This window comes from Helicobacter heilmannii, assembly GCF_001283065.1.
GTDB classification, from domain to species: domain Bacteria; phylum Campylobacterota; class Campylobacteria; order Campylobacterales; family Helicobacteraceae; genus Helicobacter; species Helicobacter heilmannii.
The window spans coordinates 131,049-188,719 of sequence record NZ_CDMK01000002.1 but is presented as its reverse complement, the minus strand read 5'-3'; the positions used below and the strand labels follow the sequence as shown (position 1 = coordinate 188,719).

Annotated in this window: 45 protein-coding genes, 10 tRNA genes, 1 other RNA gene and 1 pseudogene (1 of these 57 only partly in view); 26 read left to right on the top strand and 31 right to left on the bottom strand. The window is 49.2% G+C overall.

The genetic code is table 11. The annotated features are described in order from the left end of the window. Both fliM and fliY read left to right on the top strand, forming a co-directional pair. Positions 1 to 119, top strand: the final stretch of a protein-coding gene (gene fliM / locus AOG36_RS05070; protein ID WP_015107213.1) for a flagellar motor switch protein FliM. Its footprint begins 943 nt before the window's first position; only the last 119 of its 1,062 coding nucleotides appear in the window; its start codon lies off the left edge, out of view; it ends in the stop codon at positions 117 to 119. Next, the gene (gene fliY, locus AOG36_RS05065) at positions 116 to 997 is read left to right on the top strand and encodes a flagellar motor switch protein FliY (RefSeq protein ID WP_015107214.1); all 882 of its coding nucleotides are present in this window, start codon (positions 116 to 118) and stop codon (positions 995 to 997) included. Before fliM ends, fliY begins: the two co-directional genes overlap by 4 nt. Before the next feature lies 1 nt (position 998). On the opposite strand, the gene dnaJ is transcribed toward fliY, so the two are convergent. The 3 genes from dnaJ to gatA form a co-directional block, all read right to left on the bottom strand. Next, positions 999 to 2,120, bottom strand: a complete 1,122-nt coding sequence (dnaJ, locus tag AOG36_RS05060; RefSeq protein WP_015107215.1) for a molecular chaperone DnaJ — start codon at positions 2,118 to 2,120, stop codon at positions 999 to 1,001. A 72-nt stretch (positions 2,121 to 2,192) separates the two neighbouring features. After that, on the bottom strand, positions 2,193 to 3,638 hold the full coding sequence (gene guaB, locus AOG36_RS05055) for an IMP dehydrogenase (protein ID WP_015107216.1): 1,446 nt from the start codon (positions 3,636 to 3,638) through the stop codon (positions 2,193 to 2,195). Then, positions 3,629 to 5,002 (bottom strand): Asp-tRNA(Asn)/Glu-tRNA(Gln) amidotransferase subunit GatA, encoded by a 1,374-nt coding sequence (gatA, locus tag AOG36_RS05050; protein ID WP_015107217.1) that lies wholly within the window; start codon positions 5,000 to 5,002, stop codon positions 3,629 to 3,631. Before gatA ends, guaB begins: the two co-directional genes overlap by 10 nt. 88 nt (positions 5,003 to 5,090) lie before the next feature. Here gatA and AOG36_RS05045 point away from each other — a divergent pair, with 88 nt between their 5' ends. Further along, entirely contained in the window at positions 5,091 to 5,858 is a 768-nt protein-coding gene (locus tag AOG36_RS05045; protein WP_015107218.1) for a TSUP family transporter, read from the top strand. A 1-nt stretch (position 5,859) separates the two neighbouring features. Here AOG36_RS05045 and AOG36_RS05040 read toward each other — a convergent pair. Continuing rightward, positions 5,860 to 5,935, bottom strand: a tRNA-Phe gene (locus AOG36_RS05040). 82 nt (positions 5,936 to 6,017) lie between these two features. On the opposite strand from AOG36_RS05040, the gene AOG36_RS05035 reads away from it, so the two are divergent. From AOG36_RS05035 to AOG36_RS05025, 3 genes are read left to right on the top strand one after another with little or no spacing between them, the layout of a single operon-like run. Beyond that, positions 6,018 to 6,773, top strand: coding sequence for an exodeoxyribonuclease III (locus tag AOG36_RS05035; RefSeq protein ID WP_015107219.1), 756 nt, complete (start codon positions 6,018 to 6,020; stop codon positions 6,771 to 6,773). Further along, positions 6,766 to 7,239 carry a 4Fe-4S dicluster domain-containing protein gene (locus AOG36_RS05030; protein ID WP_015107220.1) on the top strand — a complete coding sequence of 158 codons (474 nt, stop codon included), beginning with the start codon at positions 6,766 to 6,768 and terminating at the stop codon, positions 7,237 to 7,239. Before AOG36_RS05035 ends, AOG36_RS05030 begins: the two co-directional genes overlap by 8 nt. Next, complete coding sequence (locus AOG36_RS05025; protein ID WP_015107221.1) at positions 7,236 to 7,574, top strand: chaperone NapD; 339 nt, start codon at positions 7,236 to 7,238, stop codon at positions 7,572 to 7,574. The genes AOG36_RS05030 and AOG36_RS05025 overlap by 4 nt, the downstream gene beginning before the upstream one ends. Here the strand turns inward: AOG36_RS05025 and AOG36_RS05020 are convergent, their stop codons facing one another. Together AOG36_RS05020 and ssrA are read right to left on the bottom strand one after the other, a co-directional pair. After that, a complete protein-coding gene (locus AOG36_RS05020) occupies positions 7,575 to 8,063 on the bottom strand; it encodes a hypothetical protein (protein WP_053825633.1) in 489 nt (162 codons plus the stop codon). A 32-nt stretch (positions 8,064 to 8,095) separates the two neighbouring features. Then, positions 8,096 to 8,454: a transfer-messenger RNA gene (gene ssrA, locus AOG36_RS08305) on the bottom strand. Between the two features lie 103 nt (positions 8,455 to 8,557). Here ssrA and AOG36_RS05015 point away from each other — a divergent pair. Then, a complete protein-coding gene (locus AOG36_RS05015) occupies positions 8,558 to 9,628 on the top strand; it encodes an NADH-ubiquinone oxidoreductase subunit (protein WP_015107224.1) in 1,071 nt (356 codons plus the stop codon). Positions 9,629 to 9,699: 71 nt separating this feature from the next. Here AOG36_RS05015 and AOG36_RS05010 read toward each other — a convergent pair whose 3' ends face one another. After that, positions 9,700 to 10,476: a hypothetical protein gene (locus AOG36_RS05010; RefSeq protein WP_015107225.1), complete on the bottom strand. Its 777-nt coding sequence runs from the start codon at positions 10,474 to 10,476 to the stop codon at positions 9,700 to 9,702. Positions 10,477 to 10,785: 309 nt separating this feature from the next. Here AOG36_RS05010 and AOG36_RS05005 point away from each other — a divergent pair, with 309 nt between their 5' ends. Then, on the top strand, positions 10,786 to 12,234 hold the full coding sequence (locus AOG36_RS05005; RefSeq protein ID WP_015107226.1) for an outer membrane family protein: 1,449 nt from the start codon (positions 10,786 to 10,788) through the stop codon (positions 12,232 to 12,234). A 309-nt stretch (positions 12,235 to 12,543) separates the two neighbouring features. On the opposite strand, the gene AOG36_RS05000 is transcribed toward AOG36_RS05005, so the two are convergent. The 11 genes from AOG36_RS05000 to AOG36_RS04950 form a co-directional block, all read right to left on the bottom strand. After that, positions 12,544 to 12,858 carry a DUF779 domain-containing protein gene (locus AOG36_RS05000; RefSeq protein WP_015107228.1) on the bottom strand — a complete coding sequence of 105 codons (315 nt, stop codon included), beginning with the start codon at positions 12,856 to 12,858 and terminating at the stop codon, positions 12,544 to 12,546. Beyond that, entirely contained in the window at positions 12,858 to 14,363 is a 1,506-nt protein-coding gene (locus AOG36_RS04995) for an aldehyde dehydrogenase family protein (RefSeq protein WP_053825631.1), read from the bottom strand. Before AOG36_RS04995 ends, AOG36_RS05000 begins: the two co-directional genes overlap by 1 nt. 108 nt (positions 14,364 to 14,471) lie before the next feature. After that, positions 14,472 to 15,968 (bottom strand): Na+/H+ antiporter NhaC family protein, encoded by a 1,497-nt coding sequence (locus tag AOG36_RS04990; RefSeq protein ID WP_053825630.1) that lies wholly within the window; start codon positions 15,966 to 15,968, stop codon positions 14,472 to 14,474. 20 nt (positions 15,969 to 15,988) lie between these two features. Next, positions 15,989 to 16,076, bottom strand: a tRNA-Ser gene (locus tag AOG36_RS04985). Positions 16,077 to 16,107: 31 nt separating this feature from the next. Continuing rightward, positions 16,108 to 16,181 (bottom strand) — tRNA-Cys (locus tag AOG36_RS04980). Positions 16,182 to 16,183: 2 nt separating this feature from the next. Beyond that, positions 16,184 to 16,270 (bottom strand) — tRNA-Leu (locus tag AOG36_RS04975). 269 nt (positions 16,271 to 16,539) lie between these two features. Next, positions 16,540 to 16,614 (bottom strand) — tRNA-Gly (locus tag AOG36_RS04970). A gap of 238 nt (positions 16,615 to 16,852) precedes the next feature. Beyond that, positions 16,853 to 17,692, bottom strand: coding sequence for an EcoRI family type II restriction endonuclease (locus tag AOG36_RS04965; RefSeq protein WP_053825629.1), 840 nt, complete (start codon positions 17,690 to 17,692; stop codon positions 16,853 to 16,855). Further along, positions 17,640 to 18,638 carry a DNA-methyltransferase gene (locus AOG36_RS04960; protein WP_015107234.1) on the bottom strand — a complete coding sequence of 333 codons (999 nt, stop codon included), beginning with the start codon at positions 18,636 to 18,638 and terminating at the stop codon, positions 17,640 to 17,642. Before AOG36_RS04960 ends, AOG36_RS04965 begins: the two co-directional genes overlap by 53 nt. 123 nt (positions 18,639 to 18,761) lie before the next feature. Next, positions 18,762 to 20,321, bottom strand: a complete 1,560-nt coding sequence (locus AOG36_RS04955; RefSeq protein WP_015107235.1) for a dipeptide ABC transporter ATP-binding protein — start codon at positions 20,319 to 20,321, stop codon at positions 18,762 to 18,764. Further along, positions 20,299 to 21,306 (bottom strand): ABC transporter permease, encoded by a 1,008-nt coding sequence (locus tag AOG36_RS04950; protein WP_015107236.1) that lies wholly within the window; start codon positions 21,304 to 21,306, stop codon positions 20,299 to 20,301. The genes AOG36_RS04955 and AOG36_RS04950 overlap by 23 nt, the downstream gene beginning before the upstream one ends. 182 nt (positions 21,307 to 21,488) lie before the next feature. Between AOG36_RS04950 and AOG36_RS09365 the strand changes: the two genes are divergently transcribed. The 3 genes and pseudogenes from AOG36_RS09365 (at position 21,489) to AOG36_RS09055 (ending at position 23,572) form a co-directional block, all read left to right on the top strand. Then, the gene (locus AOG36_RS09365; protein ID WP_084815800.1) at positions 21,489 to 21,758 is read left to right on the top strand and encodes a DNA methyltransferase; all 270 of its coding nucleotides are present in this window, start codon (positions 21,489 to 21,491) and stop codon (positions 21,756 to 21,758) included. A gap of 1 nt (position 21,759) precedes the next feature. Beyond that, positions 21,760 to 22,656: a hypothetical protein gene (locus AOG36_RS04945; RefSeq protein ID WP_015107237.1), complete on the top strand. Its 897-nt coding sequence runs from the start codon at positions 21,760 to 21,762 to the stop codon at positions 22,654 to 22,656. After that, positions 22,649 to 23,572: pseudogene (locus tag AOG36_RS09055) on the top strand (Bpu10I family restriction endonuclease). Before AOG36_RS04945 ends, AOG36_RS09055 begins: the two are co-directional and overlap by 8 nt. 59 nt (positions 23,573 to 23,631) lie before the next feature. Here AOG36_RS09055 and dcd read toward each other — a convergent pair. Beyond that, positions 23,632 to 24,189, bottom strand: a complete 558-nt coding sequence (dcd, locus tag AOG36_RS04935) for a dCTP deaminase (protein ID WP_053825716.1) — start codon at positions 24,187 to 24,189, stop codon at positions 23,632 to 23,634. A gap of 85 nt (positions 24,190 to 24,274) precedes the next feature. Here dcd and rlmN point away from each other — a divergent pair, with 85 nt between their 5' ends. Then, a complete protein-coding gene (gene rlmN, locus AOG36_RS04930) occupies positions 24,275 to 25,354 on the top strand; it encodes a dual-specificity RNA methyltransferase RlmN (protein WP_053825627.1) in 1,080 nt (359 codons plus the stop codon). Here rlmN and AOG36_RS04925 read toward each other — a convergent pair. From AOG36_RS04925 to AOG36_RS04875, 11 genes are all read right to left on the bottom strand, one after another. Beyond that, entirely contained in the window at positions 25,347 to 26,129 is a 783-nt protein-coding gene (locus AOG36_RS04925) for a hypothetical protein (RefSeq protein WP_129593209.1), read from the bottom strand. The two genes, rlmN and AOG36_RS04925, sit on opposite strands and share 8 nt — an antisense overlap. Before the next feature lie 56 nt (positions 26,130 to 26,185). Continuing rightward, entirely contained in the window at positions 26,186 to 27,034 is an 849-nt protein-coding gene (locus AOG36_RS04920) for a rod shape-determining protein MreC (RefSeq protein WP_015107243.1), read from the bottom strand. A gap of 3 nt (positions 27,035 to 27,037) precedes the next feature. Then, positions 27,038 to 28,075, bottom strand: a complete 1,038-nt coding sequence (locus tag AOG36_RS04915; RefSeq protein WP_015107244.1) for a rod shape-determining protein — start codon at positions 28,073 to 28,075, stop codon at positions 27,038 to 27,040. Positions 28,076 to 28,092: 17 nt separating this feature from the next. Further along, on the bottom strand, positions 28,093 to 29,391 hold the full coding sequence (gene clpX / locus AOG36_RS04910) for an ATP-dependent protease ATP-binding subunit ClpX (RefSeq protein ID WP_015107245.1): 1,299 nt from the start codon (positions 29,389 to 29,391) through the stop codon (positions 28,093 to 28,095). Beyond that, a complete protein-coding gene (gene lpxA / locus AOG36_RS04905) occupies positions 29,388 to 30,191 on the bottom strand; it encodes an acyl-ACP--UDP-N-acetylglucosamine O-acyltransferase (protein WP_053825626.1) in 804 nt (267 codons plus the stop codon). Before lpxA ends, clpX begins: the two co-directional genes overlap by 4 nt. Further along, positions 30,188 to 30,670, bottom strand: coding sequence for a 3-hydroxyacyl-ACP dehydratase FabZ (fabZ, locus tag AOG36_RS04900; protein WP_015107247.1), 483 nt, complete (start codon positions 30,668 to 30,670; stop codon positions 30,188 to 30,190). Before fabZ ends, lpxA begins: the two co-directional genes overlap by 4 nt. A gap of 78 nt (positions 30,671 to 30,748) precedes the next feature. Further along, complete coding sequence (locus tag AOG36_RS04895) at positions 30,749 to 31,291, bottom strand: YbhB/YbcL family Raf kinase inhibitor-like protein (RefSeq protein ID WP_015107248.1); 543 nt, start codon at positions 31,289 to 31,291, stop codon at positions 30,749 to 30,751. A gap of 34 nt (positions 31,292 to 31,325) precedes the next feature. After that, positions 31,326 to 32,279 carry an NAD(P)-binding domain-containing protein gene (locus tag AOG36_RS04890; protein ID WP_015107249.1) on the bottom strand — a complete coding sequence of 318 codons (954 nt, stop codon included), beginning with the start codon at positions 32,277 to 32,279 and terminating at the stop codon, positions 31,326 to 31,328. Next, the gene (gene ccoS, locus AOG36_RS04885; protein WP_015107250.1) at positions 32,272 to 32,484 is read right to left on the bottom strand and encodes a cbb3-type cytochrome oxidase assembly protein CcoS; all 213 of its coding nucleotides are present in this window, start codon (positions 32,482 to 32,484) and stop codon (positions 32,272 to 32,274) included. The genes AOG36_RS04890 and ccoS overlap by 8 nt, the downstream gene beginning before the upstream one ends. Then, entirely contained in the window at positions 32,484 to 35,075 is a 2,592-nt protein-coding gene (gene alaS / locus AOG36_RS04880) for an alanine--tRNA ligase (RefSeq protein WP_053825625.1), read from the bottom strand. Before alaS ends, ccoS begins: the two co-directional genes overlap by 1 nt. A 44-nt stretch (positions 35,076 to 35,119) precedes the next feature. Then, a complete protein-coding gene (locus AOG36_RS04875) occupies positions 35,120 to 35,671 on the bottom strand; it encodes a YceI family protein (RefSeq protein ID WP_015107253.1) in 552 nt (183 codons plus the stop codon). Positions 35,672 to 35,777: 106 nt separating this feature from the next. Here AOG36_RS04875 and AOG36_RS04870 point away from each other — a divergent pair. The 14 genes from AOG36_RS04870 to AOG36_RS04805 all read left to right on the top strand — a co-directional run bounded on the left by AOG36_RS04870 (position 35,778) and on the right by AOG36_RS04805 (position 49,277). Then, positions 35,778 to 35,853, top strand: a tRNA-Thr gene (locus tag AOG36_RS04870). A gap of 2 nt (positions 35,854 to 35,855) precedes the next feature. Beyond that, positions 35,856 to 35,941 (top strand) — tRNA-Tyr (locus tag AOG36_RS04865). 2 nt (positions 35,942 to 35,943) lie between these two features. After that, positions 35,944 to 36,020, top strand: a tRNA-Gly gene (locus AOG36_RS04860). 13 nt (positions 36,021 to 36,033) lie between these two features. Then, a tRNA-Thr gene (locus tag AOG36_RS04855) sits at positions 36,034 to 36,108 on the top strand. 47 nt (positions 36,109 to 36,155) lie between these two features. After that, positions 36,156 to 37,355, top strand: coding sequence for an elongation factor Tu (tuf, locus tag AOG36_RS04850; protein WP_015107254.1), 1,200 nt, complete (start codon positions 36,156 to 36,158; stop codon positions 37,353 to 37,355). 8 nt (positions 37,356 to 37,363) lie between these two features. Continuing rightward, a complete protein-coding gene (gene rpmG, locus AOG36_RS04845) occupies positions 37,364 to 37,525 on the top strand; it encodes a 50S ribosomal protein L33 (RefSeq protein ID WP_015107255.1) in 162 nt (53 codons plus the stop codon). A 19-nt stretch (positions 37,526 to 37,544) separates the two neighbouring features. Beyond that, positions 37,545 to 37,620 (top strand) — tRNA-Trp (locus AOG36_RS04840). Positions 37,621 to 37,644: 24 nt separating this feature from the next. Further along, a complete protein-coding gene (secE, locus tag AOG36_RS04835) occupies positions 37,645 to 37,824 on the top strand; it encodes a preprotein translocase subunit SecE (RefSeq protein WP_053825715.1) in 180 nt (59 codons plus the stop codon). 15 nt (positions 37,825 to 37,839) lie between these two features. Next, positions 37,840 to 38,367, top strand: coding sequence for a transcription termination/antitermination protein NusG (nusG, locus tag AOG36_RS04830; protein ID WP_053825714.1), 528 nt, complete (start codon positions 37,840 to 37,842; stop codon positions 38,365 to 38,367). Between the two features lie 9 nt (positions 38,368 to 38,376). Next, positions 38,377 to 38,802: a 50S ribosomal protein L11 gene (gene rplK, locus AOG36_RS04825; protein ID WP_015107258.1), complete on the top strand. Its 426-nt coding sequence runs from the start codon at positions 38,377 to 38,379 to the stop codon at positions 38,800 to 38,802. Between the two features lie 2 nt (positions 38,803 to 38,804). Beyond that, positions 38,805 to 39,506, top strand: a complete 702-nt coding sequence (gene rplA / locus AOG36_RS04820) for a 50S ribosomal protein L1 (protein WP_015107259.1) — start codon at positions 38,805 to 38,807, stop codon at positions 39,504 to 39,506. Positions 39,507 to 39,586: 80 nt separating this feature from the next. Continuing rightward, positions 39,587 to 40,069, top strand: a complete 483-nt coding sequence (rplJ, locus tag AOG36_RS04815) for a 50S ribosomal protein L10 (RefSeq protein WP_015107260.1) — start codon at positions 39,587 to 39,589, stop codon at positions 40,067 to 40,069. A 9-nt stretch (positions 40,070 to 40,078) separates the two neighbouring features. Further along, the gene (rplL, locus tag AOG36_RS04810) at positions 40,079 to 40,453 is read left to right on the top strand and encodes a 50S ribosomal protein L7/L12 (RefSeq protein ID WP_015107261.1); all 375 of its coding nucleotides are present in this window, start codon (positions 40,079 to 40,081) and stop codon (positions 40,451 to 40,453) included. Positions 40,454 to 40,586: 133 nt separating this feature from the next. After that, positions 40,587 to 49,277 (top strand): DNA-directed RNA polymerase subunit beta/beta', encoded by an 8,691-nt coding sequence (locus AOG36_RS04805; RefSeq protein ID WP_053825624.1) that lies wholly within the window; start codon positions 40,587 to 40,589, stop codon positions 49,275 to 49,277. Positions 49,278 to 49,919: 642 nt separating this feature from the next. Here AOG36_RS04805 and AOG36_RS09050 read toward each other — a convergent pair. Then, positions 49,920 to 57,482, bottom strand: a complete 7,563-nt coding sequence (locus tag AOG36_RS09050) for an outer membrane protein (protein ID WP_053825623.1) — start codon at positions 57,480 to 57,482, stop codon at positions 49,920 to 49,922. Between the last annotated feature and the right edge of the window lie 189 nt (positions 57,483 to 57,671).

Sequence of the window (57,671 nt, the reverse complement as noted above, 5' to 3'; positions counted from 1 at the left end):
AAACCATCCAAATCAAAGAAGTGATCCAAACCGAAAAAGACCGCGTCAAAGAAATCCTGGAAGTGCTGGAAAACCAACGAAAAATCAAAATCGGTAACATTAAGGAAGAAGAAGAATGATCAGCGACTTTTTAAAACTCTTTGTGCAAGAGTTCACCACAACCATCAATGGCTTACTGGGCAAGGCCCCCGAAGTGGAACTGAAAAACGAAATTTCTGTGGGGGATTTTATCTTCATAGAACATGCCTCGGTCACCATCCATGTCACTCCCAATGCAAACTTAACCATCACTCTAGCCATCCCCGTGCCCATGGCAACCGCTTTAGCGGATTTAATGGTCGGTGGGGAGGGGACTTCTAAAGAGAGTTTAGAGCCCGATGATTTGGATGCCATTAAAGAGATCGGCTCTAATGTTTTTGGAGCCCTTAGCACCGCTTTAAAAGCCCAAGAAACCTTGCCAAAGCTTGGCTTTGAGACAGAGGGGGCGGTCTTTGCCCACGATGCATCCTCGCTCGATCCTTACAGCGATGGCTATGAATTTGGCTTTAAATTAGGCGCGTTGGAGTCAAGCTTCTTTATCTTCTGTGGTGGGGTGTTCATAGACTTTTTCAATAAAAAAGAAGTTGTTCAAAATCTCCCCAAGGGCCGTCCTGCCCCAGCCGCACCAAGCATCCCCGTGGTGCAAAGAGCAGAGCGCTCCGATGGCGATCACTCCCTAGAGCAATTAGAAATCCGTAACATTAACATGCTTTTAGACATCAATCTCAATGTCAGGGTGCGCATCGGGCAGAAAAAAATGATTTTAAAAGATGTCGTGTCTATGGATATTGGCAGCGTGGTGGAGCTCAATCAAATGGTGAACGATCCCTTAGAAATTTTAGTGGATGATAAGGTGATTGCCAAGGGGGAAGTGGTGATCGTGGATGGCAACTTTGGCATCCAAATCACCGATATCGGCAGCAAAAAAGAACGGTTAGAACAGCTGAAAAACAGCTAATTTATTTTTTTACAAGGTCTTTGATCCACTGCTTGACCTTATTGACACAGCCCTCAAACACATTTTTATAAGGCTCGCTCTCAAATCCAAAGCTCTCATGTAGTTGCATCAAAAGGTTTTTTTGTTTGTCTGTGAGTTTTTGCGGGTATAAAATTTTCAACACCGCCACTAAATTGCCATACCTGCCTGTGTGGATATCCTTCACCCCCTCGTTTTTAAATACAAATTGCGCCCGATCCTGGGTATTGGGCGGGATTTGCAACTCTAGCTCTTTTTTTAACGAAGGTACCATGATCTTAGAGCCCAGTGGGATAGAGGTGAAAAACACAGGCACCTCAATGTAAATGTGGCTTCCATCGCGCAAAAAATGCTCATCCTCTCCCACCATCGCCTCCAAATACAAATCCCCCCTCAAGCCCCTTTGGTATTCATTGCCCCGATTGGACACGCGGATGCGGTTTTTATTGTCAATGCCTTCAGGCACATCTAACTCAAAGCTCTCTTTTTGCAAGACAAAGCCATCTCCCTTACAAGAAACGCATTTATCTAGCGCAACCTTGCCGCTGCCCTGACACTTAGCGCAGGTGCTCGCCAGCGTCATGAAACCTTGTTGCACGAAGGTTTGCCCCCGCCCTTGGCACGCCTTGCAGGCTTGCATTTTATTGTCCTTTGCCCCGCTGCCCTGACAATCCACGCAAACGGCCTTATACTCCAGCTCCACGCTCTTTTTACAGCCAAACACCGCCTCTTTAAAGCTTAAATCTAGGGGGACTAATAAATCTCTAGGGATTTTGCTCTGCTGTGTTCGTTTGCCAAAGCCAAAGGCACTCGAAAAGAGCGAATCCTCCCCGAATAAGTCGGCAAAAATGTCGCCCAAGTCATTAAAGCCCCCACCCATCCCCCTCCCCTGCAGGCCCTCTTTGCCGTAGCGGTCGTAAATTTGACGTTTTTGGTCGTCGCTTAGCACCCCATAAGCCTCGCTGATTTGCTTGAACTTCTCTTCAGCTTCAGGGTTGTCGGGGTTGTAATCAGGGTGGTATTTGCGGGCGAGTTGCTTGAACGCCTTTTTAATGGCCTCTTTGCTCGCCTCTTTATCCACACCCAAGAGTTCGTAATAATCCACTAAAACACCTCGTCATTTGGTTTAAAAGGGGCTATTTTACCCTAAAATCTTTGAAACCCCCAAAGGGGGTGCTTAGGCGTGGTAGTTGGGGGCTTCCTTTGTGATGTCCACATCATGGACATGTGATTCTTTAAGCCCCGCTGCGGTGATCTCGACAAGCTGGGCATTGGCCGTGAGCGTGGGGATGTCCGGCGCACCCAAATAGCCCATAGAGGAGCGCAGTCCCCCTACAAGCTGGTAAAGAATGTCGGCAATCTTGCCCCGATAAGGCACCCGTCCCTCAATGCCCTCTGGCACTAATTTTTCAGATGCCAAGCCCTCTTGGAAGTAGCGATCCGAACTGCCCCGTGTCATCGCCCCAATGCTGCCCATGCCCCGATAGCTCTTATACTGCCGCCCTTGATAGATCAAAGTGTCTCCCGGGGATTCCTCCGTGCCTGCAATCAAAGAGCCGATCATCACACAAGCCGCCCCCACCGCTAGAGCCTTAGCCACATCGCCGGAGTATTTGATCCCCCCATCGGCGATTAGGGGGACATCGTGCTTTTTAGCCTCTTGGTAGCAATTGTCAATAGCACTGATTTGGGGCATGCCCACTCCGGCCACAATGCGGGTGGTGCAAATGCTGCCTGGTCCAATGCCCACCTTCACGCCATCCGCGCCTGCGTTGATCAAATCCCTAGTCGCCTGCGCTGTAACCACATTGCCCACCACCACATCAACATTAAGCTCTTTTTTCACGGCTTCTAAGGTTTTAATCACATTGAGCGAATGCCCGTGCGCGCTATCCAGCACCAAGACATCCGCGCCTGCTTTAACTAAAGCCTGGGCGCGCTCAAACTGATTGACCCCAATAGCCGCACCCACCCTCAAGCGCCCCAAATGGTCTTTGTTGGCCTGTGGGTATTCAATGCGTTTTTGGATGTCTTTAATGGTGATGAGGCCCTTTAGGGTGTTGTTGGCATCCACCAGGGGGAGCTTTTCAATGCGGTATTTATGCATGATCGCCTGCGCCTCTTCTAGGCTCACGCCCACATGGGCAGTGTGTAGGGGGGCTTTTGTCATCACCTCCCCCACTGCCCGGCTCAAATCCAATTCAAAGCGTAAATCTCGATTGGTTAAAATCCCTATGAGCTTGCCCTCTTGATCCACCACGGGCACGCCAGAGATTTTATAATTGTCGGTGATGGCCTTTGCCTCGGCCAAACTTGCCTCAGCATGGATATAAATGGGGTCGTGGATGATCCCGCTCTCGCTCTTTTTGACCTTTTGGATTTGCTCCGCTTGGGTTTTGGTGTCCATATTCTTGTGGATAATGCCAATGCCGCCTAAGCGCGCCATGGCAATGGCAGTTTTGTACTCGGTAACTGTATCCATCGCCGCGCTCACAAAGGGGATATTCAAGGCAATATTTTTACTGAGTTTGGAAGCCACGCTGACCTCTTTAGGCAGGACTTGAGAGAAAGCGGGCAAGAGCAGAACATCTTCAAAGGTAAGGGCTTTTTGGACTAATTGCATGCATTGCCTTTAAAAGCGAGGCTAAGCGCGTCTTCAAGTCCAAAGGCAGCGTCTAAAATGCGTTGCTCTTCAAAGGCGGGAGCGACTAATTGCAAGCCCACGGGCAAGCCCTCCACGCTCTTAGACACTGGCAGGGATATGGCGGGCAAGCCCGCTAAATTCACCCCCACTGTGTAAATGTCGCTTAAATACATTTCTAGCGGGCTGGCATGCGCGTTGAACTTAGGTGCAATGGAGGGGGCTACGGGGGCAAGCAACAGATCCGCCTCTTTAAAAATTTGCACATATTGTTGACGGATAAACGATCGTGCCTTTTGGGCTTGTTGGTAGTAGGCCTCATAATAGCCGCTGCTTAAAACAAAGTTGCCTAGCATGATCCGCCTTTGCACCTCAGCCCCAAAACCTTCTGTGCGGCTCTTGGTGTACATCTCTTTGAGGTTTTGTGCCTGGGCCCTACGCCCATAGCGCACGCCATCAAAGCGGGCGAGATTCGAACACGCCTCGGCGGTACTGATGATATAGTAGGCCGCGGTGTCAAACTTGCCATTAGCCATCTTTTGAGAGACAATCTCATGCCCCATTTCTTCTAGCAATTTAGTGGTGTCGAAGTAGGCTTTCTGCACGCAAGGGTCGGCATCGTCTAAATAGTCTTCAAGCACCCCGATTTTAAAGCGTTTGTTGGCGTCTAAATTTTTAAAGGTGAGTAAGGGGTCTTGCTTGGCACTGGTGGAGTCTTTAGGGTCGTGTCCGCTGATCGCATCTAAGAGCAGGGCGCAATCGGCGACATTTTGTGTGATCGGTCCGATTTGATCCAAGCTAGAACTGTAAGCCACCAACCCATAACGGCTCACCCGCCCATAAGTTGGCTTGAGCCCCACGCAGCCACAATAACTCGCCGGTTGGCGAATAGACCCGCCTGTATCACTGCCAAGAGCTGCTAAAGCTAGCCCCCCAGCCACTGCACTTGCACACCCCCCTGAGCTACCCCCCGCCACGCGGCTTAAATCCCTCGGGTTTTTCACCGCCCCATAGCAGCTAGACTCGCTGGTGCTGCCCATCGCAAACTCGTCCATGTTTGCCACCCCAAAGGCGCACATGCCATTTTTGTGCAAGTTTTCCACCACGCTGGCGTGATAAGGCGCAATGTAGCCTTGTAAAATTTGGCTCGCGCAAGTGATTTCCCACCCCTTGACATTGATGTTGTCCTTAATGAGAATCGGCACGCCCCCCTCGCTTGCTCCATCTGTTTCGGGTGGGCGGATATAGGCGTTAAGCTCGCTCTTTGCAACCTCTTTGGCAATTTGCTGCTTTAACTCTTCTAATTCCTTAGGGGCTAACCCCATGGCCTGTGTGAGTGTTACCATGCTTTCTCCTGTTTTCACCTATCTTAGCAAATGCAGAGTAAAACTAAAGTATAGTAAAAAATCCGGTGCTTTGACAACAAGGGGTGTGATGGATTTAGCATGGTTTGTCTATGTTATTGTAACGGGGGTGGCTTTTTGTGCGGGGTTGGTGGATTCGATCGCCGGGGGTGGGGGGCTCATCACGGTGCCTACACTCTTGGCTTTGGGTATCCCCCCGCATTTAGCCCTCGCCACGAATAAACTGCAAAGCAGTTTTGGGAGTTTCAGTGCTGCGCTCAATTTCTGCTTAAAGGGCATAGTGTCTTTAAAAGAAGTGGCTTTTGGGGTGGCTTGCGTGGTGGTGGGCGCAAGCTGTGGCACTACTTTAATCTTACACCTTAAAGCGGATTTATTACGGCTGCTCATCCCCCTGTTTCTCTCGCTCATCTTTCTTTATACCCTGCTCTCGCCTAAAATGGGCGAGGGCGATCGCCTAGCAAAACTCAAGCCCGCTTTATTTTACGGCGTGTTTGGGGTGCTTTTGGGCTTTTATGATGGCTTTTTTGGGCCGGGCACGGGCTCGTTTTGGACTTTTGCTTTAGTTTTTCTCTTGGGCTTTAATCTCAAAAAAGCCACCGCCCACACCAAGATCTTTAACTTCACCAGCAATATCATTAGTCTGAGCGTGTTTTTAATCAGCGGGCATGTAATTTGGGCGGTGGGGCTTTTAATGGGCATGGGGCAAATGCTGGGCGCGTGGGTGGGCTCTAACTTGGTGGTGTATAAGGAAGTGAAATTCATCCGCAAGGTGTTTTTATGTGTGGTGGGAGCGACTATTTTAAAACTATTTTGGGATTTTTGCATTAAAGGTTTTTAAGTGGTGGCTTGAGGCGGAATCGAACCACCGACACGGAGATTTTCAGTCTCCTGCTCTACCGACTGAGCTATCAAGCCATAAACGCGTATTCTAAACACTCTTGTCTAAAACTTTACTTAAAATGCTATAATGAAGGCGATTTTATGCTAAAGGGGCGGTATGCGCTTGGTTTCGTGGAATGTCAATGGCCTTAGGGCATGCATGCAAAAGGGTTTTAAGGACTTTTTAGAGCAGAGCGGGGCGGACATTTTCTGCGTGCAGGAGACTAAAATGCAACCCGAGCAGGCTAACTTTGCCTTTGAGGGTTACCACGCCTTTTGGAACAGTGCTGTAAAGAAGGGCTATAGCGGGGTGCTCACCCTTAGTAAAGAAGAGCCCTTAAGTGTGCGCTATGGGATTGGCATTGCCGAACACGATTTAGAGGGGCGGGTGGTGGTGTGCGAATACTCCCAATTTTATTTGGTCAATGTCTATGTTCCCAACGCCCAAAGGGGTTTGTTGCGCCTACCTTACCGCCTGAGCTGGGAGAAGGCTTTTAGGGGGTTTTTAAGCGGTCTTGTGGCGCATAAGGGGGTGCTGGTGTGCGGAGATTTAAATGTGGCGCACACCGAGATTGATTTAACCAACCCGCAGGCCAACCGCTACAATGCTGGCTTTAGCGACCCCGAACGCCACGCCTTTAGCGCGTTGTTGCAAGAGGGCTTCATAGACACCTACCGCCACTTCTACCCCGAGCAAAAAGAGGCCTACACTTGGTGGAGTTACATAGGGCAGGCTAGGGAGCGTAATGTGGGTTGGCGCATTGATTACTTTTTAGCCTCTCAAAATTTACAAGACACGCTTAAAAATGCCCACATTTACACCCATATTTTCGGCAGTGACCACTGCCCCGTGGGTTTGGAGTTGCATGGATAAAAAACCCTTAAGAGAGATTTTTAGAGCACAGAATGAACCCTTTAAAGTGCCCCTGCCCTACTTTAATTCCAAAAGAGCAAATGAATGCATGGATTGTGTGGGCGGGTGTGCAAGCTCTTGCCCTGAAAAGATTGTGTTTAAACAGCCGGGGCAAGTGCCCCATTTGGACTTTGCTAAGAGCGGGTGTACCTTTTGTGGGGCATGTGTGGTAGGGTGCGCTGAGTGTGGGGGGGTACTTCAAGAGAGTTTAGGCGGGATCAACGCGGTGGCTCTCATAGACACGGCAAGATGTCTTGGGCATCAGGGAGTGGTGTGTGTGGCGTGCCTTGATTCTTGTAAGGATAAGGCCATTCATTTTTTGGGCATGTTTAAACCCCGGGTGGATTTAAGTGCTTGTACGGGGTGCGGGTTTTGTGTGGGGGTCTGTCCCACAGAGGCAATTTTATTTATAGAGAGGCAAATGTGAATATTTCAAGTGTGGTTGTACGGGTGGAGTTGGAGGCGTTTGAGGATGTGTTAGAGAACTTTAAAAACATTGAGCATGTTGAGGTGGGGGCGTTTGATAAGGACAGGGGGGTGGTGATTGCTTTGATAGAGGCTGAAAATGTCAATGAGGAGGTTCGGGCTAATCGGGCGATTGAGCAAACAAAGGGGGTGATCAGCGCACACATGCACTATAGCTATAGCGATGAAGACCCCCTACCCCCTAATATCCAAGAGAGCTTAGAAAAGATTGAGAACACGGACGCTGAAGGCGTGCGCTATGGGGGAGATGTGAATAATTGGCTCTTTGATAAGTAGCTAGTTGGCTTTTCTGGTGTCTAGCCACTGCGATTTTAAATCTAGAGCGGTTTGCAAGGAGTTTTCCAGTTGGTTTAGGATACTAAGCATTTTGCTGTAGTCTAGCCCGTCTTGGTTGGCGTTTTTCACTTCTTTTTGCAAGGCGGTGGCAAGGCTTAGGGCTTTGTCTAAATCCACGGGCGGTTCAATGGCTTTTTTAAAGACAGCCCCTAGTCCGGTGGGTTTGGATGCACCCGTGTTAGGGTTTAACACCGCCCTTAAGCTCTTGCTCTCTTGATAGAATTTATCCAGCTGTTTGACTTGTTGGTAGTTTTTGCCCGTATCAATCGCCCCTTCAAGCATTTTGTTACTCATGCTGACTAATTGGTCTGCCAACCCTGCGCTTTTAATTTGTTCTTGCGTCAAGGCTTGTATGTCAATGCCCCAAAGAGGGATGAAACCCAAGAAAAACAATAGTGGGGCTAACAACGCACGCAATCGTAAATCCATTTTTTCCAATCCTTCTAAATACCAAATGTGCATGGTGGAGCTGTGGGGAGTCGAACCCCAGTCCAAAAATCGCGTCCTAACATGGGCCTCTACATGCTTAGAGAAGTTAAAAATCTTAAGGCTTTATGGGCTAACTCCTCAAAGCCCTAAAGAAACCCCTAGCTCTAGGCTTACTTTAAGAGGCGAGCAACTCTTAAAGGCAATCGGTTAAGATGATGGAGTACTTAGCAAACACCGATCGATTCGCCAAGCTCCAGCTCGCTACGCTGCTTTAGCGTAGTTGGGAGCGTAATTAGGATTGTTTACGGTTATTGTTTGTGTCGTTTTACAAGAGACACTTGGCATGCCACCCACGCGACGCAATTCCTGTCGAAATCCTGTTTTCAGCCCCGTAACAAAATAAGCCCTGGGAGTATAGCATAATAATCTGTCTACAGCTTTAAAATTGATTAACCAAGACAAGTTAGGATGCTCTTTTGTACCAAGGTCCAAATTTGCAACTCTACCAAAGTGTCTTGCACTTCTTTTTAGACCCCGCACATGCCCTCTTCACACAAATCGGGCAGGGGATTTTACAAAACGCCCCCTTTCGGCTGTTTTGCAATCTTTGCATGGTGCTTGCGCTCATGTTATGGGCTCTCAATCGGGTGCGTCTTGCCGACTTCTTTTTTCTAAGGACTTTATTTTCTCTATGTGCCTTTGCGCTATTTTTTATCCTTTTTAACTATGCCACCAACCACCCCACCGCCTTTTACACACGGCTTAAAGAAGGGATTTTTTACGCCCCCAATATCTTGACCAAACTCGTGCAACAAAGTCTGCAAGCCTCAAGCCACGCCTTCAACACCGACCCCACGCATTTTAATTTAGAGTTTTTGCTAAACCAAACCTTCCACAGCCTCGTGCTCTTGGCCACACAGACACAAAGGCATTTCAACAATCTTATGGTGGGCTTTGTCTATGCCCTGATTGTAGTACAAGGAGCGTTGCTCACCTGTATTTTGGCTCTCACCTTAATCGTGTCCCTTGAGTTGTTGCTGTGGCTTGCCCTAGCAGTGTTTGTACTGCCCTTAGGACTGTTTGCGCCTGCTTTGCTGTGGTGCTATGCCAAAAAATGTTTTAGTCTAGCCTTCTACCAGCCCCTAATCTTGCTGCTCTCCTTTTACAACACCCAAATTTTGCAAACCTTGATTAAAAGCCTCCTGCCCGCCCCCACGCAAGCCACCCCACCCCTAATCGAAGCGTATCTGATCCTCATTGTCAGCACGCTTCTAGCGTTGTTCTTGTTGGTGCAAATCCCTGTCTTTCTTAGGGGCTTGTTTGCCACACAAGGGGGCGCGCAGGATTTAAAAGCCATGTTAAATTCAAGCAAGAGCGCATGGCTAAATTACAGTCAAGGCGTGTCAAACACTCCTGCCCCAAGTCTAGCTCCCCACCATAGCCACACTCATAGCTCTAATTCAAGTCCCCAAGAGAGCCTAAAAGAGCCATCCTTTCAGGTGCAGACCTTCAGCTCCACTAAGATGCAAATCCACCAAATCAAGGACAAGCATGAGATTATTTAGCCTGCTTTTAGCTCTTAGTCTGTCTGCGTGCACGAGCAAGTTTCACGAAATGCAAAAAAGCCCCTGTGCGCTCATAGGTGGAAAAATGCATGTAGTTTTTCTAGAACCACTTCAGGGATCGCATCTTCGTGTATCTCTGTGAAAAAGGGGCTGTTAAATTGCGGGCTGGGCGCGTTTTTGTCTAGCCAAAAGTTTGTGTCTAAAAGAGGGATGGGTGTTTCAAACCCGCAAAAGCGCAGAGCATCCGTGTGTCTAAAGCCGATTTGCCAATCGTAATTGCTTGCGGTGTTTAAAATAGGCTGATACAGGCTCTCCTTAACCGCTTGGTTGCGCTCATCAAACAACACCCCCCGTACTTTAGAGTCCTTGTAAGAGCGCAACCAATCGGCGTAATACATGCTGGCATTCTCAATGTCTTCATCGCTCAAATCCGCCTGTGCCCCCACCGCCTCTGCGCTCATCTGCAGGATTTGTTGCGGGGAGGGTAGTTGGGTTAAAATATGCACATGTAGGGTATTGGTAGCGGTGTTGATTAAAGAGCTTGTGTCCTCTTTAATGCCCTCATCTTGCATGAAGACTTTAAGCGCATAGCCCTGTCTTTTCTTTTCACCCATTTTGGCGACCAACTCAGTGTTGTTTTTCAGCTCCTCCTCGAGCATTTTATCAAAGCGCAATACCAGCACATCCACCCTTAAAAGGGAGGCGACTTGCTTCATGTAATTGCTGTAAAGCGTGGGGTCGTGCCACGGGTAGGGCTTGTATTGCATCAACACCTTATGGGCGTAGGCACGGGCATCGGCGAGCAATACCGCCTTTTTTTGCTCCAACATCTCTTTTAAGGGATTCATCTTCAACCTTTCTAGCGTAGTGGTTCATTATACTTTATACACATTAACCCACTCCGCCCGCTTGAAAAGCACTGTAAAAAAGCGGGCAAATGTGTTATCATGTTACACACTTCAAAGAAAGATGCCCTGATAAACCAAGTAGAGCACTAGGATGACTGTTGTTAAATGCTTTTAGTCTATTATACTTATCTTGTATCTCCCTTTATATGGTTTTTTAAAGGGTAATCAGGGGCTTTTGGCTTGTTTAAGAAACTTTAACCCACATATACCATAAAATACAAGAAATCGACATGAGATTAAAGGAGAAAGATGGCAATGCCATGCCACACCCCTAAGAAACTTTGCGCCCTCTTGGGGTTGCTCTCTTTTAGTGAGCCCTGTTTGGCCTATAGTTATAAATTAAGTGGATTTGCCAACCAAGCCTCCACCATTGGCTTTAACCAAACCCCTATCAACACCAAAAAGGGCATCTACCCCATGCAACAATACGCCACCATTGCCGGATATCTCTCTTTGGGCTTTTCTTTGTTGCCAAAAGATTTAGAAAACAAAGGACATCATTTAAAAGGGCTTCTTGGAGGCATGGTGGGGGGCGTGCTCTTTGATGGGACCAAGCATTTTGAAGGCGGTTCGGTGGTGTACCAACGATTCGCCTTTTATGATGGGTTTTATGGCGGGGCGGCGGATGTCTTGCAAAGCGACTCGACACCGGTGAAAAACAGCAAACTCACAAACTTCAGCCATTTTTATGTGTTTAGCGATGCTTACCTTGATTACACCTACAAAAACCACTTTGGGATCAAGGCGGGGTGTTACAAATCCACCGCTGCCTACAAAAGCGGGCAGACCGAAGGATTTGAGGTGTGGGGGCAATATAAGAGGGTGAACCTTTGGTGGTACAGCTCGTGGGGGCGGGCATATGCCACAGGGCCCTTAATGCGCGATTGGTGGGCTTCACGGGTGGTTTATAGTGGGGGATACACCAAAAACGCTCTAGGGGGCTACACCCCGCATGGGCATAAAGCCTCTTTAGGTACGCACGCGGTGCAACTCACCTACAAGCATCACCATTTGCTATTAGAGGGCTATTACTACTTCTCACCTAAAATGTTTAATGCCCCGGGCTTTAAGATAGGCTGGGACTCGGACCCCAACTTTAGCGGGCAGGGCTTTCGCTCCAACACGATTTTAATGGCGACCTTTGCCTTCTACCCCCCGTGGATGATGATTAACAGTAAAGGCGGGGTGATTTACCGCTACGACAACCCCGTAACCCCTAACGGGCAAAGTCTCATCATTCGCCAACGCTTTGACATCAACGAATTTTACATCGTGGGGACTTTTTATAAGGTCTTTAGAAACGCCAACACCTATGTCGGTAACACGGGCAATCCCGCCGGCGTGGAGCTGTATAACAACAGCACTTGGGCAGGGTATGAGGGCACGGGCGTGAAAGCCGACTCGGTTACAGGGCAGTTTGCCTATGGGGGCGTGCATTTTAAAAAGAAATTCTCTTGGCGCATGGTGTGGCAGTGGAGCAGCGCACCCGTGTCCTATGAAGGGCGGGCAATCTTGTCCTTGGGTTATCAATTCACTCCCTATTTAAAAGGGCTTGTGGATTTAGTCTATTACGGCGTACACACCAATAAGGGCTACAAAGCGGGCTTGAACGCCTATTGTAACCCCAATCTCACCTACTGCGGGGGCGGGTATCAAGATAGAAGTGCGCTTTATACCCAACTCATCGCCACTTTTTAGCTCCTAAGTTTGGATAGTCTTTATGGCTTTTTGGGCAGGACTTTTTCGCCCGCTTGGTGAGGGGTTATGCACTCGGCGGGGGAGATTTGTGTGGCGTGGCTTTATTAGCGGAGGGCTTAGGGGCTTGTTTTCTTGGCCTGGGGCTTTTGTGCTCTGTGGTGCCCTTAGTGGGCGGCGCATAGCGTTACTTTACATGGATTTAAGGGCGTGGCCTGGTTATTTTTAGTGGGAGGTTGTGGGTTGGGGGCTTAGGGCTGGGTCTGTGTGAGATGTGGAGGCTTCAAGTTTAGGGCTAGGGGCTGCTAGAGCTTAAGGCCTTAAATAAAAACTCTTGCCATAGCCATAGCTTAAAGAAAACTCACTGCCCTCAAGGGGCTTGACATCTAGGGTTAAAGAGACCGCATTTTGGGCTTGCTCTTGGGTTGCTTGTCTGTATAAACCAACCCCCTCGATTTCCCCCAAGCACACATCACTATCCCCGAGCTTAAAATTCCCCTTGGCATAGACCAACACCGCCCCGCCCTCACAGCATCCGCAAGAGTGATAAAGAATCAAGCCCTCCTTGTGCGCTTCTTTGAGCTCCTTTAAAAAGGCGTAGGCGGCTTTGCTTGCCTTTAAGGACATTAGAAAAAGCCCAATTTGTGCGGGCTGTAGCTCACCAAGAGGTTTTTGGTTTGCTGGTAGTGCTCGAGCATCATTTTATGTCCCTCTCGGCCGATCCCACTTTGTTTATAGCCCCCAAAGGCGGCATGCGCGGGGTAGAGGTGGTAGCAATTCGTCCAAACCCGCCCGGCTTTAATCGCCCGCCCCACGCGGTAAGCCAGGTTAATGTCGCGCGTCCATACCGCTGCCCCCAGCCCAAATATGGTGTCATTAGCAATCTCTAGGGCTTCTTGTTCATCCTTAAAGGTGGTTACCGCGAGCACGGGGCCAAAGATTTCCTCTTGGAAGATGCGCATTTGATTATGCCCCTTGTAAATAGTGGGCTGGACATAGCAACCATTTTCCAACCCTTTAATGTGCTTTTTATCCCCCCCAATGAGACACTCTGCGCCCTCTTCTTTTGCCACCTGCATGTAGTTTAAAATCGTATGCACTTGGTTTTCATCCACCTGCGCACCCATCATGGTGTCTAGTTCTAGGGGGTTGCCGACCTTGATCGCCTCCACTCGTTTTAAGACCTTCTGCATGAATTTGTCGTAGATTTTTTCGTGGATCAGTGCCCGTGAAGGACAGGTGCAGACCTGTCCCTGATTGAGTGCAAAGAGTACCAAGCCCTCAATGGCTTTATCCAAAAACGCATCTTCGTGATCGTAAATATCCGGGAAGAAAATATTGGGGCTCTTGCCCCCAAGCTCTAGGGTGCAGGGGATGATATTCTCCGTGGCAAATTGCATGATTTGGCGGCCTACGGCGGTAGAGCCCGTGAAGGCAACCTTGGCGATTTTAGGGCTGGTGGCAAGGTGTTTGCCAATCTGCCCTCCGCTGCCATTCACCACATTCACCACCCCTGCAGGCAGTAAATCGCCAATGAGCTCTAAAAGCACCAGCACGCTTGCGGGTGTGGGTGAGGCGGGTTTTAGCACCACTGCATTGCCCGTAGCCAGTGCTGGGGCTAACTTCCAAGAAGCCATGAGCAGGGGGAAGTTCCAAGGGATGATTTGCCCCACCACGCCTAGGGGCTCGTGGAAGTGATAGGCGACAATATCGGGGGCAATGTCGCTAATGCCCCCCTCTTGGGCCCGAATGCAGCTGGCAAAGTAGCGCCATTGATCTATGGCTAGCGGAATGTCTGCATTAAGGGTTTCTCTAATGGGTTTGCCATTGTCCCAAGTGTCGGTGTAGGCGAGCTTTTCTAAATTCGCCTCTAAGCGATCGGCGATCTTTAAAAGGACATTGGCCCTCTCTTGTATGGGGGTGTTTGCCCAAGCGTCCTTAGCCTTGTGGGCGGCATCGAGTGCTTTTTCAATGTCCTCAGCACTAGACATGGGCACTTCGCAGAGCACCTCTCCATTAATGGGGGTTTTATTCGCCTTATACTGCCCCTTGGTGGGTTTGACCCACTCCCCGCCAATGTAATTTTCATAGCGGGCTTTAAAAATTTGGCTCTTGTTCTTATAAACGCTCATGCTGACCCCTTTCTTAAGTGAGATACCTCGAGTCTAGCCACTAAAGCTTAACGCTCACCTAGCTAGGGTACTTGGCGTGCTAAAAAGGGGTGCGGTTGTTACCAAAAGTTATTTAAACAGGGTTTTTAAGAAGTAAAAAAGCCCCGCAAGCAAGGCGAGCCCAAAGAGAAAGCCCATGGCTTTAGAGAGGGTGAGGCTGGCGACCAAGAAGGCACACATGGCGCAAAAGGCAGTAAGCGTGGCATAGGGCAATTGGGTTAAAAAATGGCTTTGGACAGAACAGCCCGCTCCCGTGGCCGATAAAATCGTGGTGTCTGAAATAGGGCTAGCGTGATCGCCATAGACAGCCCCGGATAAAATCGCTGAGAGCACCAAGACAATGTCGCCCCCGACCACGCTCACCATCCCCGCGCCAATGGGCAGCATGATCGCAAACGCCCCCCAACTCGTGCCGGTGGTAAAGGCGATGAAGCCCGAGATCAAAAAGAGCAACAAGGGGATGAGCAAAAACACCCCTTCAAAATGTTGCAAGAGGCTGGCTAAATACACCCCCGTTTGTAAGTCGTCTCGAATCATTGGGCCAATCGCCCACGCAAGCACCAAAACCCAAATCGCGCCGGCCATGCTCAAAAAGCCCTTTTTAGACAGGCTAAAAAAAGAGTTTTTAGGCAAGTAGGGATGGGCCAAAAACCAACACAGCCCTAAGGAGAGCAAACCCCCTACAAAGAGCGAGAACGCGCTATTCGTGTGTTTTAAAATGTCTAAAATCGCCTTGTTTTGACTGTGCGTGTAGCCCGTGTAAAACATGAAGGCGGTGATGCTCACAATCAAGCTAAGAATGCTTATGATGAGCAGAGACACGGGCGCGCTTTGCCCCTCTTTGGCGGGCATTTGCAGATCCTGCACGCCCACATTTTGGTATTTTTGCATGGCGGGCAGGTTGATCTGCCACACAATGGCTAAGAACACCGCAAAGAGCGCAAACCACGCGTAATAATTGCTGCCAATGCTGGCTAGCAAGAGCGCAAAGCTGTCTTTAAGCAGGGGCGAGCCCTCATTTTGCATCACGCCCACAATGTAGGCCCCCCAACTAGAGATGGGCATGAGCAAACACACGGGCGCGGAGGTGGAGTCGATGATGTAGGCCAATCTCTCGCGGCTGGATTTGTGCATGTCGCTTAAAGAGCGGCTGATTTGCCCCACAATGAGGGCGTTGAAGTAATCGTCTATGAAAATCACCAGCCCGGCAAAGAGCGCCACGCCCTCGGCCTGTTTTGCGCTTTTGACATAGTTTTTCGCCCAATGCACGAAGGAGTTGATCGCCCCTGAGCTGGCAATCACTTGGCTTAGCACGCCCAAAGTGATTAAAAAGCCAAAGACACATAAACTACTAAGGTTTGGGCTAAATCCGCTGGGGGTGCTTGTGTAAAAGACCGCACTGATTTTAGAATAAATGTAGCTAAGCAGCGAGCTTAAACGCCCATCGGTGATCAAAAGCGCGCCCAGAACAATGCCGCTAAAGAGAGATAGGGCGACTCTTTTGGTGAAAATGACCATGAAAATGACCAAAAAGGGGACGGCTAGACTATACACAGAATGGCCCATGAAATCCTATCGGTGAAGAGTGGCCGGGAGAGAGGGATTCGAACCCCCGGAGGTTTTACCCTCAACGGTTTTCAAGACCGCCGCTTTCAACCACTCAGCCATCTCCCGTTAGTGTAAAGAAGTGAAACAAAAATAAACTTGGAGGCGACGCCCGGATTTGAACCGGGGATCAAGGTTTTGCAGACCCATGCCTTACCACTTGGCTACGTCGCCACTGGTGCCCAAAGCCGGACTTGAACCGGCACGGTATTGCTACCGAGGGATTTTAAGTCCCTTGTGTCTACCTATTCCACCACCTGGGCCAAACCCTAGGCGTGCCTAGGGGGAAATTCTGTTAAGGCTGACCAAACCCAGTCACCCTAACGATCATTGTGTAGCGGGAGAAAATCCCTAAAATCTCACTGTTCTACGCCCTATGGTTCCATCTCTATAAAACTTCCCGCTTTGGCGGTTTTGGCCACAGAGCAACGACTAAAAGTACAACTAAACACCAAAACACCCACTCACAAACTAGCATCGGCAAGTTGTAGCGAGCTGGGCATGATCTCTCTCTCTAGCTTTATTTAAATCATGGAGCGGGAAACGGGGATCGAACCCGCGGCCCCGACCTTGGCAAGGTCGTGCTCTACCACTGAGCTATTCCCGCAAAAAGTGCAATTCTAGCACGAAATTTTTAATAAGTCAAGTAAGCCCATAAACCCCCTAAAATGGGTTTTTGCAAGCGTGTTTAAAACTTTATTGTAGGCTGCTAGTTTTGCGTCCTATAAGCTTTTAACTTTTTCAATGTGTCTTTTCTCTAGGGCTTTAATAAAATGTTCTATCAAGTCTTAAGTGATCTATAAAGAGTTTCTTAGGCATTAGGCATTGATATAGAACTTTTGGAGTCATTGGTTTTTATAGGTTAATTGCTTAAATAAATCCTTTCCAAGCATTTGCAAAGATGTTTTTGCAATGTCAAGCATAATAGCCACCATCTCATTGTCCCTCCAATGTTCCCCATCACCTTGCGTGTAAATAGACACAGCTTGCAACATAATGGTTTGATTATTGCAGAATATAAACCTATTTTTACAAAGGTTGGTGTTGATTTTCATTCCATAATTTGCTGCCGTGAGTCGATCCAGCCTATTCAATGCCCCATTATCGTAGTGCAACTCATATGTCTCTCCATTCGGTCTTTGGACCTCTATGTTATGTGTTAGAAAATTTGACCCTTCTAAAAATAAAATATAGGGAAAATGAGATTCGAATAACATGAAGTTGGCAAGCTCTTTGATATTTTTGTGTGCTCTCTCAATGGCATTGCCCGCAACCATTAAATCTTGATTGCTGTGTTTCCCTACCTTAACCCCTGCCTTAATATTTTCAATGTCTTTTCCTTGAAACTTTGCTTCCGAGACAACGACAACACGCCATATCCCGTAATCATCCCTCACTTCTATAAGCCCACCATCGGGTATGATTTTTGCACTCTGCACAAATAAAGTTTGTCCTAGTTCTCGATTGATTTTTTGCAAAGATTCATTGATTTCTTTCTTTGATAATTCTTTTCTATAGCGAAAAGTGAACATAGGGTATTCTGCTTCAAGTTTTCGCATGGCCTGCTTTGCATTGTCTGCGACTTTTTTATCGTGGTTTTGTGCCCCCTCATCAAAAATACCAAGTACCCCCTCAGATGCCTTTTGTTGTGCCGTTAATCTGTCGGATTGCCGTTTGCCCTCCATGGCGTGTTGATTCCTCCTTGATTTTCCTAAAAAAATGTGCAACATTTTCCATGTGTGTATGGTCCGTACTTTGCCCTAATTCTTGCATAATAGCAAGATGTTTATTAAGATACACAATGGAAGAAGGATCGCTATCGCACAGCAAACAATGGCGGTTTTGAGCAATACAGACGCGCCCTGTTGTCCCACTTCCTGCAAAAAAGTCAAGTACAATCGAACCCGGATAAGAGAGAGATTTAATAAACCGCTCGATGATGGCGATGGGCTTTTGTGTTGGATGCCCCACTCGTTCTTTACTATTGCCATTCAACCGCTTAATTTCCCAAACATTCGTTGGGTTTTTTCCTTTTAAAACATTGCTTGGGTTGAGGCGTTTGTCTTTTAGGGCAAGCTGTAATTGCTCTTTGGTATAGGGGATTCTCACCGCATCTAAATCAAAATAGTAGTTGTTTGTCTTTGCAAACCATATCACTTCCTCATGTCTGTTTGCAAAGTAACGGTGCGCTGACATGCCATTTTTGTAATGCCAAATGATTGTATTGATTAATTGAAATTGTGTGTGTTGCCTAACATATTGGATAATATCAATCAAGTCGCCAGATTTAACCCCCCGAAATTGTGTCCCGCCAAAAATCACCATGTTTCCCGTATCGGACAACACTCTGTATGCCTCATTTAACCACCTAGATGCCCATTGCATGTAGTTTGCATAAATGTCCCAACCCGCAAGTTCAAGGTTATAGGGGGGATCGATACAAATCAGCTGTACCGAGTTATTGGGTATCTCCTTTAAAAATGCGCAACAATCTACTATTTTAAGACAAATTATAGGTGTTTCTACTCCGTAAAAACCATTCAGTGTTTGGTTTGTTTGTATTCCATCTCTACGCTTTTTGTTGAGCACCATAAGGGCGTGGTTTTTGTGTGATTTGTTGTGGATTGCCATAGACACCTTTTCTTAATTATACTTTTAATAATCTAGCTGGATTACTGATTTTTTGTTGCCAATAACATAGCCATACTCTCTTTAAAGATATTTAAGGGGGTTGCAACCCTCTTTAAACCCTCTTTAAACCCTAGTTTCTAAAAGCTCTTGTGTGTAGGGGTGCTTGGGGGCACTAAAGACCTCAGCTGTCGCCCCACTCTCCACCACCGCGCCCTTATGCACGACCAAGACGCGATCGCACATGCACTCAATGACATCTAAATCGTGGCTGATAAACACGAAACTTAATTGCAATCTCTCTTGCAACTCTAAGAGCAAGGCAAGCACGACCTTTTGTAGGCTCTTGTCTAACGCCGAAGTGGGCTCGTCCATCACCACCACCTGCGGGCGGGTGAGGATCGCCCTTGCAATGGCGACCCTTTGGCGCTGCCCTCCGCTCAGCTCAAAGGGGTAATAATGCAAATGCTTTGCCTCCAGCCCCACCGCCTCTAAACTCTCTTGTGCTTTTTGCAAATCCGCTTTAAGCCCTGCGCCCACAAACGCCTCTAATAAAATCTCTTGCACACTCCAGCGGGGATTGAGCGAAGCAAAGGGGTTTTGGAAGACCATTTGCAAGGATTTGCGATAAGGCTTGAAACTTTGGCGGCTTAAGCCCCCCACACTCTGCCCCAAGAGCACCTGCACGCCTTGACTTTGGGCTAATTTCAACAAGCCCATCGCCAAAGAGCTTTTACCGCTCCCACTCTGCCCGATAATGCCTAGAGTCTCTTGTTGGCGTAAAGTAAAATTTACGCCCTTAATCGCCTCAAAAATGTCTTTCTTAAAGAATTTGGACTTGGTGTAAAACACGCTAAAATCTTGCACGCTCAAAGTGGGCTGATCTAGGGCAGGTGCGCGCTTTTTTTCTAGCTTTCTTGCTCCTAAAAGCATTTGCGTGTAAGGGTGTTTGGGGGCGTTAAAGAGCTCTTTTGTGGTGTTGTGCTCGCAAATTTGCCCCTTTTGCAAGACATAGATGGCATCGGCAAGCAGGCCCACCGCCCCCAAATCGTGGCTGATGAACAACAACGCCATTTGGTGTTGCACGCTTAAAGTTTTTAACAATTCTAAAATCTGTAATTGCACCTGTGCGTCTAGGGCGGTGGTGGGCTCATCGCAAATCAACAGCTTGGGGCGGTTGATTAAGGCCATCGCTAAGGCCGCGCGTTGATTCTGCCCGCCACTGAGCTCATAAGGATACCTTTGGCACAAATCCATAGATAAGCCCACTTGTGCCATCACCGCCTCTAACCTCTCGTGCGCCTCTTGTTTACTGGGCTTGGCGTGCAGATATAAAGCCTCTAAAATCTGCTTTTGGATTTTATGCAAGGGGTTTAGGGCACTTAAAGGCTCCTGGGCGATGTAGCCGATGTGTTGCCCCCTAGTAGCGCGCAAAGCCTTTTGGCTCAAGTGTAATAAATCCTGCCCCTTAAAGAGAATGCGCCCGCTGATGGGCTGTATGTGTGCACTTAGACGCAAAATGAGGCTAGCTAGTGAGCTCTTCCCACTCCCGCTTTCGCCCACTAATGCCACCCTTTGCCCCACACCCACGACTAAATCCAAGTCCTTGAGTAAGAAGTTCGCCCCCACGCGGGCATCTAGCTTTTCAAGGCGTAGTAAAGGGTTATTTGGCTGGGTTAAAGGCATCGCGCACCCCCTCTCCAATAAAGACCAAAATAGAGAGCAACAGAGCAATGGCAAAAAAACCCACCAGGGCCAAATGGGGCGCGTAGAGATTATTTTTACCCTGGTTGAGCAATTCGCCCAAAGACGCGCTGCCTACTGGCATGCCAAAGCCTAGAAAATCCAAACTCACCAAAGAGCCAATGCTACCTGCCATAATGAAGGGGATGTAAGTAATCGTGGCTACCATGGCATTGGGCAAGATGTGATAAAAGATCACCCTAATATCGCCCACACCTAGCGCATAAGACGCGCGTACATAGTCCATATTGCGCCCTCTTAAAAACTCGGTGCGCACCACCTGGGCTAAGCCCATCCAACTAAAGGCGAGCACTAAAAGCAAAAGCCACCAAAAACTAGGGGTGAACATACTAGATAGAATAATGAGTAAAAACAGAGTGGGAATCCCGCTCCAAATTTCTATGAGCCGTTGCCCTAGTAAATCCAAGAGTCCGCCATAATAGCCCTGCAGTGCGCCCGCTGCCACACCTAGCACGACACTACACGCGCTCAAAAGCAAGCCAAACAAAATGGAGATGCGGTAACCATAGACCAGTCTGGCCAGCACATCGCGGGCTTGATCATCTGTGCCCAGCCAGTGCTTGAGACTAGGAGAGGTGGGAGCGGGTTGTTTTAAATCCATGATAATGGTGTCATAAGAGTAAGGCACGAGGGGCCAGATCACAAAAGCATTCTTAAGCAGGTGGTTTTTCACGAAAGGGTCGGTGTAGTCCGCGCTGGTGTAAAAATCCCCTCCAAAGGTGGTTTCTGGGTAGTCTTTAAAAATGGGAAAATAGGCTTTGTGGTCCTTATAGATGAATAGGGGCTTGTCATTGACCCAAAGCTCAGCCCCCAGTGAGAGTACAAACAACACGACAAACACCACTAGCGCATAAAACGCCCGCTTGTTTGCCTTAAACGCCTGCCAACGCCGTGCCTGTAAATCCAAAAGCCGTCCTTGCACTTTGTAATGAAAGGGATATTTTACAGAAAAAAGCGCATAAAGGGCTTAGTTAGCCAAAGACTGGGGTTTTATGTATGCAAAGCATGCTCTAAAACAGCACAGCTATACTAACATGAAATTATACTAACTGCTAGTTATCATTTGGTTTGCGGGGTTTGGAGGTGTCTATGTCTTGTTTTGAAAAAATTAGGATTGATAAAACTGAGATTTCTCAGGATATACTAAATATCAATATCAAAACAAGATCTAATCTATTTACTTGGAATGGTCAGTTCTCTCCTCAATTTGTGCAGGTCATTTTAGACAAGTATGCCAAAGATACTTTTTGTGTCCTAGACCCATTTTTGGGCTCCGGCACAGTGTTGTATGAGTGTTTGCGAAAAAATATAAGTGGGTTTGGGGTTGAATTGAACGCCTCGGCTTATTACATGGCTTAAGGTGTATGAGCTGGCAACACTTAATTTATCTGAAAAACAGGTGTTGTTAAAGCAGATTGATGAGATTATTGAGCAGGCGACTCGCTTTGATCACTTTGCTCAAATTTTAATACAGAATATCCATACAAATCCATACCCGCAAATCAAAGATATTTTATCAACATTAGTTGTTTTAATGGATATTTTTAAAAATGGCTTTTTAGTAAAATATTTGCATGAAAAATGGCTCTTTCTTAAAAAAATCATTCTTGAGCTTCCACATTGTACGCGCGCTATTAAAGCAATACATGGCGATGCAAGGCATTTGCCCTTGGAAAATGAAAGCGTGGATATGGTCTTAACCTCACCACCTTATATCAATGTGTTTAATTACCACCAAAATTATAGAGCATCTGTAGAATTGCTGGGTTACAATGTTTTAACTATAGCAAAAAGCGAGTTTGGAGCGAATAGAAAGCATAGGGGTAATCGGTTATTAACAGTGATTCAATATTGTATAGATATGGCATTAACTCTTAAAGAAATTTGCAGAGTTTCTAAGATGGGAGCTAGATTGGTTTTTGTCGTTGGGAGAGAGTCTAATGTTTTGGGTTATTCGTTTTACAATAGCGCACTTATTCACAGGATTGCGCTGGAAGTCCTTGGGCTATCCTTTTTGCTGAGGCAAGAGAGAATGTATAAAAATCGTTATGGAAAAATGATCTATGAGGACATTATCCATTTAACAAAGAATAAAATTTTAGAAGTTTCTGATGACCTGATCACCACACAGGCACGCAAGATTGCAATCAATGCTCTTTACTCCAAATATTACCTAGATAACCCGAATAAAATTTTACTTGAGGAGGCGATCAAATCTGCCAATAAAGTCAATCCATCGGAGATATTCCATGCTTAATGGTGTCCATGGGGAGAAAATTATGGCAGCACAATGCAGCAATAAAATACCCCCTTGCGATGTGGATAGGCTTTCAAGGGCAATTCCTGTATATAAAAACTGGATTGCAAACCTAAACTCTGTATCGGGAAAAAATTTAGATGATTTGGTTAGTAAACTCGTTTGCCTTCTCGATGATTATAAATTTTTCATAGATGTTGATGTGATTTTTGATAGTCATGAAGATTTTCTATACCGCCAAAAAGGGCAACTTAAGCTCGATAACACAGTGATTGAAGAGTTTTTACCCATATTTGTTAAAAGGTGTCTTGAAATGCAATTTGGAAGTTATCCTTTTGAGATCAATACACAAATCCCTATTTTTTCTTCAGTATCTTTTCAATCAAATTTGCGCACACAAGAAGTAGGGGGAGGCATTAGCCTTAAAACCAAAGATCAAGATTTTTCTATCAGCAAAACATGATATCTTAAGGCCTCGCACTCTAAGGACTTTGCGATCAAAGAAACTAAAACACTCGTCACCCATTTGGGTTATGTTGTTGCTGAACTAAAGACCAATCTTGATAAAACCATGTTTTAAGAGGCTTCTGCGAGTGCGCATGACATAAAACGGGCGGTCATGGGAGCTAAGTATTATTTGCTGTGCGATTTTTTGGACATGACACCCATTAACACCGCCACAACAGACATCGATGAGATATTGATCACAAGAAAGGCCAAGCGCATTAGCTCAAATGTCAGAAAAAAGTATAACACCTATGCGGGGCGACAAAACGGGCGCACAGACTATGTAAAATACCTAAAATCTCATCTTTATTCTATAGATGTTTTTAAAAGATTTATTGATCACATCATCTCTCAAATACAAGATGGAGACTTAAACGAAGAGAATGTCCTTAAATCTGGCTATTTTTAATCCAAATACCCTCAAGAGATTCCTCCAAGAAAATATTACACCCACATAGTCTTATAGTTCTAAGGCACTCTAGGCAAGGTGATCCCTTGTTGCCCTTGGTATTTGCCCTGTTTGTCTTTGTAACTGGTAGCGCATACACTATCAGCTTGCAAAAAAATCACTTGGGCAATGCCCTCATTGGCATAGACCTTAGCTGGCAAAGAAGTGGTGTTAGAAATCTCAATGGTGATGTGCCCTTCAAACTCCGGCTCAAAGGGTGTCACATTGACGATGATCCCACAGCGCGCATAAGTACTTTTGCCCAAGCAGATAGCTAGCACATCTTTGGGCATCTTGATGTATTCAATGCTATGGGCCAATGCAAAGGCGTTGGGCGGGATGGTGATAAAATCTGGCGTATTGAGGGTGCTAACAAGGCTGGGATCAAAATGCTTAGGGTCCACAATGCCCTTTTGGCATTCAAAGAGCATAAACTCTGTGCCCACCCGGATGTCATAACCATAACTGCTCAAGCCATAGCTAATCGTGCCCTTGCTGACTTGCTTTTCGCAAAAGGGGGTGATCATGGCGTGCTGCTCGCTCATCTCTTTAATCCAAGTGTCCGCTTTTAAGCCCATAAGAACCTCCAAAAACTCCATTATAACACAGCCTTTTAAGCTTGTTTAAGCTGTGCCTTGTTAAGAATAGAGAAAAAGGTTATGTATGCCCTCTCTTTACAATCTCTCTTTAAATGAATTGCAAGATTACACGGCATCCAAGGGCTTTAAGCCCTTTGTGGCTAAGCAAGTCTTTAGCTGGCTTTACCACCACTACGCCACCTCAACAGCCCAAATGCACAATGTATCCAAGGCGTTTCGGGCGTGCTTAGATAGGGATTTTTGCGTGCAAACTCTAAGCGTTGGGGCTAAAGAGTGCAGCAGCGATAAAAGCGAAAAGTATTTATTTCTCACCCCAGATCAGCATAGCTTTGAGAGCGTGTTTATGGTGATGAAGCCCACACAGATGGATGAAAACGGGCATATTGTGGCGCAAGAGAAACTGACTTTTTGTCTAAGCTCACAAATTGGATGCAAGGTTGGGTGTGTGTTTTGCGCCACGGCTAGGGGAGGTTTTGTTAGAGACTTAAACGCAGGCGAAATCGTAGAGCAAGTGGTGACTTTAAAAAGAGAGCATAACTTAGAACCCACCAAGGGCATTAATTTGGTCTTCATGGGCATGGGCGAGCCCTTGCATAATTTTAAGGAGGTGGTGAAGGCGCTTGGGATTTTAAGCGATCCACATGGGCTAAACATTTCCCCAAGGCGCATCACCATTTCCACAAGCGGGGTTGTGCCCGTGATAGACGCTTTAGGGGCACTGGATTTAGGCGTGCAATTAGCCATTTCTTTACACGCGGTGAATGACACCCTGCGCTCAAAACTCATGCCGATTAACAAAACCTACAACCTAGAAGCCCTAATCCAAGCCATTAAACGCTTCCCTGTGGATACACGAAAAAGGGTCATGTTTGAATACTTGGTGATTAAAGATTATAACGATGGGCTCGAGCACGCCAAGGCGTTGTTAAAGCTTTTAAACGGGCTCAAGGCCAAGGTGAATTTAATCCCCTACAACCCCAATCCAAGTTTAAAGTTTGAGTGCCCAGACTTGGATAAGGTCGAGCAATTTGCGGACTTTTTAAACCAAAAGGGGCTTTTATGCACCCTGCGTATCTCTAAGGGGCTAGACATCAGTGCCGCGTGCGGGCAACTGCGTGAAAAGAAACAGAGTTTGACTATTTAAGCTGTATGAAGTATTGGCAGCGGTAGAACTTTTCGCCAAGTTTGGGGTCTTCTAGCAGGGCGTGGAGCTTGTCGCCATTTAAGGGCTTGGCGTGGGTAAAGTGGCGCAACAAATAGCGGTCTTTGGGGCTAGTGATGTCCGGCTTTAGTCGAGCAAAAAACGCGCTTTGCAAAATTTTTTGATGGTCTATTTGGGTGTTGCAACCCACGATGATGTCGTGCAGGGCGACTTTGGGCTGGTTGATGGGCTCTATTTGGCTGTAGTGCTGGCTTAGCACCACAAAGTAGGCCTTTTGCATGCGCGCGCATTGCTTGGTTTCGCTCGCCTTGATGATCAAATGCGCCCCCAGCTCGTTAAACAAGGCGTTTTTGGCGCAGTAGTTTAACAGCGTGTGGTAGGACTCTTGGGTCTTTTTGGGCTCTTTGGCGTAGGCTTCCTGGGTGTTTTTAAGCTCGTCCATCACCTGCGTGCGCTGAATCTCAATCCCATTTGGCATGGGTGTACCTTGGATGTCTTGGGAGCTGAGCCCGCTTGTTTCGCCAGCTTGGGGCTTTTTAGGCTCTTTCACCTTGCCGCCTAATTGCTTTTCTAGATTGGCTTGCTCTTTTTGGGCCTGCTCCTCAGGCGTGTCTAGCATGACAGGGTCTAGGCGCGTGTAATACACGGGTGGGCCATCGTCATCATCATCGTCAAACAAGCCTTGGTGGGTTTGCTTGAGACTGTCCTCATTATCGCTAGAGAGTCCAGACATGACAGGCATCATCATAAAAGGCATCATGCCCATGCATCCGATAAAGAAGAAAGAAGCAAAGCTTAAGAGCAGGGGGCGCATTAAGGCACCGCCACAACGATCGCCTCAAAGAGCATGTTTTTGGGGTGTTTGATGTTGAGTAGGGCTTTTTTGTAAAGGTAGTGGTCCTCAATGCTGGCAATCGTGCCGACATAGATGTTTGGGCTAAAGATGTGGTCCAGCCCACTGGTAAAGATCGGATCGCCCACCTTTAGAGCGGCGTAAGAAGGCAGGAAATCCACATAGGTTTTAAAGTTTTCGTTCGTCACAAAGCCATAGTAGGTGCTTTGCCCGCTCTTTACCACCACGCTATAGCTCATTTGCTTGTCGCCATGCAAGAGCCCTATAAAGCGTCCATCTTGTTGGATGATGGTGCCAAGCACCCGGTTAAAGGCGACCAGCCCTAAAATTTTATCCTTGGGATAGGGTTTGTGGATGTCTAGCAACACACGATAGGGGTTGTCCATGTTGGCAAAGCCATAAATGCGTGCGGGGGTGAAAGTGGGGGTTGGGAGTAGGTAGGCGGGGTTGGTAACCTCTGCGCTCGGGGGACAGGTTCGTTCTTTGAAGTCTGGTTGCAAAGGGGGTTCTTGGGGGGCTTGCTCGAGCTGTTGCAAGTCGTCCAATTCTAGGACCAAAGCCTCGCTTTTAGCACTGAGGTTAGCGTAGGCGAGCTTTAATCTCTCGTAGGCTTTGAGTTGTTGTCTATCCTCCTCAAGCAAGCGGGCTTGGTCAAAGTGTTTTTGATAGGCAAAAACCAAATTATCCTTGGTGGTGAGAACAAAGACACGGATTTTATCGCTGATAAAACTGCTCGAGCCTTTGATGTTGAGCCAGTAGAGCACTCCAAAAATAGTGATTAAAACTAAAAGGGTGCGCCGGCTAATCAAAAACTAAAGTTCCCCTAGAGAGCTAAGTAGATCTAAGTCCTCGATCGCCTTGCTTGTGCCTCTTGCCACCGCAAGCAAGGGTTCTTCACCCACAAACACGGGCAACTTGACAATATTGCTCAAATATTTATCCAAGCCACGGATGAGCGCGCCCCCGCCGGTGAGCACCACACCATTTTCCACTAAGTCCCTTGCTAAATCAGGCTTGACCTCTTCAAGCACAGATTTTAAGGCATTGCTGATTTCTCTAATTTGCTCTTTAATGGCCTCTCTCACATCCTCGCTATTGAGCTCAATGGTGTTTAAAATCCCGCTCACTTGATCCCGCCCGCTCACCTCCATCGTCAAGGGGGGGTTGAGCTCGATGGCAGAACCGATGGCAATTTTGATCTCCTCGCCCGTGCGCTCGCCAATCTGCAGGTTATAGGTCTTGCGCACATAGTCCACGATGCTCGCGTCCAATTTATTGCCCGCCACACGGATGCTCTTGCTCACTACCAATCCGCCTAGACTAATCACGCCAATTTCAGTCGTGCCCCCCCCGATGTCGACAATCAAGCTGCCTTGTGGGTCTTTGACGGGCAAACCCGCCCCAATGGCCGCTGCCATGGGCTCTTCAATCAAAAAGACTTCCCTAGCCCCCGCACTCATTGCGCTTTCTTTCACTGCTTTGCGCTCCACGCTGGTTAGGCCATAAGGCACGCACACCATGATGCGCGGGCGGATCAAGGACTTGCGTTTATGTGCCTTTTCGATGAAGTAGCGGATCATTTTTTCCGTGATGTTAAAATCTGCAATCACACCGTCTTTCATGGGGCGGATGGCCTGTACGCCCGCGGGGGTCTTACCAATCATTTCCTTGGCTTCGGTACCGACGGCTAGGATTTCCTCCATACGGTCATACTTGTTGAGCTTGACCGCCACGATGGAGGGCTCATTGATAATGATGCCCTGCCCCTTCACAGACACCACAGTGTTAGCAGTGCCTAGGTCAATGGCGACATCGTGGGAGAACACGCCGATTAGTTTATCTAAGATCATGACTCTTTCCTTTAGTTTTAAGAGGGCATTAAAAGGGGTTTGTTTTTTTTAATAAACAAGGGTTTTTCGTGTTGCAACACGCACTCTTTGGTGATGATGACTTGGTAATCTTTCAAGGTGGGCAAGTCAAACATGATGTCTAGGCTAAAGCTCTCAATGATCGCTCTTAGCCCCCTAGCGCCCACCTTGCGCTTGATCGCCAAGTCAGCGATCGTTTCAATCGCCTCGTCTTCAAAAACCAGCTCCACGCCGTCCATTTGAAACAAGGCTTGGTATTGCTTGATGAGAGCGTTTTTAGGCTTTTGCAAAATATCCACCATCGCCTCTTTAGAAATGGGTTTTAAGGTGGAGATCACGGGCAAGCGCCCGATGAGTTCAGGGATCAGCCCGTAGGAGATCAAGTCCTCTGGCTCGACCAAGTGCAAGATGTTTTCTAGTTGTTCCTTGGTCTTTTTCTCATTGCCAAAGCCTAGGACATTGCTGTGGATGCGGCGCTTGATGATGTCGATGATCCCATCAAACGCCCCACCGCAGATGAATAAAATGTTCGTGGTGTCGATCTGCACGAAGTTTTCATTGGGGTGTTTGCGCCCGCCCTTAGGGCTGACATTCACCACCGCGCCCTCGATGATTTTTAAAAGGGCTTGCTGTACACCCTCGCCTGAGACATCTCTTGTGATCGAGCGGTTTTCCGACAAACGGGCGATTTTATCGATCTCATCGATGAACACAATCCCTCTTTGTGCCCGCGCTACATCGCCATCGCTGGCTTGCAACAAGCGGGTTAAAATGTTCTCCACATCCTCGCCCACATACCCCGCCTCTGTTAAACTCGTGGCATCGCTGATCGCAATGGGCACATTTAAAAAGCGCGCCAAGGTCTGTGCCATTAAAGTTTTGCCGCTACCCGTGGGGCCCACCAATAAAATATTAGACTTAGAAATCTCCACCTCTTGGTTTAAGGGGTCTTTGCTCTCTTGGTGGTTTAGGCGTTTATAGTGGTTATAAACCGCCACACTTAAAACCCTCTTGGCCTCCTCTTGCCCCACGACATAGTGGTCTAGAGCTTCTTTTAAAAGCTTGGGGGCGGTTATGGGGGTTTGGGTATGGCCTAAAGGGGCTTCTTCGGGCGTAGAGAGGGGCGCATTGAGTAAGGCCCCAGGCATAGGGATATGCAACTCTTGATGCATCACCTCCACGCAGTATTCGCAAATGTGTATATCTTTACCAGATTTTTTAGACGAAAACACCAAGCGACGGTGGTGGGGCAAAGTGTTCTCGGGTTTGCTGCAAAAACTGCAATAACGGGTATTCACACATCCTCCTGTTCTTTAAAATAACCCGCCTTAATGGCGATGCCCCTTTGGGTTTCTAAAACAAATTCGCAAATTTCTCTAGCGTGGGGATTGTTGGGGTATTCCTCTAAAATCTTTTGGGCGTTGTCGCGGATGGAAGTGCTGTCTAAATCAAAGAGCTTTTTATACAGCCCGCTGATAAAGTCGATTTCGTTGCTTTGCAAGAGCTTGCGCATGCGATGCCTGTTTAGCCCGCGGATGAATGCCCGATTGCCCTCCACATTGCAATAGGGGGGCACATCTTTACCCAAAGCACTCGCCCCAGCTACCATACACCCCTTGGCGATGCGGGTGAATTGGTGGATCGCCGTGAGCCCCCCGATATTAACATAATCCGCGATCTCAATGTGCCCGGCCAAAGTAACGCCATTGGCTAAAATGCAATGGTTACCGATCTTACAATCGTGGGCGACATGCACATACGCCATCAATAGATTGTCATTGCCAATGATCGTTTGATGCCCCCCACCCTTGGTGCCCGGGTTGATCATGCAATGCTCGCGGATCAAATTGCGCTCCCCGACAATCAAATAGGACTCCTCACCCTCGTATTTTAAATCCTGCGGGATTGTACCCAGCACGGCGTAGGGGAAGATGGTGCTGTTTTTCTTAATGGTGGTGTGGCCTAAAAGCGTTACATTGTTGTAGAGTTTCACCCCCGCTTCTAAAACCACATCAGGGCCGATCACGCAAAAATGCCCGATCTGGACACTCGGGTCGATCTTGGCCCCGGCTTCTATGATGGCGGTGGGGGCGATCATTTATCTTCCTTGCGATCCACAATCATGGCTTTTAGCTCAGCCTCTGCCACGACCTTATCGCCCACCTTAGCCACGCCCCCCACCTGCCAAATCATGCCCTTGTGCTTTTGCTCGCTCAAGTGGTAGTGGAGCTGATCGCCCGGGATCACAGGACTTCTAAATTTCACCCGATCGATCGTCATGAAATACACGATCTTGGTCGCCGCCACTTCAGGGTCTGCCCCAAATAGGCTTACAAAGGCGAGCAAACCCCCCGCTTGCGCCATGCCCTCCACGATCAACACCCCGGGGTAAATGGGCTTGCCCGGGAAATGCCCCGTGAAAACCTCTTCATTGTAGGTGATGTTTTTATAGGCATGTACCTCTTTATAAGGCTCTAAACGCAACACCCGATCTACCAATAAAAACGGGTAGCGGTGGGGCAAAATCGCGCTGATCGTGTGTATGTCTAAATCTAAATACAACCCTTCTTGCGACATCTCTAACCTCTAGTTTTATTGAAGTCCCCCCCACACATAAAAAAGTGCTATTCTAACACGGCTAAGTTTAAAGCTGTATTAGCGCATCTTGGGGTATTTAAATTCCACCCTACCCATGCCCAAAATATGCCCGCGCATGGCATCGTGCAATTCACCCAAAAAGAAAGGTTTTTTCAAGTCCAAATGCGCCACATCCAAGGCATAGACTTGGATCAAATAGTGGTGATCGCCATTGGGGGGCATAGGGCCTATGTAGGTGCTGTTTTCTACATTAGATTTTTCCTGTTGACTAGGACTTAAGCCGGAGCGCAAAAACCCCTCGGTCATGGAATTCACCCCCTGGGCGATCTCTTTATCTTCTAGCGAAGCGTTTTCTTGTAGCTTTGTGCCCTTGATATTGCCCACCACCCAATGGATAAAGGTTTTGCCACACACCCTGGCCGCGTCATGGTCTATGATTTCTAGGGCATAGCTCTTAGCTCCGCTAAGAGCTTCCCAAGAGATCTCAGGCGAGAGTTTGGGTAATCCTTGCGTTAAAAACTCTTTGGGCGCATTGCCCCCAAATTTTAAATCCACAAAGCCTTTGGCATCTGTATGGATAAAAACCTTAAAAAATTGCATTTCAACTCCCTGTGTTAAAGTAAAAAATAAACAACTAAGCCAAACGACTTTTAAGCACTTGCGCCACATCAAAGCCCCCATTTAAGCTAATGCCAATGCTCGCCCCCGATTTATAGCAAATGTCGCCCACAATGAAGAGATTTTTAATGTGGCTCTCTTGATTGCCATCCACCATGGGCAGGTTGTTCTCTAACTGCACTTGGCATTTTTTCAAAAAGTCTAGGGGAGTCGCCCCGCCAATGGCGTACAACACCCTATCGTACACTGCGCTGGTGTTGTCGGCAAAATTCACCTGTATGCGCCCCTCTTTGGCCTCTAAGCCCAGAATATCCACGCCTAGTTTCTTGTGTAGATTGTGGTTAAACGCTTCTTCAAGGGCTTTTAAATTCTCTTCATTGACACGGCTGAAAGTGTTCTGGCGGTAGTTTAAAGTCGTGGTGTTTGTGGGGGCTAGGGCGATGGCGTACTCTACGGCGGAGTTGCCCCCACCCACGACCAAGACTTCTTCTTTTTCTTTACAATCGTTGATCGTATAGACCACTTGGCGCATGATCTCTACGGGGATTTGGTAGCTGGGGCGGTTGGGCTGGCCCATTTTGCCAATGGCAATCACCACCACACGCGCTTTAAAGACCTCATTAGTCGAGCTAGCCACTTCAAAGAGATCGCTCTTTTTTGCCACACTCTCAATGTTGGTTTTGTAGCGCACGGGAGTTTTGTGCTCGGATAATGCCTTTTCAAAGACATCCAGTGCCCCCTCTTTGTCGGTGTCGCCAAAGGGGATATGCCCCTTAATGTCCACCACCTGCTTGCGGTAGTCCTTATCCACCCGTTTATGTGCCTTGTAGTATTTGCGCAGCATGCCACAGCACGCCTCGTCCTTTTCGCACAGCAGGATATTAGACACCCCGTTGATTTGGCACTCAATGGCACTCGCGATCCCGCTAGGGCCCGCCCCCACGACCACAACATCATACACTTCACCCATGCGCTTCCTTTCTCTTAGATTTTTGTGCCTCCTCCTCTTGTTTGGCGATGGCTAAATCCTGTGGACTATCGTAAAGTAAGCACTCGAGCATTTTTTTCTCATCGCTAAACTGCTTGCCCTTCAAGCCCCATAAAAAAATTAGCAACCCCACAAGCCCCAACATCAAAGATACAAAGAGCATTAAAAAGAGGGTGTTGGTGTGCATTAGGGTTTTAAGACCTCCAAGGCCTTGAGGTGGAGGGTTTTTTCAAGGCTTTGCAATTCCTGCTCACTAAAATCCCCCTCCTTAGAGAGGACCAAAGAGGCGTGATCGGCACGCCCCCCACCCTTGCTCGCATAGCCTAGACTTTGGCTATGTGCCTTTAGAGCCTCTAAAAGGGGGCGCACATCGTGCCCGCCCACAGATTTTAAGACCACCTCCACGCAATTTTTTTGCAAATTGTGGTATTGAAACAATGCTACCACGGGCTCTTGTCGGCTCTTGTATTTCTCTATGAAGGTCAAAAAATGGCTTAAATGTTCCTTAAGTCCGCTTAGGGTGGCTAAGTTAAAGGCTTGTCCTTCAATGGGAATGATCTTGGGCTCTCTGGGCGGAGTGCTCTTGGGGGTTTGCTCTCTATATTTTAGAGCTTTTAACAAATCTTGGGTTTTTAGCTGGGCGCGGGCTTGCTTCAACACACGCCGCTCATTTGCGATAAAATCGTAATACGCCTTGCCGCACACCGCCTCAATGCGCCGAACCCCCGCACTCACCCCCGCACTTTTAATAATGGCAAAGCCCCCGATATGTGCGCTGTTGCTCACATGCACACCTCCACACGCCTCTAAAGAGCCTGCAATGTCCACAAGGCGCACCTCATCTAGGTATTTATCCTCAAAGAGCATGACAGCCCCGCTCTCTCTTGCCTCGCTTGGGCCCACGCTTTTGATACAGGTTTGGGCACCCTCACTGATTTTAGCATTGACGAAACTTTCGATCTGCTCCAACTCCTCATCGCTCAAGTTGCGGTAAAAGCTAAAATCAAAGCGCAACCGGCTAGGCTCAATGTGGCTGCCCTTTTGTTGGATTTGGGCATTTTTATTCTCTTTCTTAGAGGCTTCGCCCAAAATGGTGCGCAGGGCTAAATGCAGCAAATGCGTGGCGCTGTGGTGTTTGGCAATCTCTGCGCGCTCGCTCACCTGTGCCACTACATCATCGCCCTCTTTGATCTGTGCACCCGGCTCTAATTCAACCAAACTTGCGTTGATCTCGCCCACCTTTTGCGTGTCTAGCACCTTGGCTAAGAGCACATGGCTAGAATCGAGCAACACCCCCCGATCGCCAATAGGCCCGCCTCCTTGGGGGTAAAAGGGGGTGTCTTGCAACACAATGTACGCAGTGTTGCGCTCTTGAGGGTAGAGGGCGAGGACCTTGGTTTGTAAATTCTCGCAGGTGTAGCCGGCAAAGTGGTTGGGCTCTAAATAGCTTAAATCCAGTGCCTTCAAGCCGTCTTTGGCATTGTTTTGCTTAAAGCTATATGCCGAGCGTTGCTTTTGCTCTTGCATGCAGGCTTGGTATTCTTGCATGTCCACTTGTAGGTTGAGCCCGCGTAGCATGTCGGCGGTTAAATCCAAAGGGAAGCCATAAGTGTCGTAGAGTTTAAACGCCACGCTGCCGCTAAAGTTGTTGCCTTTACACTCGGTGAGTGCCTTTTCAAATAAATGCATGCCCTTATCCAAAGTGGCTAAGAACAATTCCTCCTCTGCTTTGCACTCGGCTTTAATGCTCTCTTGGTGTTCTTTTAAAAGTGGATAATCGGACACAAGATCACAAAAATACCCTAAAATCTCATAGAAAAAGGGGCTTTCTAGGCTCTTGCCCTGGGCTTGCTGTAGTAAGTAGCCATGCCTTAGTGCCCGCCTTAAAATACGCCTGAGTACATAGCCACGCCCCGTATTTTCAAAATACACCCCCATGCCAAGCAAAAACGCCACACTGCGGGCGTGATCGGCCAAGACCCTAAAGGACTCCTTATGCTTGGCATATTCTAGCCCAAAGCTCTTTTCAATGCACGCCATGAGGGGTTTAAATAGGGAACTGTCAAAGTTGTTTTGCACCCCCTCTAAGAGGGCTTGCACCCGCTCTAAGCCCATGCCAGTGTCGATACAGGGCTTTTCAAGGGGGGTTAAAACATCCTCTTTAGAGCGATCGTATTGCATAAAAACTAAATTCCAAATTTCTAAAAAGCGATCCCCCTCGCCCCCGAAGTAATCCTCTTTGGAGTGAAAATACTTCTCCCCTTGGTCTATGTAAATTTCACTGCAATACCCGCAGGGCCCCGTGTCTGCCATTTGCCAAAAATTATCCTTATCGCCCATGGTTTTAATGCGGCTGGTGGGGATAAATTTTTGCCACAGCTGGTAGGCTTCTTGGTCTTTCTCGTGCACGCTGATGTAAATGCTCTCTTTTTTAAAGCCCAAGTGTTTATGCACGAACTCAAAGGCGTAGGCAATGGCTTCCTCTTTGAAGTAGTCAAAAAACGAGAAATTGCCCAACATCTCAAACAAGGTGTGGTGGCGGTTGGTGTAGCCGACATTTTCTAAGTCGTTGTGTTTGCCCCCCGCACGCATACACAGCTGGGCACTCGTGGCGCGGTGGGTGAAAGGCTTTGTTTTGCCCAAGAAAATGTCCTTAAACTGCACCATCCCCGCATTGGTGAAAAGCAAGGAAGAATCTTGGGGTACGAGGCTTGAGCTTGGCACTTGCAAATGCCCCAAGCCCTTAAAATACTCTAAAAATGCCTTCTTAAGTTCCATGATCTACTCCCTAAAAAGGGCAATTTTAGCCTAAAAAACTTAAATTAGTGGTGCAACTCCAAATGGATGGCAACTTGGATATTCTCACCCACAAGTTTAGGGGGGGTGTTTTGCCCGATTTTAAAGACTTTGCGCGAAACCACGCCCTGCAACTCCAGCCCATAGACATCCGCCCCGCTCTTGGGGTGTTTAATGGGTCCTGTGAGTTTACCCTCTAGAGTGATTTCTTTCTCTGTGTCTTTAAGTTTTAACATGGCTTTGATTTGCAAGCCCCCATCGCTTTTTTGGCTGATTTTTGTGGCTTTTAAATAGCCCTTGGGGTATTCGTGTGCATCAAAGAAGTTAGCCGAGAGTAAATCTTTGTCTCTTTTGGCGTTTTTGGTGTCGATGCTCTTGATCTCGATCTCGCCATCTAGGGCTTTTAACTGCCCCTTTTCAATGTCCGCAACCCCCTTAAATTGGGAGAAGTCCCCACTCACCTTAGACACCAGTAAATGCGTAGCCGTAAAACCCACGCTGGAGTGGGCGGTGTCAATGTTAAAGGGGGTGGCCGAGAGCAAGCCGGCTAGGATGAGGCTAAGTGAAAAAAAGCGCATAGTGTTCCTTTGTGTTAAAAATGGGGCTTACTATAACATTATTTGGCCTTAAGCGAGAGGGCTTGACAAGGGGGAGTTAAATTAGCTATAATATTAGCTTATTTTCGCTGGCTTAGCTCAATTGGTAGAGCAGCTGCCTTGTAAGCAGCAGGTTGGGGGTTCGATTCCCTTAGCCAGCTCCAGAGGTGAGATACTCAAGTGGCCAACGAGGGCAGACTGTAAATCTGCTGACTTTCGTCTTCCGTGGTTCGAATCCACGTCTCACCACCAGTGCGGGAATAGCTCAGTTGGCTAGAGCATCAGCCTTCCAAGCTGAGGGTCGCGGGTTCGAGCCCCGTTTCCCGCTCCAGTGTAGGGAGAATGCCCATATAGCTCAGGGGTAGAGCACTTCCTTGGTAAGGAAGAGGTCGGCGGTTCAATCCCGCTTATGGGCTCCAGTTTTCCCCTTCACACATGCTTTAAATTCTATAGAGGAGTTAAGACAATGGCAAAAGCTAAGTTTGAACGAAACAAACCCCATGTCAACGTGGGCACCATCGGGCATGTTGACCATGGTAAAACCACTTTAAGCGCGGCGATCTCTGCGGTGCTCTCTTTAAAAGGGCTGGCCGAACTTAAAGATTACGACAATATTGACAACGCCCCCGAGGAAAAAGAAAGGGGCATCACCATCGCCACTTCTCACATTGAGTACTCCACAGAAAACCGCCACTATGCGCATGTGGATTGTCCCGGCCACGCCGACTATGTGAAAAACATGATCACCGGTGCCGCCCAAATGGATGGCGCGATCTTAGTGGTGTCTGCTGCCGATGGCCCCATGCCCCAAACCCGCGAACACATTCTACTAGCCCGCCAAGTGGGTGTGCCCTACATCGTGGTGTTCTTAAACAAACAAGACATGGTCGATGACCAAGAATTATTAGACTTGGTGGAAATGGAAGTGCGCGAACTTTTAAGCACCTATGAATTCCCCGGGGATGACACCCCCATTGTGGCCGGATCTGCGCTTAAAGCCTTAGAAGAGGCCAAATCTGGCAACATTGGCGAATGGGGACAAAAAGTGCTCAAGCTCATGGAAGAAGTGGATAAATACATCCCCACTCCTAAGCGTGACATAGAAAAAGCCTTCTTAATGCCCGTAGAGGATGTGTTCTCCATTGCCGGGCGGGGCACCGTGGTGACCGGTCGTATTGAGCGTGGCACTGTGAAACTCCAAGATGAAGTGGAAATTGTGGGCATTAAACCCACCCAAAAAACCACTGTGACCGGTGTAGAAATGTTCCGCAAAGAACTCGAAAAAGGCGAAGCCGGCGACAATGTGGGCGTGCTTTTGCGTGGCACTAAAAAAGAGGAAGTCTTTAGGGGCATGGTGCTTTGCAAACCCGGCTCCATCACCCCCCATAAAAAATTCGAGGGCGAAGTGTACGTACTCTCTAAAGAGGAAGGCGGTCGCCATACGCCTTTCTTCAACGGCTACCGCCCGCAGTTTTATGTCCGCACCACCGATGTGACCGGCTCTATTACTTTGCCCGAAGGCACAGAGATGATCATGCCAGGAGACAACACTAAAATCGTAGTGGAGCTCATCAGCTCTATTGCCCTAGAACTTGGGACAAAATTTGCGATCCGTGAAGGCGGTAAAACCGTGGGCGCGGGTGTGGTTACCAAAATCATCGAGTAGGACGCATTGTGAAAGTTAAGGTGGGATTGAAGTGTGCGGATTGTGCTGAGATCAATTACAGCACAACCAAAAATGCCAAGACAAACACAGAGAAACTGGAGCTCAAAAAGTTCTGCCCTAGAGAAAATAAGCACACGATCCACAAGGAAGTGAAGCTTAAAAGCAGCTAGGCAATGGGAGGGGGGTTGTAGGTCAGTAGCTCCAATGGTAGAGCACCGGTCTCCAAAACCGATTGTTGGGGGTTCGAGTCCCTCCTGGCCTGCCAGGGGTGAAATTTAAAGTAGGTGGCATGGATAAGTTAATAGCACAATACAAGCTGACAAAAGAAGAGCTATCGAAGGTGATCTTTCCGCTCAAAGAGCAGATTAGAAACGCTTTGGTGTCCGTACTCATCGTGGTGACGATCATCACGCTGTTTTTAACCTTGATCGATTTTGTTTTGTCGTCTTTTGTTGCGAGCATTTTGTAGGGAGCCGGCGTGGGCATGGAGTGGTATGCGATCCAAACTTATTCGGGCAGCGAGCAGGCGGTTAAAAAGGCCATTGAAAACATGGTGCGCGAGAACAACATCACCGATCGGGTGCAAGAGATCATCGTGCCGACCGAGGATGTGATCGAGCTGTCTAAAAAGAGCAAGAATAAAGTTACTGAGCGCAGTCTATATCCCGGCTATGTGTTCATCAAGGTAGATTTAGACACCGTGCTGTGGCATAAGATCCAATCCCTGCCCCGCGTGAGCCGTTTCATTGGAGAAAGCAAAAAGCCCACGCCTTTAAGCGATGCGGACATCGGCAATATTCTAGAGAAAATGACCAACCGCGCCGCGCCCAAACCCAAGATTTACTACGAAAAGGGCGAGGTGGTGCGCATCATCGAGGGGCCTTTTGCCAACTTCACCGCCACGGTGGATGAGTACGATGTACAGCACCGCAAGTTAAAACTGAATGTGTCCATTTTTGGGCGCAACACACTGATCGAGATTTTATATTCCCAAGTGGAAAAAATCATTTAAGGAGAATGCATGGCAAAAAAAGTTGTCGGGCAGATTAAATTACAAGTCCCCGCAGGAAAAGCAAACCCCAGCCCCCCCATTGGTCCGGCTTTGGGCCAAAGAGGTGTGAATATCATGGAGTTTTGTAAGGCGTTCAATGAGAAAACCAAGGACATGGGCGGTTTCAATATCCCCGTGATCATCACGGTTTATCAAGACAAAAGCTTTACTTTCATCACCAAAAAACCCCCGGTGACAGACTTGATCAAAAAGGCAAGTGGGATAACTAAGGGCTCGGACAATCCTTTAAAAAACAAGGTGGGCAAACTCACCAGCAAGCAAGTGGAGGAGATCGCCCAAACTAAAATGGAGGATCTCAACACCACCACCCTAGAAGCGGCTAAAAAGATCGTCATGGGCAGCGCTAGAAGCATGGGCATTGAGGTAGAAGGATAACTATGGCAAAGCTGGCAAAACGGGTAGAAAAGTTAAACTCTCAGTTTGACAGAGAGAAAGTGTATAGCCTTGAAGAAGGCATTAGCGTAGCAAAGTCTTTAGCGTCTGCGAAATTTGATGAAACCGTGGAGGTGGCGCTGCGTCTGGGTGTAGATCCACGCCATGCCGATCAAATGGTGCGCGGAGCGGTGGTACTACCCCATGGCACGGGTAAAAAAGTGCGCGTGGCGGTGTTTGCCAAAGATGTGAAACTCGATGAAGCTAGAGAAGCGGGCGCGGATGTGGTCGGGGGCGAGGACTTGGCTGAGGAAATTAAAAATGGCAACACCAATTTTGACATGGTGATCGCCACGCCGGACATGATGGCGGTTGTGGGCAAAGTCGGGCGCATTTTAGGGCCTAAAGGACTTATGCCCAATCCTAAAACCGGCACCGTGACCATGGACATTAAAAAAGCGGTCAGCAATGCCAAGAGCGGGCAGGTGAATTTTCGCGTGGATAAAAAAGGCAATTTGCACGCCCCCATTGGCAAGGCCAGCTTCAAGCAAGAGCAGCTTCAAGACAATATGCTAGAGCTCGTGCGCGCGATCAATCGGCTTAAACCCAGCACTTCCAAGGGTAAATATATCCGTAACAGCGTGGTGTCTTTAACCATGTCGCCCGGGGTGCGCTTGAACTCTCAAGAACTCATGGATGTTAAGTAGTTCATCTTTAACTGAAGAAACAAGGGCCTTTGGGCTTAATGCGTGCGCGCCTTGTGGAAGTTAGTTGGAAAGGAGGAAAAATGCATAAAGAGCAAAAACAAGAGTTGGTCTCTAAGCTTGCCAGTGCCTTTAGCGGCATGGATGCACTGGTGGTGTGCGATTATAAGGGCTTGCAAGTCAAGCACCTAGAAAAATTACGCAACGCCGCCAGAGTGCAGGGCATTAGCGTGCAGGTGATCAAAAACACCCTGGCATCTTTGGCTTTAAAAGGGGCTAACTTGCCCGCCTTAGAGCTGAAAGAAAGCAATGTTTTTATTTGGGGCGCGGATCAGATCGCGTTGTCTAAATTGGTCATGGGCTTTGCTAAGGAGCATAAAGAGCACTTCATTGTCAAAATGGGGCTTTATGAAAAGCAGGCTGTGGATAGCAGGCACATTGAAGCGGTGTCTAAACTCCCAAGTCGCGAAGAGCTCATTGGCATGTTGCTGTCTGTTTGGAGCGCACCTGCGCGCTACTTTGTAACGGGCTTAGACAATTTGAGAAAAGCAAAAGAACAAGAATAAAGGATTTGCATGGCAATTTCTAAAGAGGAAGTGTTAGAGTATATTGGGTCTTTAAGTGTGCTCGAGCTTAGCGAGCTTGTCAAAGACTTTGAGGAAAAATTTGGCGTGAGCGCAGCCCCCACTGTGGTGGCTGGTGCTGTGGCCGGCGCGCCTGCTGAAGCGGCTGAGGAAAAAACTGAATTTAGCGTGGTGCTGGCTGAAACCGGGGCGGAAAAAATCAAAGTCATTAAAGTGGTGCGTGAAATCACCGGCTTAGGGCTTAAAGAAGCCAAAGAAGCCACTGAAAAAACCCCCCATGTGCTCAAAGAGGGCGTGAATAAAGAGGAAGCCGAAACCATTAAAAAGAAACTCGAAGAAGTCGGGGCGAAGGCTGAAATCAAGTAAAGAATTTTAAAGGAGGGGACAAGGAGGGGTAAGCGTGTATCAAGGGGAACACCGCCAAATGGATTTAAATTGAACTATTTTTTATGCGTGTGTCGTTTCCAGCCTCCAATCTCCATCAAAAAGGTTTATTGACATGAAAACTTTAAGAAATCGGTTGCGTGCAGATTTTACAAAAATGCCCCAAGACTTGCCTGTACCTAATCTCTTGCTCTTGCAAAAGGACAGCTACGAGGCGTTTTTATACGCTAAAGAGGGCAGAGAGAGCGGGATCGAGCGGGTGTTTAAATCGGTTTTTCCCATCCATGACAGCCAAAACCGCATCACGCTAGAGTACGGGGGCTGTGAATACGGCGAACCTAAATACACCGTAAGAGAGGCGATGGAGCGGGGCATCACCTATTCGGTTTATTTGAAAATCAAAATCCGCTTGATCCTTTGGGAGAAAGACCTCAAAACGGGCGAAAAATTAGCCCCCAAAGACATCAAAGAACAGAGTATTTTTATCCGCGAAATCCCCTTAATGACGGATCGCACCTCCTTCATCATCAATGGGGTAGAGCGGGTTGTGGTGAACCAGTTGCACAGAAGCCCGGGGGTGATCTTCAAAGAGGAAAAATCCACCACCAGTGCGAACAAACTCATCTACACCGGGCAAATCATCCCCGATCGTGGCTCTTGGCTGTACTTTGAATACGATGTTAAGGACATCTTGCATGTGCGCATCAACAAACGGCGCAAGGTGTCTGCCACGATTTTATTTAGAGCCCTAGGCTACAGCAAGCAAGACATCATCCGCATTTTCTACCCCCTACTCAAAGTACGCTACAAACCCACTAAAGACGAGGACCATTACTTCATCCCCTTTGAGAGCATCGCGGTGGATAGCCGTTTAGAGTTTGATCTGAAAGATGAAAAAGGGCGGTTGCTCTTAGCCGCTAGCCGCAAGCTCACCGCCAAAAAAGCCAAAGAAATTAGAGAGAGCGGGGTGGAATGGGTGGAATACCCCACAAAAATCCTGCTTAGCCGTTATTTGGCAGAACCCATTGTAGACAAAAACAAAGAGACTCTTTTTGACGCTTTAACCCTTTTAGAACAGCCCAAACTCGACAAACTCAAAGAAGCGGGCATTAAAGAATTTGTCATTGCTAATGACCTTGCCCTAGCCCATGACGCTTCCATCATTAAATCCTTCACCTCCGATGCCGAGTCGCTTAAAAGCGAATCACAAAAACTCTTGAAACAGAGCGAAAAGGTGGAGGATGAAAACGCTTTGGCGGCGATCCGCATTTATAAAGTCATGCGCCCGGGCGATCCGGTGACGGCTGAAGTTGCCCAGCAGTATGTGCAACAACTCTTCTTTGATCCTGAGCGCTACGATTTGACAATGGTTGGGCGCATGAAAATGAACCACAAATTGCATTTAAAGGTGCCTAACTATGTTACGGTGCTCACCCACGAGGACATCATCGAAACTGTGCGCTACCTCATCAAAATTAAAAATGCCCAGGGGCGCATCGATGATCGCGACCACTTAGGCAACCGCCGTATCCGTGCGGTGGGCGAACTCTTGGCCAACGAATTGCACGAAGGTCTGATGAAAATGCAAAAGACCATCAAAGACAAGCTCACCACCATGAACACCAACCTGGACGCGCTCATGCCTCACGACTTGGTGAACTCTAAAATGATCACCAGCACGATTTTAGAGTTTTTCATGAGCGGGCAGCTCTCCCAGTTTATGGACCAAACCAACCCCCTATCAGAAGTGACGCACAAACGCCGTTTATCGGCTCTAGGGGAGGGCGGTTTGGTGAAAGATCGCGTGGGCTTTGAGGCGCGCGATGTGCATCCCACGCATTATGGGCGCATCTGCCCCATTGAAACCCCAGAGGGGCAGAACATTGGGCTCATCAACACCCTCTCCACCTTCACAAGGGTGAATGAACTGGGCTTCATTGAAGCCCCTTATAAAAAGGTCGTGGATGGGCAAGTGGGCGAGGAGGTGGAGTACCTCACCGCTATCCAAGAAGAAGGGCATGTCATCGCGCCGGCGAGCACCGCTCTAGACGCACAGGGGCGTATCCAAGAGGATTTGGTCGAAACGCGCGTGGGTGGGGAAATTGCGCTCAATGAAAAACATAAAGTTACCCTCATGGATTTGAGCTCACGCATCCTCGTGGGTGTGGCCGCCTCTTTGATCCCCTTCTTAGAGCATGACGATGCCAACCGTGCTTTGATGGGGACCAACATGCAGCGCCAAGCTGTACCTTTGTTGCGCTCAGAAGCTCCTATTGTGGGCACAGGTATTGAAAGTGTGATCGCGCGCGACTCGTGGGGGAGCGTGAAGGCGGCACATCGGGGTGTGGTGGATGAAGTGGATGCAGAAAACATTTACATCGTGGAAAAAGACCCCCAAAAGGGGCCACACATCACCTCCTATTTACTCCAAAAGAATTTGCGCACCAACCAAAACACCTGCTTTAACCAAGTGCCCATCGTGAAAGTGGGCGATGTGGTGGAAGAGGGGCAAATCATCGCCGATGGACCAAGCATGGATCAAGGCGAGCTCGCCCTAGGCAAAAACATCCGCGTGGCGTTCATGCCCTGGAATGGCTACAACTTTGAGGATGCGATCGTGGTGAGCGAAAAGATCACTAAAGACGATGTCTTCACCTCTGTGCATATCTATGAAAAGGAGATCGAGGCTAGAGAGCTCAAACATGGGATCGAGGAATTCACCGCTGACATCCCCGATGTGAAAGAGGAGGAGGTCGCCCACCTAGATAGCGGGGGGATTGTTAAAATCGGGACTTATGTGAGCGCGGGGATGATCTTAGTGGGTAAGGTCTCTCCCAAGGGTGAAATGAAGAGCACGCCCGAAGAGCGCTTACTTAGAGCCATCTTTGGAGACAAGGCCGGGCATGTGGTGAATAAATCGCTCTACTGCCCCCCCTCACTTGAAGGCGTGGTGATCGGTGTGAAAATCTTCACCAAGAAGGGCTATGAGAAAGACGCGCGCGCGACCAGTGCCTATGAAGAGGAAAAATGGGTTTTAGACGATCGCCACGACAGGCATTTTAAAATGCTGGATAAAGAGGAAGCCTTGCAAATCAGCGCGATCTTCTCCCAAGAACCCTTAGAAGAAGAGGTGATCCTAAACGACATCACCTACCCCAAGGGCAGCACCATCCCTAGGGAGGTTGTGGAGAGTACGAACCGCTTTGGCTTGATCTCTTTGTCTAAAAAATTCAGTAAAGAGGTGCAAAACCGCTTCGAGCAGATCAAAAACAATATTTTAGAGCAAAAGAAACTTTTAGGCCAAAGCCATGAGAAAAAACTCTCTATCCTAGAAAAAGACGACATTTTACCCAATGGGGTGATCAAGCAAGTAAAAATTTACATCGCCACCAAGCGCAAGCTCAAAGTGGGGGATAAAATGGCGGGGCGGCACGGGAATAAGGGCATTGTGTCCAACATCGTACCCATTGCCGACATGCCCTACACCGCCGATGGCGAGCCCATCGACATTGTGCTAAACCCCCTTGGTGTGCCAAGCCGCATGAACATCGGGCAGATTTTAGAAGTGCATTTGGGGCTGGTGGGCAAGGAGCTAGGCAAACAAATCCAAGCCCTGCTTGCCACACACACGGCGGACATGCTCACCAAGTTGCGCGCTAAAATGCTCGAGATCGCCCATGTGGTCAATGTCCATAACCACGACCTAGCCCACATGCTCGAGCAATGCAGCGATGAACAACTCTTAGAGTACGCACGCGATTGGCAGCACGGGGTGAAATTTGCCATCCCCGTCTTTGAGGGCATCAGCCAAGAGCAGTTTATGCAGCTTTTCACACTCGCCAAAATCGATCTAGATGGCAAAACCGAGCTGTTTGACGGCCGCACGGGCGAAAAAATGAAAGAGCGTGTGAATGTGGGCTATATGTACATGCTTAAACTGCACCACCTTGTGGACGAAAAGGTCCACGCCAGAAGCACAGGGCCTTACTCTCTAGTAACCCACCAGCCCGTGGGCGGGAAGGCGCTTTTTGGCGGGCAGCGCTTTGGGGAAATGGAGGTGTGGGCTTTAGAGGCTTACGGCGCGGCGCACACGCTTAAAGAAATGCTGACCGTCAAATCGGATGACATCAAGGGCAGGGAGAACGCCTATAGAGCCATCGCCAGAGGCGAGCATGTGGGCGAGAGCGAAATTCCTGAAACTTTTTATGTTTTGACTAAAGAATTGCAGTCGTTGGCTCTAGATGTCAATATTTTTAATGAAGAAGTGGATGAGTATGGAGCGCCAAAACCCATTGTCATTAAAGAGGACGATCGCCCCAAAGACTTTAGCTCTTTCCAGCTCACCCTTGCTAGCCCGGATAAAATTCGCGAGTGGAGCTATGGGGAGGTGAAAAAGCCAGAGACCATCAACTACCGCACCTTAAAACCCGAGCGCGATGGGCTCTTTTGTATGAAAATCTTTGGACCCACCAAAGACTACGAATGTCTATGCGGCAAGTACAAAAAACCCCGCTACAAAACCATCGGCACTTGTGAAAAATGCGGCGTGGCGATCACTAGCTCTAAAGTGCGCTCTTTTAGAATGGGGCACATTGAGCTAGCCACGCCCGTGGCGCACATTTGGTATGTCAATTCCCTGCCTAGCCGCATAGGCACGCTGCTAGGCATTAAAATGAAAGATTTAGAGCGCGTGCTCTACTATGAAGCCTACATTGTCAAAGACCCCGCCCAGGCGTGTTACGACATCGAGGGTAGCAAACCCGTGGTGAAGTACGACATCTTAAACGAGGAGCAGTTTCAGAGCATCCAACGGCACAACTCCGATCCCGACTTCAACGCCCAAATGGGTGGCGAGGTGATCAAAGAGCTCTTAGAAGAGCTCGACCTCGTGAACTTACTCGAGTCGTTGAAAGAAGAAGTGAAAACCACCAACTCGGATGCCAAGAAAAAGAAATTGGTGAAGCGCCTAAAAGTCGTGGAAAGTTTCATCAATTCGGGCAACCGCCCCGAGTGGATGATGCTCACCGCCCTGCCCGTGCTGCCCCCCGATTTACGTCCTTTAGTGGCTTTAGATGGAGGCAAATTTGCCGTAAGCGATGTCAATGAACTTTATCGACGCGTGATCAACCGCAACCAACGCTTAAAACGCTTGATGGAGCTGGGCGCGCCTGAGATCATCGTGCGCAATGAAAAACGCATGCTCCAAGAGGCCGTGGATGCCTTGTTTGACAATGGCAGGAATGCCAACGCCGTAAAAGGTGCAAATAAACGACCGCTTAAATCGCTCTCTGAAATCATCAAGGGCAAACAAGGCCGCTTTAGACAAAACTTGCTAGGCAAACGGGTGGACTTCTCAGGCCGCAGCGTGATTGTGGTGGGGCCCAATCTTAACATGGACCAATGCGGCTTGCCTAAAAACATGGCGCTCGAACTCTTTAAACCCCATTTGCTCTCTAAGTTGGAAGAAAAGGGCTTTGCCACCACGCTCAAACAAGCCAAGCGCATGATCGAGCAAAAAACCAATGAGGTTTGGGAGTGCTTGGAGGAAATCGTGGAGGGCTATCCTGTGCTCTTAAACCGCGCCCCCACGCTGCATAAACAATCGATTCAAGCCTTCCACCCCAAACTCATCGATGGCAAGGCGATTCAACTCCACCCGCTGGTGTGCTCGGCTTTCAACGCCGACTTTGATGGCGATCAAATGGCCGTGCATGTGCCCCTAAGCCAAGAGGCGATCACCGAGTGCAAGGTCTTGATGTTAAGCTCTATGAATATTTTACTGCCGGCCAGTGGTAAGGCGGTGGCCGTGCCTAGCCAGGACATGGTGCTAGGGCTTTACTACCTGTCCTTAGAAAAAAGCGGCGTGCTGGGCGAGCATAAACTCTTTTCTAGCGTGGCGGAGGTCTTGATGGCTGTGGATGCCAAAGAATTAGACGTGCACGCCAAAGTGCGGGTTTTGCAAGAACGGCATATCCTACAAACCACCGCCGGCCGGCTGGTGATCAAATCCATTTTGCCCGACTTTGTGCCCGCCCACTTGTGGAACAAAGTGTTGAAGAAAAAGGACATCGGGGCGTTGGTGGACTTTGTCTACAAAGAGAGCGGCATTGGCCAAACGGCCAAATTCCTAGACAATCTCAAAAATCTAGGCTTTAGATACGCCACCAAAGCGGGCATCTCCATCTCTATGGAGGACATCATCACGCCGGCCAATAAAGTCAGCATGGTGGAGGCGGCCAAAGAGCGGGTGAAGGCGATTCAAGCCCAGTTTGAAGGCGGGCACTTGAGCGAACAAGAGCGCTACAATAAAATCATCGACATTTGGACCGAGGTCAATGACGCGATGAGTCAAGAGATGATGGCCGCGATTGCCAGCGACAAGCAGGGCTTCAACTCCATTTATATGATGGCCGATAGCGGCGCGCGTGGTTCAGCCGCCCAGATTCGCCAACTCTCGGCGATGCGCGGCTTGATGACCAAACCTGATGGCTCGATCATTGAAACGCCCATCATCTCTAACTTTAAAGAGGGCTTGAATGTGCTTGAGTACTTCAACTCCACGCACGGGGCGCGCAAAGGGTTAGCCGACACCGCGCTTAAAACGGCCACGGCCGGCTATCTCACCCGCAAACTCATCGATGTCGCCCAAAATGTCAAAGTGGTGCAAGAGGATTGCGGCACGCATGAAGGCATTGAGATCACCGACATCACGGTGGGTAGCGAGCTCATCGAGCCACTAGAAGAGCGCATTTTTGGGCGGGTTTTAGTGGAGGACATCATCGATCCGCTCACCAACGAAGTCTTGCTCGATGCCGACACGATGGTGGATGAAGAGAAAGCTAAACGGATTGTGGAGGCGGGGATCAAATCTGTTACCATCCGCACCCCCGTAACCTGTAAGGCCCAAAAAGGCGTGTGCGCTAAATGCTACGGCTTGAATTTGGGCGAGGGCAAAATGGTTAAGCCGGGCGAGGCCGTGGGCGTGGTGGCGGCGCAGTCCATCGGCGAGCCGGGCACGCAATTAACCCTAAGAACCTTCCACGTGGGCGGCACGGCCTCACGAAGCCAAGAAGAGCGCGAGATTGTCGCCAGCAATGAGGGCTTTGTGCGCTTTTTCAATGTCAAAACCTACCAAAACAAAGAGGGCAAGAACATCATCGTCAACCGCCGCAACGCCGCGATTTTAGTGGTGGAGCCCAAGATTAAAGCCCCCTTTGATGGCGTGCTGAAGGTGGATAGTGCCCATGAAGAGGTGGTTTTAAGCGTGGTGGGAGAAACCCAAGAGGCGAAGTTTGTCTTGCGTAAAAGCGATGTGGCTAAACCTAACGAATTGGCCGGTGTGAGCGGGAAGATCGAGGGCAAAATCTATCTGCCCTATGGCAGTGGGCATGTGGTGCACGAGGGGGGCAGCATCGCCGACATCATCAAAGACGGCTGGAATGTGCCTAACCGCATCCCCTATGCCAGCGAGATCGCCGTGCAAGACAACGACCCGATCACCCAAGAGATCACCGCTAAAGAAAAGGGCGTGGTGAAGTTCTACCACCTTGTGGGCGATCACTTAGAGCGTGCCAGGGGCGTTAAAGCGGGCGACATTGTGGAGGAAAAGGGGCTATTTGCGGTGGTCGCTGATGAAAACGACCAAGAGGCCATCCGCCACTACATCGCCCGCAACTCTTTGGTGCAGGTGGACGACAACAGCCCCACAGAAGCCAACACCCTTTTAGTCAAGCCCAGCCATGACGCGAAAAACACCATCGCCAGCTGGGACCCCTACAACACGCCCATCATCGCCGACATGGGCGGCGTGGTGCGCTTTATAGACATTGTGGCGGGGGTGAGCGTGACTGAAACCGAGGATGAGAACACGGGCGTGCGCTCCTTGGTGGTGAATGAGTACATCCCCACGGGCTTTAAACCCAGCCTAATGATCGAGGCGCACAATAAAGAGCCCATACACTACCCCTTAGAGCCCAAAACCTCCATCACCATTGCCGAGGGGGTTCAGGTGGAGGTCGCGGATGTGCTCGCCAAAATCCCCAAAGCCACCGCCAAATCTAAAGATATCACGGGCGGCTTGCCTAGAGTGTCTGACATCTTTGAGGCGCGCAAAAGCAAGCCCAAAGATTTAGCGATCTTAAGCGAAATTGACGGGCAGGTGAGCTTTGATAAGCCTATGCGCAATAAAGAGCGGGTGTGCATCACGGCGGCCGATGGGCGCAGAGCCGAATACTTCATCGACAAGGGCAAGCAGATTTTGGTGCACCCTAATGAGTTTGTGCACGCGGGTGAAGCGATCACCGATGGCGTGGTGAGCAGCCACGATATCCTGCGCATCAGTGGGGAAAAAGAGTTGCATAAATACATTGTGAGCGAAGTGCAGCAAGTGTATCGCCGCCAGGGGGTGAATATTGCCGACAAGCACATCGAGATCATCGTATCGCAAATGTTGCGTCAGGTACGCATTTTAGACAGCGGGAACACAAAATTCATCGAGGGCGATTTGGTGAGCAAAAAGCACTTTAAAGAGGAGAACCAAAAGGTCTTGCAAACCAAGGGCGAGCCGGCCATTGCCGAGCCCGTGCTCCTTGGCATCACCCGCGCGGCCATTGGCAGCGATAGCATCATCTCCGCGGCCAGCTTCCAGGAAACCACGAAAGTGCTTACAGAGGCGAGCATTGCGATGAAAAAGGACTTCTTAGAAGATTTAAAAGAAAATGTCGTCCTGGGGCGCATGATCCCTGTGGGCACCGGGCTTTACAAAGATAAAAAAGTGGGCGTGAAAACGGACAAAGACGAGTTTTAAAACCCTGCTTAAGCAAGGGGCCGCAAGGCCGGGCACACGCGCAAACAAGCTAACAGCCAAACCTAGCCCCTTTAGCGGCCACAACCACTTTAAACAAATGCCCAAAACTTAAAACGCCAGCGCGCACGCCCCATCTAGAACTTTAAGAAATTTTACGCCTTTTAGGCATTAGCAACGCATGCCCCCTATGGCGTGGGAAACTGCTTAAAGCGATGAAGTTTAGGATTCCCCTAGCGCAAAAAACCTTAAAAAGCCTTTGATCAATTCTTTTTTAAGTTAGCAGCTGATCCAAAGAAGCTATTAAAGCCAAGTTTGGCATTTGAAAGCATGGGTTTAGAATCTTTAGAGCACAAAGGGGATTGAAACTCAAAGGTTCTAGCACAGTAACGCTAGACAGAGAAACGATGCTTTAAGAATGTAGGATGAAGGGCACAATCAAGGCCAACTAGATACAAGAAGCCACCCCCTTAAGAGGAGCCAAACAAGATAAGGGAAAGGGAAAAAAGCAAAGCCCTTAAGGGGTAAGCCATTAAAATTCTAACAATTTAAAGGGCAAAGGTAAAAAAGAAGCAAGCCCCTTAAGAGGGCAAGCCCCCCGTTTTAAAAAAGCCCCCCCAAAAGCCCTAACAACTCCCAAGAGTCTTAGAAGTTGTAAACATAGTTGAAGAACACAGACACATTGCGCTTATAGGCAATGTCGAGTTTGGTGCCGTCCAATTCTCCCTTGAAGTAGTAGTTGGTGGCAAGGGGGATTCTTAGACCGATCTCAAAACCATTGTGGCGGTTGATGTTGGTCCTAAACCCTAGATTGATGGGGATTTGGAAGTAGCTGGTGTTCATGACCGCATGGCCGCCATGTGCATTGTAATAATTCATCATGGCTGTGTAGCGGCTTTGGCCTTTCACACCCCAGCTTGAACCCTCTAGCATGAGCCCTGCAAACAACCCAGTGGTGTATTTGCCGTCTTTACTTTCGTAGAAGTTATAGAGCGCATCCACCCCAGCCCCATAGACAAAGTTGTCTAGTGCATAGGTATCGCTGTTCATAAAAGTGCCGTGTTGGTAGCTAAAGCTGGCGTAGTAACGCAAGCCCCAGCGTTTCTTTTTGCCAAAGAACTGTTTATAACCAAACTGCACATCGATGCCGTACATGTTGCCGTTGGAGTTCATGGTTTGCATGGGCATGCGCGATCCGCTATAAGCTGTCATGATACCGCGGCTGGCGAGCATTTGGCTCATTTTCAACTGCGCTGCCTTTGCATAAGCGAGGGCTGTTTGGATTTTGTTAAGCAAGCTTGTTGCCGCTGCGATTTGTGGGGCGCTCATTTGACCTGTAGCACCCGTCCCAGAAAATCCTTTTTCTGCTTCTGCGGCTAACACGGCTGCTTGCAAAGTGCCTAAGCCACTCACGCTCGCGCCACTCACGCCCGGTTGGCCTTGGTTAGCCGCTAACTGGTTGATCAAAGCTTCTTGGAGGCTTTGTAGCTGGTTGATCACGCCGACTAAGTTATGCATCGCGCTGTCGTAGTTGATGGTGGGGCTGGCAATTTGCGTATAAACCGCCTTGAGTGCGCCAAAGGCGTTTTGTGCCTGCGCGTCCGTGGTGGTCGAATCGGCCACTGCCTGTGTCATGCCCGTAAGCAGTTGCATCACCGTGGAGGTTTGTCGAGAGAGCAAAGTGGCTTGATCGTTGATCAAGGTGGTGACATTTTGGAAATAGGCTTGGGCGGTGTTGTTAGTGGCTCCACCAGTCGCAGAGAGCGCGCTTAGCGCACTGGTGGCGGCATTGTTAGCGGCGAGCATGCCAATCAACATCTGCGCCTCAGCGCCTACAGGCGTGTTGGTGTTGATGGTGGGCAAACTGCCATTTTCTGTTTTCATGGCTGTCAAAAGCTTGTTGATGGTGTTGATGCTCGTGCTGCTCAACTGCCCATTGCTCACACTCACCCCATCGGTGTTAGCAGGGTTAAGCATGCTTTTGAGATTGTGCATGCTGGCTGCGTTGGCGATGGCGGTTTGGAGCACATCGGCGATGGTGGTTTTGCCATTGAGTAGTCCGCTCAAGCCCGCTTTGTTGTCCACGCCTCCCGTGGCCGCATTGGTGTAGGTTTGAGCTTGGCTTAACATGTTGCCTAGAGTGGTGTTGAGCAAGTTTTGTTGCATGGCCGTGCTGTCTTTAAACTGAGAGCTGGCTAACACCTGAGTGGCTGCAGCGGCCAACTGGGCAGGGGTGGCCTGGCTGACCAAAGAAGCCACATTCAAGTCAGAAAGAGTGCTCGCAGACAAGCCCATATCCTGTCCTAGATAGTAAGCCATCAATTGGGACAAATTCGCCGCACCGGCCGCAGTTGTGGGGATCGGTGCCACATCCGGGGTGCTAGAGCTGATGCTGTTGTCTAAAGCAAACTGTGCTAGAGCTTGGGTGGCGGTGGCGAGCGCGCCGGAGTTGCTGCCTCCACTGGCCGCCGTGCTGTTAAAGAGGGTATCGGCATTTTGTACAATGCTTGCGATCGCGTTGTAAGTGGCTGCGCTAGCGATTGCACCGCTGCTGGCAGTTCCCAAAGTCCCGCCACTTTTAACCGCGCGCAAGGCGTTAGCGTAGTTGGTGCTCCAATCCAAAGCGTTGTTTAGCATTTTGTCTACATTGGCGACAAAGTTAGGGCTGTTGAAGTTAGCCACCGCCGCACGCACTCCGGCTTTAAATTGGGAGTTGAGGCTTTGGAGCGCGCCCCCGGGACCCACAAGCTTATTTAGAGCCGTGAGGAAAGTTGTAGCCTTACTTGCATCGTTAACTTGAGTAATATTACCGGAGCCTGCGCTGACATCTCCACCCACGAAAGGTTGGATAGCATTTTCTAAGGCAGTAACATTAGCATTGCCCGTACCTGCGCTAAAGCTAGAAGGATCAGCCAAAAACCCAGCAAGGGTGGCATTGCTCTCAATGGCCTTGACAATGCCCCCCACCACAGCGATAGAGACATCATTCACTGTGTTTAGAGCATCTGCATTGGGGGCAACACCAGTGGCTGCGCCATTTGTACCTTGAGTGTTAACAGCAGTGCCATTAATACCGGTTACGCTATTAGGAATAGGATTAGTCATACCGGTGAACACACCCGCTAATTGCCCGGTGGTGCCTTGGATAGTGGTAGCGCTACCGGTGGTGTCGCCCATCACGGTAGTTACGGCACTGATCGCGCTCTGGTTATTGACAATCCCGTTTGTTTGCCCGCTTGCGGGGGTGAGCATATTAGAGATGTCCACAATGCTTTGGGCCACTTGCAAGAAGGTGATCGTATCTGCCGAAGAACCCGTCGCAGCGGTGGTGTTCATCCCGTTGCCCGCGCCTGCAGTCGTCAAGTTACTTAAACCTAGGGTGGTCACCCCAGAGGCTAGGTTCAAATTAGGCGCGCTAGTGCTATTAAGCTGACTTAAAGCCGTGCTGATCGCGTTGTAAGCCCCCAGTGCGCCATTGACGGCACTGCTTAAATTGGTGGTCACCACTTTGTTATCGCTCACGCCCACAGGGCTAAAGTAGCCGGCCAAGTTGTAGATCGAATGGGCGATGTTGTTCAGATCGGCGATGGCCTGGGTGCCTGTTCCTAGAGCGGGCGCACTTAAAATAGAATTGCTGGTGTTCAGATTAGTAAAATACGCATTCCAGGTTTGGGCATTGGTAATGTCGTTGCTCACTGTCGCCGAAAGGTTGGTGAAGGCGGTGTTGTTGAGATCGAGTGTGGTCGATGCCCCGGGGCTTAGCGTGCTTGAGGTGGCGACATTAAAGAGGCCGGTATCGTTACCGGTTGTGCTCACTAAGGCCTTAGCGGCTGCTTGGTAGCCATTGCTTTTAAGCACTTGGTTGGATTGCATGACCAAAGCGTAAGGGTTGTTTTCAATCGCCGCATTCACTTTCGCTTGCAAGCCTTGCAAGTATTCGTAGCGATTCAAGAGATTTTGTAGATTGTTGATCGCCGTAGTGCCCACAGACTTGCCCGTGAGGGTGTTGTAAGCGCTGTTGCCTTGCAGGTAGGCGATCACATCCCCAGCGATGGACGCTCCCTTACCATCGGTGAGGTTATTGAGCAAAGCCACATTGTGGTTGTAAGAGTTGATCGCATTGATCACGGTGGCCGCACTCGTTACAGCGGTGCTAGTCCCACTGACGGGGTTTGTCAAATCGGCGGGGTTGATTTGTTTAAGCAGATTGCCCAAAGCCGTGGCTGCGGCGATGGCGTTGTTTAAATTGGTCGCGGTGTTGATGACATTCGCACCACTGCCCACACTCAAGACTTTAGCACCACTGGCAAGGCCTCCGACATTAGGGACCAAGGCATTATTGGCGTTGACAAGGCTATTGGCATCGGTGAGCACTTGGGCGATCCCACTAGCGGTGCTCAAATTCTGCTTAGATGCGAGCAGATTGTTAAGGCCAGAGACAGAGTTTGTGCCCCCGCTATTTAAGCCCATCACCGACTCGTAAGCCGCCCAAACATACTGGGCGTTTGTAGAGGGCGTGCTGATCAGAGGCGTTAAAGCCGTGATGGCATCGGCTTTGGCCGTCGCAGCGCTGATGGTGCCACTAGCCAGTTGCTGACCGATGGGCAAAAGAGCGTTGATGACAGAGGTTAGAGTGGTGCCCGCGTTGTAATTGCCGGTGAGCACGGCGTAAGCGGTCTTATCAGAACCACTCCCAAGATTGGCTGTTGTGGCGATATTGCCCGCAAAGCCGACATTAGACCCAGTCCCTGATCCAAAGGCCCCGTTGTAGCTGGTGCTGATCGCATTAGAGGTTAAAATCCCTCCGGAAAGCAGGCTATTGATGGTGTTGAGATTGTTTAGGTTGGTGAGCTCGTTGCCACCTTGCGTATTAGCGGCTACGCCGCCCCCGCCACCCAACCCAAAGGTGTTGGGGCTCACGGTCGTGCTGTAGTTGTTCATATTGCTGGTGGTCTGCACATCCCCATTATTGAAAAGCAGATTGCCATTGGTGCCGCTATAAAGCGTGCCCACAGCTTTGTTCAAATCCGCCACGAGCCCCTGCACGGTCGCGATGTTAAAGCTTGAGCTGTTGGCCCCTGTGCCATTGACCAGCAAGGGCAAGGCATTGCCTAGCTGGGTTTTGAGGGTGTTTACGGCTGCATCGGCAAAGCCTAGATTTTGCACAGAGCTAATGGAGCTGCCCAGCATTGAGGAGAGGCCGATACCCAAGCCCGCCTTGCCGGTGCTATTTGTGCCCATGTTTTCATAGCTAGCGATCTGGGCTTTGAGGGCTTGGATTTGTTGGCTCAAATCAGTGGCGCTCAAAGTGCCGTTTAAGAAGCTTTGGCGCGCGCTCACTCCCGTAGCCATCCCGATTTCTTGAGCCAAAGTGGGCAGCTCTTTAAGGTAGCCTAGCACCTGAGTGGCCGCACTCGCGGCGGTAAATTGGCTGATATTTAAGCCCGCCTCGACGGTTTTCATGCTCGATTCAATGTTGGCAACCGTGCCCAAAAGCCCGTTAATTTGAGACGAAGTTGCGGTGCCAAAGGCGACAGCTTGCCCGGCGACACCGGCGTTAAGCGCACCCACCAAAGTGCCAATTTGTCCAGAAAGGCTAGTGGCAGCGGCCGTGGCCGTGGCACCTGTCAGGTAGCCCAAAAATTCGACCACCGCGTTTTTAACCCCAGCAGGAGCGGAGTCTAAAGTTGTCGAAATCGCGGTGTTGATACCTTGCCTGCTAGTGCCTAAGATAGAGGTAAGCACGCTGGCTAAATTAAAACTCGTGCCCGCCGTCATGTTGTTGATCATGGCGACTTCTTTGGCGATGGTCTGCGCTGTTTGGATGTTGCTAAAGACAGCGGGTAGAGTGCCTGCGGTTAAAGAAGCAATCGCGCTGGCATCTCTAGTGGTCGTAAAATTGCTAAGCACGCTGTTAAGATTCGTGAGTCCCACGGCAATTTGGGCTTTGGTGGCGGCAGGTTCAAACATCTTAGGCCCCATCGCATCGATGGTTTGCAGTGCGCTTGCGGGCAAGTTCGAAGCCAAGAAGTTATTATTCAAAGCGTTGGCGATCGCCTCTTTGGTCTGTGCGATCAAGCCATCTTGCGCCGCGCTCGCGTTCAAGGCGTTGTACAGATAGCTCAGCGCGCTGGCTTGGGATTGTTGCACATTAGCCGGAGAGCGCGAATAATTCTGCGTGATCGCGCCCACATATTCGTTGAGCAGGTCTTCGGAGTTGAAGATCGCCTTGAGGCTGTTTAGAGTGTTGGCTTGGCCGTTGAGGGCATCGGCAGTGCTTGTGGCCTCTGTGGCACCCGAGTTAAACATCACATTGGCTGCGGCGTTGTTGATCCCCTGGCTCAAGACATTGCCCAGCAGGCTAGAGCTAGAGAGCATGCCCCCCAAAGCGGTGCTGTTTTTGTTGTAACTCATCGCATAGCCCAAGAGTTCGCCTAAAGCGGTGTTGTAAGCCGCGTTATAGCTGCTTTGGTTAGCCACGCGCTGGGTGATCCAAGAAGTGGTGGTGCTGGTGTCAGCTGGGCCTGTAACGGGGTAATTGCTCGTGCCGCTGGTGGTGTTATTGACCTTGATGTTATCGGAAGTCGTGCCCACAGCCGTGTCGACATTGTTGGTGTTAAGATAACTGGCCAACTTGCCTAGTAGGGTGTCTAAGGTGCCATAATCCGAGGAAGAGCCGTTGTTGAAGGCATTGAAAAGCTGGCCAAGACCGGCCGCTCCAATGGAGGTGGAGCTAAAAGAACTGCTTGCGCTAAAAGCACCGGAAAGGTTGGTGTTCGCTGTTACGCCGCTTTGCGCAGTGCTTAAAAGCTGGTTGACCTCTAAGGCACGAATCAAAGTGTCGCCCAAGTTAGAAGTGCCAAAGGCAGTTTGGAGTTTGGTGAGCGCACCCGCCACAGCGGTGTAGGCGTTATAAACCGCCTCATACCCATCGCCCATAGGCGCAGTGTTGTTGATTTTATTGCCAGCAGTGGTGTAGGCCGTGTTGGGGTTCACTAGACCTTGCAGGGCGGCTTGGACCTGGGCGGCCGTTTGCGCGCCGCTCATGCTGCTTAAAGTGCTGAGGACAGCGTTGAGATTAGCCACAGCGGTGGGGGTGCTGGCAGCGTTGGAATTGGTTACATCGGTTAAAGGCGTGTTGAGCACGCCATTGGCGATGATCTGAAGGTTTTGGACCACATTGGCACCGCCGAGCTCTTGCATCACGGTGACATAATTGGAGTTCAACGTGGTCGCGTTGGTGGCAATCCCTCCGGAGATGTCGGTGTTGAGTTGGTTAATGGCGCTTAAGGTGTTGAGTACCCCGTCTGCTACAGTGTAGGTGGTGGCGCCATCAGATCCGGTGGCGTTGGTGATCAAAGAGTAGCCAGATGCAGAGCTGATCACCGAAGCTAGCCCTGAGAGCGCGCTGCTTAAGCCCGAACTTGCGCTCACAAACTGCCCGCCCAAAGAGCTCAAATTGCCCAAAGCGGTGCTCAAGTCCGCGCTATAAGTCGCAAAGGAACCGCTTGTGAGGTTGTTTTGATCAAGGGTGTTGATCGCGCTGGTGAGCTGTGTGATGTTTGTGTACACCCCACCGGCTAGGGCATTCACCTGGCTTGTTGTGTAAGTAGAGCCAATTTGGCTGGCATTCAAATTGCCCGTTACACTCGCCTTGTTGCCAGATCCTTGATTAGAGATGCTAAAGTAATTGTTGGTGATGGCGGTGTTGGGATCCAAAATGTTGTTATTGGCTCCCACGCCCCCAAAGGCGGTGCGCGCGCCGTAGGCGGCTGTGGCGTTGCCCTGCAAAGCTTGCATTAGGCTATTGACGGCTGAGAGGCTATAAATGCCTAGTTGATCCGTGCTGGGGCTGCCTGTAAGGCTACTAGGGAGATCTCCGATGTAGCTATTGAGTAACCCGCTGCTGCCATAGAGATTATTCGTGGTTACGCTAGGGTTGTTGAGAGAGCCGTTGCCAAAAGAGGGGGCCACGCCACTAGGATTGGTGATGCTGCCAAGGCTGGCGTTGCCCCAGGAGGCGTTAGCGGGGCCGCTAAACACGCCGGAGCCATTGAGGTTATAGTTGCCCCCTAAGATGCCGCTAATGGAGTCGACCATGTTGACCACATTCACTTCGGTCGCATCCAAAGAGGGCACTAACCCAAAAGCCACTCCGAGAGCCAAACTCAAGGTCGTTTTAAAAGTCTTTTTTTTTCTACTTTTCATGTTAATGATGTCCTTTCTAATGTTTCATGCTCAAGACAGGGTTAAGGGCAGTTGGGGCCTACGCAAAGTGTGTCGCCTGACTGCGGGGTGTTGTAACTATTGGGATTGCTCGTGGGCGTTGAGGGCAGGCTAGGGTTGGCTCCGGGGGCTTGGTTGGCAAACATATTGGGTTGTTGCCCCATCCCCATC

Coding starts and splice junctions, on each gene's coding strand:
- AOG36_RS05000 (WP_015107228.1), bottom strand. CDS start 12,858: ATGTCCTTAAAGGCAAGCAAAGCCGCCTACGCCTTTTTAAAGGAGCTC.
- rplJ (WP_015107260.1), top strand. CDS start 39,587: ATGCATAAAGAGCAAAAACAAGAGTTGGTCTCTAAGCTTGCCAGTGCC.
- AOG36_RS05010 (WP_015107225.1), bottom strand. CDS start 10,476: ATGAATCCCTTAAAAGAGATGTTGGAGCAAAAAAAGGCGGTATTGCTC.
- rplK (WP_015107258.1), top strand. CDS start 38,377: ATGGCAAAAAAAGTTGTCGGGCAGATTAAATTACAAGTCCCCGCAGGA.
- gatA (WP_015107217.1), bottom strand. CDS start 5,002: ATGGTAACACTCACACAGGCCATGGGGTTAGCCCCTAAGGAATTAGAA.
- rplL (WP_015107261.1), top strand. CDS start 40,079: ATGGCAATTTCTAAAGAGGAAGTGTTAGAGTATATTGGGTCTTTAAGT.
- AOG36_RS04890 (WP_015107249.1), bottom strand. CDS start 32,279: ATGGGTGAAGTGTATGATGTTGTGGTCGTGGGGGCGGGCCCTAGCGGG.
- guaB (WP_015107216.1), bottom strand. CDS start 3,638: ATGCAATTAGTCCAAAAAGCCCTTACCTTTGAAGATGTTCTGCTCTTG.
- AOG36_RS05035 (WP_015107219.1), top strand. CDS start 6,018: ATGCGCTTGGTTTCGTGGAATGTCAATGGCCTTAGGGCATGCATGCAA.
- AOG36_RS05045 (WP_015107218.1), top strand. CDS start 5,091: ATGGATTTAGCATGGTTTGTCTATGTTATTGTAACGGGGGTGGCTTTT.
- AOG36_RS04895 (WP_015107248.1), bottom strand. CDS start 31,291: ATGCAATTTTTTAAGGTTTTTATCCATACAGATGCCAAAGGCTTTGTG.
- AOG36_RS04965 (WP_053825629.1), bottom strand. CDS start 17,692: ATGGAGGGCAAACGGCAATCCGACAGATTAACGGCACAACAAAAGGCA.
- nusG (WP_053825714.1), top strand. CDS start 37,840: ATGGAGTGGTATGCGATCCAAACTTATTCGGGCAGCGAGCAGGCGGTT.
- AOG36_RS04925 (WP_129593209.1), bottom strand. CDS start 26,129: ATGCCTTTTATGATGATGCCTGTCATGTCTGGACTCTCTAGCGATAAT.
- ccoS (WP_015107250.1), bottom strand. CDS start 32,484: ATGCACACCAACACCCTCTTTTTAATGCTCTTTGTATCTTTGATGTTG.
- AOG36_RS04915 (WP_015107244.1), bottom strand. CDS start 28,075: ATGATCTTAGATAAACTAATCGGCGTGTTCTCCCACGATGTCGCCATT.
- alaS (WP_053825625.1), bottom strand. CDS start 35,075: ATGGAACTTAAGAAGGCATTTTTAGAGTATTTTAAGGGCTTGGGGCAT.
- secE (WP_053825715.1), top strand. CDS start 37,645: ATGGATAAGTTAATAGCACAATACAAGCTGACAAAAGAAGAGCTATCG.
- rplA (WP_015107259.1), top strand. CDS start 38,805: ATGGCAAAGCTGGCAAAACGGGTAGAAAAGTTAAACTCTCAGTTTGAC.
- fliY (WP_015107214.1), top strand. CDS start 116: ATGATCAGCGACTTTTTAAAACTCTTTGTGCAAGAGTTCACCACAACC.
- AOG36_RS05005 (WP_015107226.1), top strand. CDS start 10,786: ATGGCAATGCCATGCCACACCCCTAAGAAACTTTGCGCCCTCTTGGGG.
- AOG36_RS04875 (WP_015107253.1), bottom strand. CDS start 35,671: ATGCGCTTTTTTTCACTTAGCCTCATCCTAGCCGGCTTGCTCTCGGCC.
- AOG36_RS05030 (WP_015107220.1), top strand. CDS start 6,766: ATGGATAAAAAACCCTTAAGAGAGATTTTTAGAGCACAGAATGAACCC.
- AOG36_RS05020 (WP_053825633.1), bottom strand. CDS start 8,063: ATGGATTTACGATTGCGTGCGTTGTTAGCCCCACTATTGTTTTTCTTG.
- AOG36_RS04995 (WP_053825631.1), bottom strand. CDS start 14,363: ATGAGCGTTTATAAGAACAAGAGCCAAATTTTTAAAGCCCGCTATGAA.
- rlmN (WP_053825627.1), top strand. CDS start 24,275: ATGCCCTCTCTTTACAATCTCTCTTTAAATGAATTGCAAGATTACACG.
- AOG36_RS04960 (WP_015107234.1), bottom strand. CDS start 18,638: ATGGCAATCCACAACAAATCACACAAAAACCACGCCCTTATGGTGCTC.
- lpxA (WP_053825626.1), bottom strand. CDS start 30,191: ATGATCGCCCCCACCGCCATCATAGAAGCCGGGGCCAAGATCGACCCG.
- AOG36_RS04955 (WP_015107235.1), bottom strand. CDS start 20,321: ATGCCTTTAACCCAGCCAAATAACCCTTTACTACGCCTTGAAAAGCTA.
- AOG36_RS09050 (WP_053825623.1), bottom strand. CDS start 57,482: ATGAAAAGTAGAAAAAAAAAGACTTTTAAAACGACCTTGAGTTTGGCT.
- dcd (WP_053825716.1), bottom strand. CDS start 24,189: ATGGGCTTAAAAGCGGACACTTGGATTAAAGAGATGAGCGAGCAGCAC.
- tuf (WP_015107254.1), top strand. CDS start 36,156: ATGGCAAAAGCTAAGTTTGAACGAAACAAACCCCATGTCAACGTGGGC.
- AOG36_RS04990 (WP_053825630.1), bottom strand. CDS start 15,968: ATGGGCCATTCTGTGTATAGTCTAGCCGTCCCCTTTTTGGTCATTTTC.
- fabZ (WP_015107247.1), bottom strand. CDS start 30,670: ATGTCGCAAGAAGGGTTGTATTTAGATTTAGACATACACACGATCAGC.
- AOG36_RS09365 (WP_084815800.1), top strand. CDS start 21,489: ATGTCTTGTTTTGAAAAAATTAGGATTGATAAAACTGAGATTTCTCAG.
- AOG36_RS04805 (WP_053825624.1), top strand. CDS start 40,587: ATGAAAACTTTAAGAAATCGGTTGCGTGCAGATTTTACAAAAATGCCC.